We start from the raw sequence: 57,671 nt of genomic DNA, 5'->3' as shown, positions 1-57,671 counted from the left end.
CACCTATGCTTGCTTTATTAACAAATAAGACCCTGAAAGATTGACCGACGCCTCCGGACGCACGCCCATCGCGACCATGCGCAAGCCAGGGTGTGCGGGTATAGCCGCCTTCGCCCATGCCCCCGCTCCCATGGATACGCTCAGCCCGCCCCGCTCCGATTGCGCCGTTGCTCCGGTGGCGACGGGCCGTTACCCATGCTGCGCCGCCGCCAGGGAGACCGAAGGATGACGCGCCGCCTGCGCCCGTGGACCGTGCTCGAACGCCGGGAGCTGCTCGATGGGGAACCGTTCCTGAAGGTCCATGTCGAAACGGTGGAACTGCCGGACGGGCGGATCGTCCGGGACTACTATCAGTTCGACATGCCGTCCTTCGCCTGCATCTTCGCCGAGACGGAGGACGGACGCGCCATCGTCTACCGCCAGTACCGGCACGGTCCGCGGCGGGTGAACCTGACCTTCCCCGGCGGCCATCTGTCGCCGGGCGAGGACCCTCTCGAGGCCGCCCGGCGCGAGCTTCTGGAGGAGACCGGCTTCGCTTCGGACCGCTGGACGGCGCTGGGCGGCTACACGGTCAACGCCAACCAGGGCGGGGCCGTGTCCCATATGTTCCACGCCACCGGCTGCCGGCGGGTGGCCGATCCCCTATCCGACGATCTGGAGGAGACGGAGATCCTGTTCATGACGCGGGAAGAGCTTCTGGGCGCCATCGGACACGGCGAGATCGCCCTGCTCACCCAGGTCGCCCTGGTCAGCATGGTGTGGCAGAACGACATCCGGACAGCGCTCAGCCACCGGCAGCCGTGACATGACTTCACCGACGTGGCTTCACAGACATGGCTTCACCGGCCGCTGTGCAGCAAGCCGTCGTCTCCCCGAGCAAGCGGAAGCTTGGCCTTTCTGATCTTTGTCAAAAAATGAGTATGTCTTCGGAATACATGCGCTGTTTACGCACCGTTAATCAAATCGGCCCATAAATGACTTCACCAAGTTCTCTTGGTTTCCTCCCTCCCAAAACTAGGCTGCGCCTCACCGGCTGCAGCCTTTTCTTTTCCGGACTCTGCGACCCGAGAGGGAAGGGCGGGGGCCGGCAAGGGGTGGAATATTTTCGATGGAGAGTATACAGCGGAGGCTTGACTTTTGCTGCGTTGCAGCATATATTGCTTCCTGGATGCCCTTTGGGCGTTTCCTCCCTAGACTTGAAGGCCGCGCCGTCCTGGCTGCGGCCTTTCTCTTGACTCCGTTCGACCAAGGGGGGCCGACGGTCGCGCGATCGTCGCTCGCGGCGCGGCAACGCCCGTGATATGCAAGCCGAACCATCGGAACCTGTTTCCAAGAACCCCAGTTCCAAGAGCAGAAGGCCCGCACCATGGCCGAGCGCCGCCCGCTGTCCCTGTCCACCCTCCGCAATTTGGGGCGGGGGCTGCTCGCCCTGTTCCTGCTCGGCGGCGCCGGGGCCTGGTGGGCGTGGCACGGGACCTTCGGAATGGATGCGCTGCAGGACGTCCTGCGCCACCACCCCGCGGCACCGTTGCTGTTCCTCCTCCTCCACATCCTGGCCAGCCTGCTGTTCTTCCCGCGCTCCGTCATGGCGATGGTCGCCGGGCTGGTCTTCGGTGTCTGGTGGGGCGGGGTTCTGGCGGCGGCGGGCAGTGTGGTCGGCGCCTCCACCGGCTTCCTGCTGACCCGCTACGTCTGCAACGGGCTGGTGCCGGCCCTGGATGGAGCGCGCTGGGGCGAGGCCCTGCGCCGGCTGGAGAATGGCGGCTGGCGCGCCGTCGCCATGCTGCGTCTGGTTCCCGTTCTGCCGCACAGCGGGGTGAACTACGCGCTCGGCCTGACGCGGGTGCGGCTCGGCGCCTACGCCTTCGGGTCGCTGGTCGGGCAGTTGCCGATGACCGTCGCCTTCGTGCAGTTCGGCGCCGCCGGCGACCATGCTCTGGCCGGCAAGCCGGACTGGATCGCGCCGACCGTCATCGGGCTCAGCCTGCTGATCCTGTCGGTTCTGCTGCCGAAGGTCGGGCCGAAGCTGCGCGAGAAGTTCGGCGCCGGGCGCGCCTGACGCCCAAGCCTGACGGCTAAGTTTGATCAAGGCGGTCCGGCCAGCGGTCCTTGTGGAGTCATCATGAACATCGTCTTCATCCACCAGAACATGCCGGGCCAGTACAAGCATCTGGCCGCCCGTCTGGCCGCCGATCCGGCGAACCGCGTCGTCTTCATCACCAAGCGCACCGACCGCGAGATTCCGAACGTCCGCCGCCTCTCCTACCAGCCCAGCCGCAAGGCGCGGGAGAACGCGCACCCCTATCTGGTGTCCACCGAGAACGCGGTGCTGCACGGACAGGCCGTGGCCCGGCTGCTGATGGGCCTGCGCGAGGAGGGATTCCGGCCCGACGTCATCGTCGGCCATCCGGGCTGGGGCGAGACGCTGTTCGTCAAGGACGTCTTCCCCAACACCCCCTACCTGAACTACTGCGAGTTCTTCTACCGCGCCCAGGGGCTGGACGTCGGCTTCGATCCGTCGGTTCCGGTCAACATCGACACGGTGCTGCGGCTGCGGATGCGCAGCACGCCACTGCTGCTCGCCCTGGAGGCCTGCGACCGCGGCATCGCCCCGACCGAGTGGCAGCGCGACTCCCACCCGGCGCCGTTCCATTCCAGGATCGAGGTCATCCACGACGGGGTGGACACCGCGCAGCTCCTTCCCGACCCGGGCATCCGCGTCACCCTGGCCGACGGCACGGTGCTGACGCGCCAGGACGAGGTGCTGACCTACGCCGTGCGCAACCTGGAACCCTACCGCGGTTTCCCCAGCTTCATGCGCGCCCTGCCGCGCATCCTGGAGGCGCGGCCCAAGGCCCATGTGCTGATCGCCGGCGGCGACGAGGTCAGCTACGGCTCGGCGCCCCCCGGCGGTGGAAAGAGCTGGCGGGAAACCATGCTGGCCGAGGTGCCGCTGGACCCGGCGCGCGTCCATTTCCTGGGGCACCTTCCCTACGACCAGTATCTGTCGGTCCTGCGACTGTCGCGGGCGCACGTCTACCTGACCTATCCCTTCGTCCTGTCCTGGTCGATGGTGGAGTCCATGGCGCTCGGCTGCGTGGTGATCGGCTCCGACACCGCCCCGGTTCGGGAAGTCATCCGGCACGGCGAGAACGGGCTGCTGGCCGATTTCTTCTCTCCCGAGGACATCGCCGCCAAGACCATCGCGGTGCTGGAGGAGCCGGACTCCTTCGCTCCGCTGGCCCGCGCCGCGCGGGAGACGGCGGTGGAGCGTTTCGACCTGTCCCATTGCCTGGAACGCCAGATCGCGCTGATCCGTGCGATGGCCTGAGGCGGGAAAGCCCACACTCCGCGCGGCAATATTTTCCCGCCAACTGGGCAGAAGCCGCCGCCCAGGGGGAGGATTTTGCCGGGTGCGCGGGCCAAAAAGGGCTTTTTGCGCCTGCGAAGCGCCCCGCCCGCAGCGGAGACGGTGGTGAGACGGACTCCCGGCATTGTTTTGATTTTGAGATAATTTCCAAACGAAGGTCTGGGAATGGCCGGTTCGGGGCGTAGGGCATGGCATGACCCTTGCGATGGTGTGGGTACCAATCCGGCGAACCCGAACACGAGTGCCTGCCATGTCCATGACCGCAGTCCAGCCGATGCCGGCTGCCTCGGCGACCGCCCTGGAGGCGGACGACGTTTCCAACACCCCGCGCCGCGGCAGTTTCGCCTGGGAAGCCGTGAAGACTCTGATCGCCGTCGCCGTCTTCGCCGCGATGCTGCTGCCCGTGGCCTTCCCGTCGAAGGCGAGCCCGCAGGGCCGGCTTCAGCAGGCATCCTCGGAGGACATGGCGCCGCCCGCCGTGAAGGCCGTGGTGAAGGTCGACGCCCAGAAGTCCGTCCGCAAGCCGGTGGCAAGCAACTGAGTTTCTGACCGCGTTTCCATACGCGAAGGCGTCCGGTGCCGTCACCGGACGCCTTCGCCGTTCCTGCCGGACCGAACCCGCTCAGAGCGGTCGGGCGCCGGTGCGGATGCCGGTGCGGATGCCAGTATGGATGATGGTGCCGACATGCTCGCCGCGCAGCGCGGCGGTCAGGCGGCCCGGAACCAGCCCGTTGACGACCTGCACGCGCTCCAGGTGACGGGCGTTCGCCATCACCTCCAGCAGCGCGCCGTCCAGCGGCAGCGTGCCGCCCCGCTTGGCCAGCTCGGCGGCGGTGGTCTCGCGCAGCAGCTCCGCCGTGCCGGCCTCGGGACCGTTCGGGTCGACGGTGCAGATCCCGTCCACGTCCTCCACGATGGTCAGCCCGGCGGCGCCCAGCGCGTCGGCCAGCAGGAAGGCGCCGGTGTCGGCCCGGTGCTGCGGAATGCGCGAGCCGGGGAACTCGTGGTGGTGATAGGGCGGGAAGGCGCTGCCCACCACCGCGCGGGCGGCCGACAGATGGACCGCCAGCTGGTTTGCGATGGTGCCGTGCTCGACGTAGGACACGCCGTCCGGCGACAGCAGTGCGGCCAGGATGTGGCCGTTCTGCCCGGCCTCCGTCGCGGCGAGCGGGGCGAGCGAGCCGACCGGAAGGCCGAGGTCCAGCCCGACGCTGTAGAGATGGCGGGCGCGGATGCCGGCCCCGGTCAGGATCAGCAGCCGATGCTCCGGCAGGACGCTCCGGATCTCCTCGACGATCGGCAGGATCGCCTCGTGGCCGCGGTCCATGATCGACCGCCCGCCGATCTTCACAACCTGGAGCCAGGGCAACAGGCGGATCGGGCGGACGCCGGCGACCGGGGCGGTCAGGCTGCCGTCGAGCAGGGTCTGGCGGGCGAGCGGCGAGGCCACATGCTTGATGCTGTTGGCATGCTTCTTGTGCTGGGTGTCAGACATGGGATGTGGTCCTTCAGCACGCGGTGATGATGGTGCCGACATGCTCGCCGGCGAGCGCGCGGGTCAGGTTGCCGGGAACGAGGCCGTTGACGACCTGCACCTCGCGCACATGGCGGGCGTTCTTCAGCAGGTCGAGCACCGGGAATTCCAGGATCGAGTCCTGCAGCCCCTTCGCCTTCATCTCGTCCACCGAGATCTTCGGGATGAAGGTGGCGTTCCTGGAGGTCTTCGGGTTCTCGGTGTAGAGCCCGTTCTCGTCCTTCACGTAGATCATCGCCCGGCAGCCGAACTGCTCGGCCACCAGGAAGCAGCCGGCGTCGGTGCGGTAGGGCGGAATGACGCCCTCGGCGGCGGGGCGCATCCACAGCTTGTAGGGCGGCATGCCGCTGAAGACGACGGCGTTCACTTCGGCCAGGAACAACGGTACCGACGACAGACCGGCGCCATCCACCGCGGAGATGCCGTGCTTGGCGAGGAGCTGGCCGAGCATCGCGGCGTTCTGGTCGGCGACCGAGCCGCCGAGCTGCGAGAGCAGGCCCGCCGGCAGGTTCAGCCCCGCCGCGATCGAATAGATGTGGCGGGCGCGGGTGCCGGCGCCGGTCCCGATCAGCAGCTTGTGCTCCTTGCGGGCGGCGACGATCTCGTCGACCAGCGGGTAGACGGCGGCGCGGCCGCGGTCGATGACGCTTTGCCCGCCGATCTTGAGCACCGTCGCATTGGGCAGGATGCGGAAGTCCGCCGCCGCGTCCGCCGCCGCCAGAAGCTGCGCATCGGTCAGCGACCGCTGCATGAGGAGCGCTTCAAGCTCCGCTGTCGTGCTGGTCATGAGGGGCTGTTCCCTTTCGGTTCGTCAAGGCAAAGGCACCGGGAAGCAGCACGATCCAGGATGGTGTTCCTGCCGCCCAACTCCCACACAGAACGAGTCCTATGACGGTGTTTATGTCGATGGTTGAGGGAAAGACTACATCCTTCCGCTCGCGTGTCAATTGGAAAAACCCAAAATTATCGTTTTGTTTCATAGCGTTATAAAGTGTCTGGTGCAACGCCGCGCCATCCCGCGGCCCTTTGCCCCCCGCCGCCGCCCGCCATGGCGGTGCCCGCCGTGCGGGAGGGGCGGCGGCGGGGACCTTTCCCGGCCGCACCCATGGAGACTCAGACGAAGACTTAGCGTTCCCACCGTCTTGTGGTACTAACCGCTTCCATTCCTGCCCTCCGGGCCAAACGTCGGGCACCGGCCCGCCGCCGGATCGGCGGCCGGCTTGGCTTGCCTCGTCTTGCGGAAGCCAAAACGCTTCCAGAAACGCTGGTGCGGACCGTATCGATGACCGTTGATGCTTTTGAGAAAGCCATGGCCGGCGATGAGCAGCCCCTGACGCCCCGCCAGGAGAGCGTGCGGACGCTGTTCGACCGTCTGGCCGCGGAACGCGACCGCTGGGTCGAGCGCAACCGCGCCTTCCACGAGGCCGACCGCGCCTATCTGCGCTTCCTCATTCCGGAAAACGCTTCGGTTCTGGAGATCGGCTGCGGCACGGGCGACACGCTGGCCTTCCTGCAGCCGTCGCGCGGGGCCGGGATCGACATCAGCCCGGCGATGATCGAACAGGCGCGGCAACGCCATCCGGGGCTGGAGTTCCACACCGGCAACGCCGAGGACCCGGCGGATCTGGCGCGGATCGACGGCCGCTTCGACGTGATCCTGCTGTCGGACACCGTCGGCTTCCTGGACGACATCGAGGAGACGCTGCGGCACCTGCACCGCTTCGCCACGCCGCGGACGCGCATCATCGTCAGCTATCACTCCCGCCTGTGGGAACCGGTGCTGGGCCTTGCCGAGACGCTCGGGCTGAAGATGCCCCAGGGCCAGCTCAACTGGCTGTCGAGCACCGACATCGCCGGGCTGCTGACTCTGGCCGGCTGGCAGCCGGTGAAGCGGGAATGGCGCCAGCTCGTGCCGCGGCGGCTGTTCGGCCTCGGCACACTGATCAACCGCAGCGTCGCCCCGCTGCCCGGCATCCGGAAGCTGTGCCTGCGCAACTACGTGGTGGCGCGCCCGGCCGCCCAGGCTCCGGCGAAACAGCCCTCCTGCACGGTGCTGGTCCCCTGCCGGAACGAGCGCGGCAACATCGAGAACGCCGTCCGCCGCCTGCCGCGCTTCTGCCCGGACCTGGAGGTCATCTACGTCGAGGGCAACAGCAAGGACAACACCTACGAGGAATGCCTGCGCGTCCAGGCCGCCTATCCGGACTGGGACATCAAGGTCATGAAGCAGCCCGGCAAGGGCAAGGGCGACGCGGTGCGCACCGGATTCGCCGCGGCGCGCGGCGACATCCTGATGATCCTCGACGCCGACCTGACCGTCCCGCCGGAGTCGCTGCCGAAGTTCTACCGCGCCATCGCGTCCGGCCAGGGCGAGTTCATCAACGGCACGCGGCTGGTCTACCCGATGGCCGACCAGGCGATGCGCTTCCTGAACTGGATCGCCAACCGCGCCTTCGCCCGCATCTTCTCCTTCCTGCTGAACACGCGCTTCACCGACACGCTGTGCGGAACGAAGGTGCTGTGGAAGCGCGACTACGACCAGATCGTCGCCAACCGCCACTATTTCGGGGACTTCGACCCGTTCGGCGACTTCGACCTGATCTTCGGCGCGTCCAAGCTGAATCTGGAGATCGTCGAGGTGCCGATCCGCTACGCCGACCGCAGCTACGGCGAAACCCAGATCAGCCGCTTCAGCCATGGCTGGCTGCTGCTCCGCATGGTGCTGTTCGCCTGGAAGAAGCTGAAGGCGTTCTGAGCGGGCCGGGCAGGGGGAAGGATGCCTTACCGGGCCTTGCTGCTCGACCGCGACGGGGTGGTCAACATCGACCACGGCTATGTCGGCGCGCGCGACCGCTTCACCTTCGTGGACGGGATCTTCGATCTGGCCCGCCTCGCGGCGGACCGTGGCTTCCGCATCGCCGTGATCACCAACCAATCCGGCATCGCGCGGGGCTATTTCACCGAATCCGCCTTCCTGGAGCTGTCCGGCTGGATGTGCGGGGAATTCCGCGGCCACGGGATCGACATCGCCGGGGTGTTCCATTGCCCTTACCATCCCGACGCGCGGGTTCCCGGCTATGCGCGCGACAGCTTCTGGCGCAAGCCCAATCCCGGCATGATCCTGGAGGCGGCGCGGCGGTTCGATCTGGACCTGGGACGGTCGGTGTTCCTTGGCGACCAGCCGACCGACATGGAGGCGGCGCGAGCGGCGGGCGTCGGGCGGCGGGCGCTGCTGTCGGACAGCGGAGAAGCGGGCGGCGCCGCGACCCTGACGGTGAAACGCCCGGCCGACCTTCGGCCACACCTGCTCTGACCGGCACCGCCGGAAGCCGGTCAGGCTCCGCGCGGATCAGGGCGCCAGATAGCTCGCCACCACCGCCTCGTCGCACCACAGCCGGCCAGCCTGCTCCCGCAGCCGACGGCTGGAATCCGGGGACGCGCCGGTCAACGCGGCCACCGCCCGCGCGACTGCCCCATCCGACGCGGCACGGTCGATCGGCACGATCAGGGCGTCTTCCGCCAGACGATGGCAGGAGGCGGTCTCCAGGGTGGACAGGACCGGTTTTCCCAACAGCACCGCCTCGCGCAGGATGGAGTTGTGGCCTTCCCCATGCGCCATCTTCAGGACCGCGTCGCAGGCGATCATGTAGTCGTCCAGATTGCCGACGGTCCCCGTGAAATGAACCGCGTCCTCAAGCGACAGGCGGGACACCTCGGCGCGCAGCGCGGGCATGTGGGGGCCGTCGCCGACGACCCAGAGCGCCGCGTCGCCGCCGAGAGCCGGGCGCAGGCGCTGGAAGAACCGGATGGCGTCGAGATGCCCCTTCTGGCCGATGCAGCGCCCGATGGTCAGAAGATTGTAGCGGGCCGTGAAGGGATGTGGGGTGTCGCTGCGCCGCATGGTCACGAAGTAGTTCTGCGGCCGGTACGCCTCCGGCTTCAGCCCCAGATAACGGAAGTCGTCGCGCAGCCAGGACGGAACGTAGAAACGACGGTAGAAGCGCGCGAACAGGAACAGCAGGACACGCAGGGGCACCGGCAGCTGGCGGGACGTCGCGTCCACGCCGGCGCTCACCCGGCGGTCCCGGTAGAGGCCGAGCAGCGATGCGTACAGGAAACCGGCGAACATCTTGATGTGGATCTGGTCGAAGCCCGCCCCGCCGCTACGGAAAAAGGCACGGAAGGCGAAGAGCTGGCGCGGGTCGAGCACGGCGCCGTAACCGTACGGGCGGTCCGTCAGCCGGATGACCTCCGCGCCGGCCCCGCGGAGGGCGTCGGAATAGAGGTCATTGGCAAACAGACTGAGGACGATGACCCGGTGCTGGGGCACGCGCCGGCAGTAGTTCAAGATGAATTCCTGGATGCCCCCGGTCCCCAGATGATCGATGACGAACAGGATCCGCGGCCGGTCATCGCCGGGCGGCACCGGGAACGGGCGCTCCAAGGAAAGATCGCTTGGGGAGTCGGGCACGGAAAAGCCTCTTGCGGGGGCCGGCGTTGCAATCCCACACCCCATGCAGTATTCTGCCGGACCATTGACGGACCGGCCCGGATCGGCCCCTTATATCCAGCGCCTTTGGGACGGTCAACGACGTCTCCCATGGCCGTGCCGCCCGCCGGACGGCGCTCTTCCCGCCGAAAGTCCTTCCTTGCAACCGGAACTCTTTGCCAAGCCCGCCCCATGATGAAGAGCTTGGCGAAAATCGGGATCACGGTCGCCCTGATCGTGGTGGTCGCGCTGAGGGCCGGCGTCTGGGATGCGCTGGACCGGGTTCTGTCCCTGCTTCCCTCCGTGCTGCTGGCCTCCGCCGCGCTGTACCTGCTCGCCCTCGCCGTCCAGTCGGTCAAGCTGCGGGTGCTCCTCCCCGAATGCCCGTTCAGCCTGCTGTTCCGGGTGACCATGCTGGGCCAGTTCTACGGGCTGGTGCTGTTCGGCCAGGTTGGAGGCGACATCGCCCGGACCGTCTGTCTGGCCCGTGCCTGCGACGACCCGCACAAGGTGGTCGCCGCCTCGCTGTTCGACCGAATCACCGGGCTGATCGGTCTGCTGATCCTGACCATGGCGTCGCTGTGGCTTGAGACGGACCATTTCTCCACGGGCCTGCGCCTGACGATGGCCTTTCTGTGCGGCGGCATCGGGCTGGCTCTCGCCGCCCTCCTGCTGCCGCTCCACAGGCTTCTCGCCCCGGTCCTGGCCCGCCTGCCTTTCGCCGACCGCTGGTCCGGGCATCTGGAACGGGTCCGGACCGCCCTGACGACTTTCGTCGCGCGCCCGCGCCTCGCCATGCTCTCCATTCTGTGGGGGGTGGTCTTCCAGGCCATGGTGGTCGCCATCTGCGCCGTGCTGGGTGCCGGCATCGGCATCGACCTGCCGCCGACCGTCTGGGCCGTGGTGATGGGCGTCCTGTCGCTCGTGCTGCTGGCTCCGGTGTCGGTCGGCGGCGTCGGCCTGCGCGACGTCACGCTGGTCGGCATGCTCGCCGGCTTCGGCGTTTCGGCCGACGCCGCTTTCGCTCTTTCCCTTACGCTGCTTGGCCTGCAACTGTTGGGCGGAGCCATCGGCGGCGTGCTGAGTTCTGATGCCCCCGGCGGCCCCGCAAGCCGCCCCATCGTCCAATTGCCCCCCATCCCATTGACCGGCCGCGGAATGTTCAACATCCCCTTCAACCGCCCCCACGTCACCGGACGCGAAGTCCAATACATCGCCGAGGCCTGCGACCGGGGACATCTGTCCGGGGACGGGCCGTTCACCGGCCGCTGCCAGCGGTGGCTCGAGGAGGCGACCGGGGCCACCCGCGCGCTGCTGACCACGTCGGGAACCTCGGCCCTGGAGATGACGGCGATCCTGGCCGACATCGGTCCGGGCGACGAGGTCATCATGCCCTCCTACACCTTCAGCTCGTCGGCCAACGCCTTCGTGCTGCGCGGCGGCGTGCCGGTGTTCATCGACATCCGGCCCGACACCATGAACATGGACGAGGCGCTGATCGAGGCGGCGGTCACCCCGCGCACCCGCGCCATCATGGTGATGCACTATGCCGGCGTGCCGTGCGACATGGAGCCCATCATGGCCGTCGCGGAGCGCCACAACCTGGTGGTGATCGAAGACGCCGCCCAGGGACTGCTGTCCTCCTACCGGGGCCGTCCGGTCGGCGGCATCGGCCACATGGCCGCCTTCAGCTTCCACGAGACCAAGAACATCATCGCCGGCGAAGGCGGGGCCATCCTCATCAACGACCCGCGGGTGGTTCAGCGGGCCGAGATCATCCGCGAGAAGGGCACCAACCGCACGGCCTTCCACCGCGGCGAAACCGACAAGTACACCTGGGTCGATCTCGGCTCCAGCTTCCTGCCCAGCGAGATCATCGCCGCCTTCCTGTGGGCGCAGTTGGAAGGCGCGAAGGAGATCACCGCCCGCCGGCTGGCCCTGTGGAACCGTTATCACGAACGCTTCGCCCATCTGGAGGCGGCGGGGCTGGCGCGACGCCCCATTCGCCCGGACGACACCGTTTCCAACGGGCACATCTACTATCTGCTCCTGCCCAGCCGGGAGAAACGGGACGCGCTGATCGCGTCCCTGCGGGCAGTCGGAATCATGGCGGTCTTCCATTACATCCCGCTGCACAGCGCCCCCGCCGGCACGCGCTTCGGCCGGGCCAACGGCGCGATGACGCACACCGACGATCTCAGCCACAGGCTGGTCCGTCTGCCGCTGTGGGTGGACCTGGGCGACCGGCTGGACGAGGTGGCGGGGCACGTCCTGCGCATCCTCGGCGCGGGAGACGCATCATGAGCAACGGCATCGGCGAGGCGGTGGTCGCGGACATCGAACGGTTCCTGCACGAAACCAACGTTTCGGATTTCTGCAAGACGCCGCTCGACCGTCTGGCGCGCGAGTTCGTATCGACGGAGCGCGCCGGCGAACAGGTGAAGGAACTGTCGCGCTTCGTCCCCATCGGGCCGGACACGCGGGTGCTGGAGGTGGGGTCCGGCTTCGGGACGTTCGTCTACCATTGCCGGGTGAACAACATCTGCGACTGCCATGGGCTGGAGCCGGGGCAGCCACCCTACGACGCGACACTGGGGATCGCGCGCCGGCTGCTGGGCGACGCCGGTCTCGACCAGAGCGTGATCCACGAAGGCATCGGCGAGGCGATGCCCTTCGAGGACGGCAGCTTCGACGCCGTCTATTCGGTGTCCTGCCTGGAACACACCCAGGATCCCGAAGCCGTGCTGGCCGAGGTGGTGCGCGTGCTCAAGCCGAACGGCGTGGCGGTGCTCAACTTCCCGAACTACGGGTCCTGGTGGGAAGGGCACTACAACACTTTCATCCTGCCGCACACGCCCAAGGCGCTGTTCAAGCTCCAGGTCCGCCTGATGGGCCGCACCACCGACTTCGCCGACACGCTGCAGTTCATCACCTACGGAAAGCTGCGGCGCTGGTTGGCCCCCCTGGCCGACCACGTCGAGATCGTCTCGACCGGGCAGGAGATCTGGCGGGAACGGATCGACCGCCTGGAGTTTTCGGAGTGGAACGGGCTGGGCACCGTGAAGCGGGCCGTCCGGCTGGTCAAGCGGCTCAAACTCGACCGCCTCGCCGTCGCGGCCGGCTCGATGCTGCATTGGGAAACCCCGTTCGTGCTGGTCCTGCGGCGCCGGCCTCACGCGGAGCCCGGCGGATCACCATGACCGAACGACGGGTATCCTTGTTCGTCGCCGGAACGAAGGGGGCGAACTTACTGCGCGCTCTGTTCGACGGGCCAGACGCGCCCGCACCGGGGTTTTTCCCTCTGGCCCAGGTGCATCTTGTCACGTCCTACAGCTCATCCGGCCTGAGCCACGATCCGCGCGCCGAAATTATGGAGATTTGCCGGCGCCACGGCCTGCTCTACCGCGACCGTCATGAGCTGAAAACCACCGACTATGCCGCCTCCGACTTGGTTCTGCTGGCCGGCTGGCAGTATTTGCTGCCCGATATCGATGACCGCTTCATCGTCTTTCACGATTCCCTTCTGCCCCATCTGCGCGGCTTCAACCCAACGGTGACAGCCCTGATCCTGGGGGACCGTCGGGTGGGTGTGACAGCATTCCGTCCCGACGAAGGGGTGGACACGGGACCCGTGTATGGCCAGGAAGCGCTCGCCATCGGGGAAACGGCCAGGATCGGCGAAGTGTACGAGGCACTCGGCGGCGCCTACGCCCGGCTGGCGCGGCGCCTTGTGGAGCGTGCCGCCATGGGGTCGCTGGCAGCGACCCCGCAGGACCATTCCGCCGCCACCTATTCCCTGTGGCGCAACGAGGATGACTACACGATCGACTGGACCGGAGCCGCATCCGCCATCCGCCGCTTCGTCGATGCGGTCAGTTGGCCCTACCTGGGAGCCAGGACCCGTTACAGGGGCGCGGAGATCCGCATCGATCGGGTGATGGAAATACCGGATCTCCGTTTCCCGCTGCGCCAGCCTGGAAAAATCTGGACCCTGTCCGGTAACGGGGAGGGGGCCGACGTGGTATGCGGAGAAGGCATGCTACGTATTCTCGCCGCCCGGACCCCCGACGCGCAGCCTGTGCGCTTCACCAGCCTGCGTCAGCGCCTGGGGGAATAACGCGGGGGTGGAAGCGCGCGGTTGCCACCGTCAGCCGCGCGGCACCGTCCCGATGGCCGACCAGGACATCTGGTTCACCCATTCCAGACGGATGTCCTCCAGCCCGGCCTGGGTCATGAGGGCTTCCACCTCTTCGCGCCGCCAGTAGTTGGCCGTCCTGGGCAGCATCTGGTCGAAGACAATGTGGCGCAGATGGGCGTAGGGGAAACCACGCAGCAGCCGGAAATACTCGATCGACGGGTGCAGGCCCGACCGCAGCATCGCCCACAGGGCGGAGGCGGGCAGGTGGCTCAGGACGGAGACCAGCCCGATCGGCAGGCGGCTGAACAGCGCCCTGCGCACGGGGTCGAGGACGTTGACGTAGAATTCCATGTTCTCGTAGCCGTACACCCAGATCAGCACCTTTCCCCCCGGCCGGGTCGCTTGGCGCATCTGCCGCAGGGCCTGCAGGGGATCGTCCAGATGATGGATGACGCCGAGGGAGAAGGCGATGTCGAACGCGCCCTGGAAGCCGATGTCGTAGATGCTTTTCTCCAGGATCTGGACGGAGCCGTATCCCGCAAGGTTCCGCCGGGCGGCGCCGAGCGAGCGCTCATCCAGGTCGATGCCCACGCCGCCGGCTGCCCCGAACTTCATCGCCCAATGGCTGTTGCGCCCGGCTCCGCATCCCGCATCGAGAAACGTCTTTCCTTTCCAGTCGACCTCGGGATCAAGATGAATCGTCCAGCGTCGGAACTGTTCTTCCTGCTCCTGTGACAATTCATTGAACTGATTCCATGAATAGCCGAACCGTTCGGGCGATCCGCCGCTGACATCGACAGACCCTTTTGCTTCATTCATCGCATTTTCCATGGAAACATCGACGCTCGATTGCAGGACAACGCAAAGCCGCCAGCGGCAAAAGGCATGGGGTTTGTCCGATCACCCTTTTCCCGCGATTGGGGGTGGCGTTGTAATCGTACCTGTATGCCGTTATAAGAGCCACCACCTTCGGCAGATTCACGGCTGTTTTGGTCCGATATGACAATGCCCTCGCTGATTGATGCCGAGTCCGGCGCGCCCGCCCGCGACGTTGACGCCTCTTGCACGCCCGAGCACCCGGCCGTCTCCCGGGCCAAGCCCCCGGCGGTCTCCGTCATCATTCCCATGTACAATGAGGAAAGCAACGTCGACCTGATGTGCGACCGGCTGCGGCAGAGTCTCGCCACGCTGGGTATGCCATGGGAGGTGCTGTTCATCGACGACGGCAGCCGTGATCGGACCGCCGAGCTGCTGACCGCGCAGGCCCTGCGCACCCCGGGTTTCCGCTTCATCAAGCTGCGGCGCAATTTCGGACAGACCGCCGCCATCATGGCCGGCATCGACCATGCCTGCGGCGAGATCATCGTGCCGCTGGACGGCGACCTGCAGAACGATCCCGCGGACATCGCCATGCTGATCGCCAAGATGGAGGAGGGGTACGACGTGGTGTCCGGCTGGCGGCGCAACCGCCAGGACGCCAGCCTGAAGCGGGTGCTTCCCAGCCGCATCGCCAACGGCCTGATCTCGCGGATTTCCGGGGTGCATCTGCACGATTACGGCTGCACGCTGAAGGCCTACAAGCGCTCCATGCTGACGGGCTTCCGGCTCTATGGCGAGATGCACCGGTTCGTGCCGATCTTCGCCAGTTGGCAGGGCGCCCGCGTGGTGGAGATGCCGGTCAACCATCACCCGCGCCGGTTCGGCAGCTCCAAATACGGGCTGGAGCGGATCTTCAAGGTCCTGCTCGACCTGATGGTGGTGAAGTTTCTCACCCAGTACGAAACCAAGCCGATCTACGTCTTCGGCGGCGTCGGCATGCTCTTCCTGGGCGGCGGCACCCTGGCCGGACTCTACGCGCTGTGGCTCAAGCTGGTCGACGGGGTGTCCTTCATCCTGACGCCGCTGCCGCTGATGTGCATGTTCGGCTTCATCGCCGGCCTGATGTGCATGCTTCTCGGCCTGCTGGCCGAGGTGCTGGTGCGGATTTACTTCGAATCCCAGGGCAAGACCCACTACGCCGTCGACAGCATCACCGAAGCCGGTGCGGACACAGCGGCTTCACCACCGGATCACCCGGAGCCGGCCCGCTGACAGGAGGCTTTTGAGCATGTGCGGGATCACCGGCTTCGTCGGGCGGGGCGACCAGGGGGTGCTGGACGCCATGACGCTTCGCCTGGCCCATCGCGGCCCCGACGGCAGCGGCACCTACGCCGACCCGGACCGCCCGGTCTTCCTCGGCCACCGGCGTCTTGCCGTCATCGATCCCGGAAACGGCCATCAGCCGCTGTGGAACGAGGATGGGGCGGTCGGCGTCGTCTTCAACGGCATGATCTACAACCACGCCGCCTTGCGGGCGGGGCTGCAGGCGCGCGGCCACCGGTTTCGCACCGACCATTGCGACACCGAAGTCCTTGTCCACGGCTACGAGGAATGGGGCCGCGGGCTGCTGGACCGGCTCAACGGCATGTTCGCCTTCGCCATCCTGGACCGCCGCCGGGGCCGCATGCTGCTGGCCCGCGACCGGTTCGGCGAGAAGCCCCTGTTCTATGCCCACACCAACGGCACCTTCGCCTTCGCCTCCGAACTGTCGGCGCTGCTCGCCCATCCGGATCTGGCCGATGCCGGTCTCGACCGGACGGCCATCCGCAAATATCTCGCCTACGGCTTCTTCCCGGCTCCGCACACGCCTTACCGCGGCGTCCTGAAGCTCCCGCAGGGGCACGCGCTCGACCTCGACCTCGACACCGGAAAGGCGGCGCTGCACCGCTACTGGCGCTTCGCCATCGAGCCGGACGCCCCGCCGCCGGGCGACCCCGCGGCCTGGGCCGAACAGCTCGACGAACTGCTGGGCCGGTCCATCGCCGCGCGGCTCGACAGCGACCGCCCGCTCGGCGTCTTCCTGTCCGGCGGCATCGACAGCAGCGCGATTCTCAGCCATGTCGCCGACCAGCGTCCGCCGGACACCATCGACACCTTCTCCATCGGCTTCCGCGAGCCGAGCTTCGACGAGTTGGCCTACGCTCGCCGGATGGCGGAGCATGTCGGGTCGCGCCACCACACCGAGCTGTGCGGGCTGGAAGACGCCCGCGCCCTGGTCGATTCCCTGCCGGGCATCATCGACGAACCTCTGGGTGACAGCTCGATCCTGCCGACCTACGCGCTGTGCCGGTTCGCCCGCCGCCACGTCACGGTCGCGCTCAGCGGCGACGGCAGCGACGAGCTGTTCGCCGGTTACGATCCCTTCAAGGTTCTGACCCTGGCGGACCATTACCACCGCCTGATGCCGCGCCCGGTGCACGCCGCCGTGGCCGCCGCCGCAACGCGCCTGCCGCCGTCCGAGCGGAACATGAGCTTCGACTTCAAGCTGAACCGCGGGCTGCGCGGCCTCGGCTTCCGCCCGGCGCTGTGGAACCCCCTGTGGCTGGGCGCCGCCGGGCCGGGCGAGATCGCCCGCCTGTTGGACGAGCCTGTGGACGTGGAGGAGCTTTACGCCGAGGCCATCGCCGCGTGGGACTCCTCGGCCAGCACGGACCCGGTGGACCGCACGCTGGAGTTCTACACGAACTTCTATCTGGCCGACGACATCCTGGTGAAGAGCGACCGCGCCAGCATGCGCAACGGGCTGGAGGTGCGTGCGCCCTTCCTCGACAACGACGTCGCGGATTTCGCCCGGCGCCTGCCGCCCGGCGTCAAGCTGCACGGCGGCAAGCTGTACGGCGGCACGACCAAATGGGTGCTGCGGCAGGCCGTCGCCCGGCGCCTGCCGGCGGACCTGCTGGGCCGCCGCAAGAAAGGGTTCGGCATCCCGCTGGCCCGCTGGCTGCGGGACATCCCGGCCGCCTCCTTCACACCGCCGTTGCTCGACGGCACGGCGCTCAAGACCATGTGGACCGACCACCACGACCGCCGCCGTGACCACCGCGGCGCCCTGTGGTGCGCCCTTACCCTGCGCGGCCTCGCCTCCCCCCAGGCCGCATGACGGCCTGGCTGGAAATCAACGGCCTGGAGGCCGGCGTGGCCTTCGCCGCCTTCATCGCCCTTCTGCTCGGCAGCCGCCTGGCGCCCATCCTGCCGCCCGGACTCCCAAGCTGGACGGATGGGCGGCGCCTTTCCGCTCTGCCCGTCGCAGCGGCGGCCCTGGCGATCCTGACACTGTCGGCCAGCGAGACGACCCAGTTCCTGACGATCGACGAGGCCGGAATCATCGACCGTCTGGCCGACGCCGCCGACCGGGGCGTCACGATCTGGAACATGGGCGGCCTGCACAGCACGATGCTGATCCAGGTCCCCGCGGTTCGGCTCGCCCAGGCCGCGGGGCTTCTCCCCGATACGGTCCAGGCCGTGCTGAAGGCCGTCCATTGGCTGACCGGCGCCCTGTTTCTGATGGCGGCGGCGGGCGCCATGGCTTCTCTGGCCGTGACGGACCGGACCGGGACGCCACGGGACCGGACCGGCCCACTGGCGGCGGTTCTGCTGCTGGCCGGGTTCCTGCTGCCGGTCAGCAGCATGGCGCTCAAGACGCTGAATTACGACGCGGTGTCGCTGTTCGGCGCCGTGGCCGCGCTGTGTCTTGCCTGCCGCATGCTGGAGGAGGGACGCCCGGCCCCGGCGTGGTGGCAGGGGTCGGAGGCGGTGGTCATGGCGGCCCTGGCCGCGCAGGAGAAGCTCAGCGCATCCCCGGTTCTCCTGCTCGTCTGCGTCCTGGTGGGCGTGGCCCATGGGCTGGCGGCACCGGACCGTCCATTCCGCCGGGCCGTCCTGGCGACGCTGGGCGCCGTGACCACCGCGCTTCTGACCAGCCTCGCCACCGCCCTGCTCGTCGCCCTGGCGATGAGCGGGGAGCCGGCCCTGGCGGCCCTGGCGCCGACCCTGCTGCTGGGCGTGCACGAGCCCCTGGTCATCTGGATCCTCGCCCCCCTGCGATTCCTGATGAACATCGGCGAAGCCCTCCTGACGGTGCAGGAACGCCTGTGGATCAGCGGGCTTGCGCTGCTGCCGACGCTGGCCGCTCTGGTGGCGGGGGCGATTGTCGGCGTCCGGCTCTTGCGGGATCGCCGCGCGCCGGCACTGGGGAGAGCCGTGGAGCGGTTGTCCGTTCCGGCCGGCATGGCCATGCTGCTGGGGTTCGGAATCGCCGGCCTGTCCACGGTGAGCCCCGTCTGGGCGCCCATGGAGCCGATCCCCGGCGGCGCCACGCTGGTCGGAGGCATCAACGGACTCCGCCTGCATTTCGGCGCGGCTTCCCATGCGGTGCATCTGGCCGAGTCCATTCTCTTCGCCTATGGCGTTTTCCTGGCCGCGATCCCGACCGCCCTGCTGCTGCTCGCCCTCGCGGCTCTCGCCCGGCCCGCGCTGCGGCAGCGGCTGGCACCCCGCCGGCCGGCCGCGATCCATGCCCTGTTCGGGCTGGCCCTGGCGGCGCCCCTGCTTCTGGCGCTGCTGGGAACACCGACCTTCCAGCGTTACATGAACATCCCGATCCTGCTGTTCATCCTGACGGCGGCGGTCCTGGCCTTCGACGTCTGGGCGCTGCTGCTGCGGGGCACCGGCCGGCCCATCCGGATCGCCGCCGTCGGGGTGCTGGCGCTGCTCGTGGTCATGGAGATCGCGCCGTTCCGCCCCCTGTACGCCGCGTTCCGTCCACTGGCGCTGAGCTATCCGGACCCCGACCGGCCCCGTCCCGGCCATCCGAACTTCTCATGGACGGGGTGGGGCGAGGAAACCATGCTGGCCGGCAAGGAGCTGGCGCGCCGTTGCGCCGCTGCGCCCGATGGACGCCTGGACGGCGTGCCCTGCGACGGGCTCACCTTGCGGCCGGTCTACATCAGCCACTGGCCGTCTTCCGGCGAAGGTGGGGTCCGGACGGTCCCCAGCGGCATCGCCGATCCGGATTCCTGGCCCGACGGGCCGAGCGACCATTACGTGATCAACCGCCAATCCGTCGTCGGGGGCATTCTACGGGCCTTTCCACCGGTCGCGCCGGAGTTCGAGGTGCGGTACCGAGGTTTTGCCATGGCCTGGGTGTTCCGCGGTGATCGACTGCGCGCCGCCGGTTACCGCTTCGATCCCTACCGAACCGTCCCCGACCCGGCGACGGCCAGGATGGAGACGGTCGAGGCCTATGGGCCGACGGCGACCGAGGCTGGCAAACCCTTCAACCCGCAGCCGGACGGCAGTTCCGCCCTGTGGCTCCGGACATCCAGCCGCCTGCATCCGGGCGCCTATGCCCTGCTCGACGACATCCCGCTGACCAGCACCGTCGCGGGGAACAGCTTGTCCGCCCTGGTGCCCAGGCGCCTGATCGAGGCGCCGGGACGGCGTTGGCTTCAGGTGATCGATGGCGAGGGCAACATGCGGACCGATCCGGTGCCCTTCGACATCATCGGCGGCCCCTGATCATGACACGGGGCGGCCCGGCTTCCGACGCTGCACGGCGTTCCGCATTCGCAACGGAGTTTCCTGCATCATGACGACGCGCGCCATCACACCATCCGCAAGCGCCGCCAGCCATGCCGCGGGTCCGGACACGGCGCCCGTCGTCGCGGTTCTGATCCCCTGCTACAACGAAGAGGCGGCGATCGCCGCCGTGGTGCGCGACTTCCAGGCCGCGCTGCCCGACGCCACGGTCTACGTCTACGACAACAACTCGTCGGACCGCACGGTGGAGGTGGCGAAGGCCGCCGGCGCGATGGTCCGCCACGAGCCGTTGCAGGGCAAGGGCAACGTCATGCGCCGCATGTTCTCGGACATCGAGGCGGACGTTTACGTGCTGGTGGACGGCGACGACACCTACCACGCCCCGTCCGCCCCGCTGATGGTCAAGCGGCTGTGGGACGACCAGCTCGACATGGTCAACGGCGCGCGGGTCACCGACATCGTCAAGGCCTACCGGCCCGGCCACCGCTTCGGCAACAAGCTGCTGACCGGCATGGTCGCCCGCATCTTCGGCAACCGCATCCAGGACATGCTGTCGGGCTACCGCGTCTTCTCGCGGCGCTTCATCAAGTCCTTCCCGGCGCTCGCCAGCGGTTTCGAGACGGAGACGGAGCTGACCGTCCACGCGCTGGAGCTGCGCATGCCCATCGCCGAAATCAAGACGCCCTACAAGGACCGTCCGCCCGGCTCGCACAGCAAGCTGAACACCATCCGCGACGGCATCCGCATCCTGCGCACCATCGTCAATCTGGTGAAGGAGGAGCGCCCGCTGCCCTTCTTCGGCATCCTCGCCGCGCTGCTGGCCGTGGTCGCGCTCATCCTCGCCGGACCGCTGCTCGCCACCTACCTGCACACCGGCGAAGTCCCCCGCCTGCCCACCGCCGTCCTGTCCACCGGTCTGATGCTGCTCGCCTTCCTCAGCCTGACCTGCGGCCTCGTCCTCGACACCGTCACGCTGGGGCGCCGCGAGGCCAAGCGCATGCGCTACCTCGCCATCCCGGCGCCGGGCACCGTCCCTCCGGGCATGCGATCAACGCTACAGCAACCGACGTCCGCCTGACAGACGCGCAGCATCACTTCGCATTTTATTGAGACAATTGATTTTATAGATACGAGCATTTATCTTGAATAGGCTAAATATATTCATCGCAATGGCGATTGCCGCCATTCCAACGATCCTCATCGTCATCGGTATATTTGGCCAATTCCTGACAGATCCTCTGTATATGTACAGTGGCCTTGGCATCGACGTCGGCTCATCGCTGTTGCCTGGGTTGCCGACGATCGACCCAAACATCGGCACCACGTCGCTTTCACTGGGCGCGCGAGCCACGTTCGAGGTGCTGTCCGGCCACCTGCCTCTATGGAACCACTTCGAGGGGCTGGGGGCGCCACTGCTGGGCGAAATGCAGTCGGCCGCCTTTTTCCCACCGACATGGTTGTTGGCACTGCCGCACGGGCAGGTGATCGAGCATGCGCTCCTGCAGGCGTTGGCTGGAACCGGCACCTACCTGTTCCTGCGGGCGTTCGGTCTGCGCAAAGGGGCCGCTCTGGCCGCCGCTCTCCTGTTCGAGGTGAACGGCGTCTTCGCATGGCTGCGCAACGCGGCTTTCAACCCCGTGGCGTTCCTACCCTGGCTATTCCTCACCGTCGAGTCCCTGCGAACCGCCACCATCGTCGAGGCACCCCCGTCTCGGCGGCTACCGCCGATTTGCCTAGGCGCAGCCATGGCCGCCCTGGCGCTTTATGCCGGCTTTCCAGAGCAGGTGTATCTTTACTCGCTCCTGCTGATCGCTTGGGTGGTGTTCCGCAGCGTCGGGATGACCGCCCGGCAGATTGGGCGCTTCATCCTGAACCTGCTGCTGACAGCGCTTTTGGCTTTTGCCCTCAGCGCACCGCTTCTCCTGTCCTTTGCCGAATTCCTGACCGAAGCCGCCTTGTCGGGACACAGCGAGAGCGGCTTTTACGGAACCTGGCTCACCCCCGCCGCGCTTCTGCAGTATGTGATGCCATATGTTTACGGGCCGATTTTCGACTCTCCGGTCCCAGTCATCTCGGCCGTGTGGTCGTCGACCGGCGGATACATCGGCTTCATGCCGGTGGTCCTGGCTTTCGCCGGGATATTCCTGGCCGACCGGCGACCCGTGAAGATCTTTCTAGCGGCGTGGATCGTCATCGCCATTGGAGTAAGCCACGGTTTGCCCGGAGTCTATCAGGCCTTCATGGCCTTGCCCCTGATGCGGATCGCCGCCTCTTTCCGGTACCTGAATCCGAGTTGGATCTTCTGCTTCGTGTTCCTTGTCGCCTTGTTTCTCGACCGGGTTCCAGACCTGCCACAGCCGGCCTTTAGGCGCGTCATGATGTGGGCGGTCGCCGCCGCCCTGCTGTCGGTCGCCCTGGCCGCGGTGCCCGCCCTTCCGCCGGTCGGCGATCTTTGGAAGATCGCGACCAACATACAGGCGGGTTTCCTTATCGGTGCGTTCATCGCCGTAGCCCTGCTCTCCGGCGCGACCATATGGGCCTCACACCTCGTGCGGACGGGACGGGTCACCATCGTGCTCTCGGTGCTTCTTGTGGGGGAGGCGACGGCATGGTTCCTAGTTCCCTATCTGTCTTATCCGCGCACGGGCACGCTCGATACCGACATCGTCGCGTTCCTGAAATCGAACATCGGATTACAGCGGGTCGCCGAAACGACCAACCACCGCCTGGGGCCGAACTACGGATCGCTTTTTGGCATCGCAACACTCCATTACGACGATCTCCCAGCGCCGCAGCGAACCGCTGACTACATCAGAAACCACCTCGACCCCTACGCCAACCCAACGGTCTTCCAACCTTGGTTTCCCTATCTGGAACCGGAGCAGCAGGCCGACCGGGAAAAGCTGTTCCTCGAACGCCTTCCCCGGTATGCCCAGGCCGGCGTAAAATACGTGCTCGGCGGACCGGGCCTCGGCAGCGAAACGCCCATTCGCCTGAAACCGCAGGGGCACACGCCCCACGCCGTCGCGACGGGCGAGTGGGTCGAGATGAGCGGCCGCCTGCCGTTCGGGCCCGACATGACCGTATCGGAGGTCTCCCTGCTGGTGGCGACCTACGGCAACACCGCGAACGGCCGGGCGAAGGTCACACTCTGCGCGCAGGGCGACTGCAGCGACGGGGGGTCAGATATCGGCCTGACGCAGGACAACAGCCTGCTGACCGTCGGGTTGGGCCACCCGGTGCGCATCGCTGCCGACCAGGACTATACCGTTCGCTTCGAGAAACTGGATGGGGAACGGCCCCTCGCACTGTGGATCCGACCAAAGGCAGACGCCACGCCCTTTTCGGCCGCCGGGCCGACCGGCCCGCTGAAGGACGGCTATGCACCGGAGTTGCGGTTCACCACTCAGGCCGGACCGATGCCCGTTCATCGCAGCCCGACCATGGTCGTCTACGAGATTCCGGGGGTACGGGATTATGTCTCGGCCGAAGGTTGCACGCTGACCCCGGTGACGCGCGATCGCGTCGACGCCGTCTGCACGCGCCCGTCCACGTTGGTCCGCCTGGAGGTGCACATGCGCGGCTGGCGGGCGACCGTCAACGGGAAACCCGTGCCCGTTGGGATGTCCGACGACACCTTTCAAACCGTCGAACTGCCGGCGGGAGCCGTGCAGGTGGAGTTCACCTACGCGCCGACGGGAATGAACGCTGCCCTCACCATGGCTGGCGGTGCCTTGCTTCTGATCCTCGCCGTTCTCGCCCATGGCATCGGCGTCTGCCTCGCCGGATCGATCCGAGGATGGCCGGAGCGGGCGTCCGCACCGGGAAGGGCAACGCGATAAGGTTCCTTCCCTGGAGAATGGTGCCGTCCTGAGCGCGCCCGGGACGGCACCGCAAGGTCCGTCAGAAAGGTATGAACCCGCCCGGCCCCCGGCCATTGCTCCCTCGGGATCCACCGTGCGCACCACCGGATCTCGCCTCCCTCCCCCTCGGACGGAACGAGCCGGGCGCGGGCGCTATCTCGATGCCTTGAGCGCGGCCTCACCACGCGGATCCTGCGGGGGCGGGGGCGGCGACAGGAACCGTTCCATCGGCAGTTGGACCACGTCGGCCTGCGGCGAACCCGGCGACGGCAGGCCGGGCACGATCTGGACGTGGGCGTAGCGGTTGAAAAGCCGGTTGTAGGTCGTGTCGTCCATCTCCGGGAAGTAGGGCCGGAAGAAGCTGAGCGCGGGAGCGATCTGGACATGCTGGAGCGACCGGTAGCCCAGGCCCTGCATCAGGGCGCCCGGCAACATCCCGCCTTGCAGCACCCACCCCTCGGGATGGGCCGCCGCGCTTGCGTCGAAGGCCGCCGTCACCGGCGTGGCAGGTCGATGGAAGATCGGCCAGGCGCTCTGGATCGGATTGAAGCCGCCGAAGCCCACGGCGTTGGCGGACAGGGCGCACAGGATCAGCGCGGCACCGACCCAAGGGCCGGACAGCGCCCCCCGCGTCGCCAACCAGACCGCCAGGGCGAGCGGCGGCAGGATGGCAAGGTCCATCCGGTTGACGGCCAGCCGCGACAGAAGGCCGTCCAGTCCACCGTTCGCCATCGCCCAGGACAGGCCGACCACCACGGTCACCACCGCGAAGCGCTTCCAGGACAACCGGATCGCCCCCGTCCTCAGCAAAGTCAACGACAGGCACAGAAGCAGCAGGCCGGCGGCGAAGACCATGCGGTTTCCCGGCACCTTGTCCCACAGCAGCACCCGCCCCCAGACGTTCGGAACCGGAGTCAGCATCCAGACCGACATCAGCGCGAAAGCGGCCAAAGGCACCAGAAGCTGCCGGAGCAGGGCTGTCCGTTCCGCCCCGCCCCGGCGCAGGACCTCCACCATCCGCCCATGGTCGAGGCACACCATCGCCAGCAGCAACAGATAGCTGCCCCCCGTCGCGACCTCGCAGATGTTGAGGTTCAGCAAATCCCGATAATCGTCGGTGCTGACGAGGAACGGGAAGAACTGGGCGAGGTAAAGCGGCAGCGGCACGCTCCCTCCGCCGACCGAGCGGGAGCCTGGATAGACCGTCGCCGCCATGACCTTGATCGGTTCGTGCAGATAGAGCCAGGCCAGCCCGACTCCGAGCGCGACACCGGCCAGACAAGGCAGCAGGGTCCGCGGACGCAAAACCTCCGGACGGAAGGCCAGGAGGAGCGCGCCGCCGGCGAAGGCCAGAGGAACGATCACCGGGGGATAAAGGTGGCTGAGCAGCCAGAAGGCCGTGACGTAGGCCATCAGCGCGGCGTGCAGATACCAGGGCAAGCGGGCCAGCACGGCCAGAAGAAGCCAGGGGAAGATCGCCAGGAGCGGCCCCGTAGTGGTCCACCAGAACTGTGCATAGCTGGTAAAGAACATCAGGCAGGCCGCTGCCGCCGACCAGAATCTGGCGAAGCCGAAGGCAAGGAACAGGCGGTGATAGCCGATCAGGAACAGAACGATGAAGACCGCGTGCGAGAAGGAAAAGGCCCAGGCCGGATCGACCGCGAAGAACGGCCAGAACTGCGGCTTGAACGGCAGGCCCCAGTCGAGCAGGGGCAGGGCGTTGAAGTTGCGCAGGTCCTCGGCATAGGGGGACAGTGCGTTGAAGCGGTCGAAACCGTTGCCGGCCGCGATCTGTATGAAAGGGGTCCACACGGCCCACTCGTCGGATCGGATCGGCTTGGGCGTTCCGAACACCAGCCCGTCGCCCGCCGCACCGATCCCGGACAGCGCCACGCCGTAGGACGAGGGTGTCCAGCCAAGCGCCGTGTAGATCAAGCCGGCGACAATGACCGCCAGAACGAACAGGTCGGGGAAGGCACGGTTTTTTCCCTGAGAAGAGGAAGCATCCGCTGCCATTGCCAAGGTCCCATCCCGTACCGCGGTTTCCGGCATCGCAGTCATGGCGCGATATTCCATAGAGTCAGGCCGCTTCTTATCGGTGTCTTGAGAAATGGAAAAGAAATAAAATCACATCCCTCTCGGACAGCTATAGTCTGATCACTGTCAGAATGCAAACCAAAGGACTGGAGCGCCCTACGATCTTTCATGACCCGGGGGATGAGATCGTGCGGGCGGTTGTCTTGAACCGAGGCACACAGTAGAGTGCCGCGCCCGCATGCATGCCCCTGCGGCAGCCCAGACGCCCCGGCCAGACGCCCCCGCCTTGACGATGCCCGAAGGTTCCACCGATGCCTCCTGAATCCGCCTTGCCTGAAACCACCGCCGCGGAGGCTGGCTCCGGAAGTGTCGGCGAGGGAAGCGCCGCCCGCGAAATCGCCATCCAGGCGGCCGGGCTTGGCAAGGTCTATCCCATCTTCCGCAAGCCGCAGGACCGCCTGAAGCAGATGATCTGCCGTGGCCGGCGCAAATATTACGACGAATACTGGGCGTTGCGCGGCATCGACCTGACCGTGAGGAAGGGCGAGACGATCGCGGTCATCGGCCGCAACGGCTCGGGCAAATCGACCTTCCTTCAGCTGGTCTGCGGCACGCTGACGCCGAGCCTCGGGACGATTGCCGTCAACGGGCGCATCGCCGCGCTGCTGGAACTGGGAGCCGGCTTCAACCCCGAATTCACCGGGCGGGAGAATGTCTACCTCGCCGCGTCGGTGCTCGGTCTCACCACCGCGCAGATCGACGAACGCTACGCCTCGATCGCCGAGTTCGCCGGCATCGGCGATTTCATCGAACAGCCGGTGAAGCTCTATTCCAGCGGCATGTACGCCCGTCTTGCCTTCGCCGTGGCGGCCCACGTCGATGCCGACATCCTGATCGTAGACGAGATCCTGGCCGTCGGCGACGCCGCCTTCACGCAGAAGTGCATGCGCTTCATCCACAAGTTCCGGGAGACCGGAACGCTGTTCTTCGTGTCGCATGACACCTCCCAGGTGGTCAGCCTGTGCGACCGCGCGGTGTGGCTGGAAAACGGCGAGGTGCGCGAGATCGGCCCGGCCAAGGACGTCTGCTATCACTACGTCGCCGACCTGCATAGCGAGCGCGACACCTCCAACGCCTTCCGCATCGGCGGCAGCCGCAAGACGCCGGCTGCCGCGGCCGTCCCGGTCCAGGATCCCCGCGACGAAATCCTAAAGTCCTCCCAGCACCGCAACAGCATCGAGATCTTCGAATTCAACGACGAGAGTCCCTGGTACGGCGTGCAGGGCGCCCGCATCGTCGGTGTCGAGTTGCTCGACCCCCAGGGCCATGTTCTGCCCTCGCTGGACGGGGGGGAAGAGGTCGTGCTGAAGGTCACCTGCCGGGCAGAGAAGGACCTCTTCAGCCCGATCATCGGCTTCTACATCAAGGACCGGATCGGGCAGAACCTGTTCGGGGACAACACCTTTCTGTCCCACGCCAACGCCCCCCTCGCGGTGGCCGCCGGGCAGGAATTCGCCGCGCGCTTCCGCTTCCAGATGCCCTATCTGCCGGTGGGCGACTTCGCGGTGGTGGCGGCCATCGCCGAAGGGACACAGCACGACCACATCCAGCATCACTGGGTCGACGACGCGCTGTTCTTCCGCGTCCATGCCAGCCACGTGGCCCGTGGGCTCGTCGGCATCCCGATGCACGACATCGCGCTGGGGATCGAAGAGGCCTGTTAACCTGCATTCATAAATAGTTGATCAATGCCCTCGTCAATGGAAAACAAAAACGCAGTCATGATCTGATCCCTAAATGAAATATTAGATCCTTGCATTTCCGTTGTTTTGACGAATTCTCCAAAATTTTGGAGCGAGAAATCTTTTTCTTATTCATTCGAATGTTTTGATAATAAATATCCTAAAAAATTATCTCATATGAGCGCAGTACAATCAACGTCATAACCCAATTAATTTCTTAATATCTATTTTGTGGGTGACACCCTCAGCCCCACCCTCTTATGAAGAAAAGCTCCACCATACCATTGAATTAATCTATTGTTGAATCCGTTGCATGCCCCTGATAAGAGAGTTTTAGAAAAAATACACAACTCAAAAGCATATAGGGGTATGTCCATGCCTGTTTATCAAGGGGCGAACGGAAACGACTATATTCAAGGCAGTGATTATGCCGACACAATATATGGCTCATCAGGGAATGATACCCTACACGGTTACTCGGGGAATGATCTCATCGACGGTGGTGCCGGCAACGATACTTTGTATGGGGGAGATGGGAACGACCTCCTCGACGGTGGTGATGGGAACGATTTTCTCGTAGGCGGGAATGGTAACGACACGCTGATCGGGGGGGCTGGCAACGACACCCTCTATGGCGGCGGCGTCAGTTCTGTCTTCAGGTTTTACGCAAATTCCGGTTACGACCGCATTATGGCCGGAACGATCGCCAGCGTGCGCACCATAGAAATAGTAAACACATCAGTATCTACATTTACTATAACAAGGTCTGCCGCAAATCTAATAATTAACGTTGGCGGAAGTGTTATAACTGCAGAATATCATTTCTCCAGTACCTACGGACAAATAAATTATATGAATTTTTCAAATGGATCTTATTACAATCTGGTATCCATAGCAGCCAACCTTGCAGATGGCGGATCTCTTGTTTTGTCATCAAACGCCACCGATACGCAGGTTGGAACGAATGGCAACGACACGCTAAATGGTCTCGACATCAACAGCGCCATATCCGGGAATGAGGGCAACGACCTTATTTGCGGCAATGGAGGAAATGACACGCTGAATGGTGGTGTCGGCAACGATACTTTGTACGGGGGAGATGGGAATGACATCCTCAATGGTGGTGACGGCGACGATACTTTGTACGGGGGAGATGGGAATGACATCCTCAATGGTGGTGACGGCGACGATCTGTTGATCGGTGGCGCCGGGGCCGATTATCTGGAGGGCGCCGGGGGCCTCGACATTGTCAGCTACACCGACTCCTGGGCCGGCGTGACCATCAATCTGGCCGCTGGCACCGGGTCGGGGGGCTCCGCCGAAGGCGACCGCCTCGTCACCATTGAGTGGGTCTATGCATCGAACCACAGCGATGTCGTGTACGGCGACGCCAACGCCAACAGGCTGTGGGGGCTGGACGGAGCCGACTCGCTGTATGGCGGCGATGGCGCCGACTGGCTGGACGGCGGCGCCGGGGCCGATTATCTGAACGGGGGCGCCGGAGAGGATATCGTCACCTACGCCTACGCCACGGCCGGGGTGACGATCGATCTGGCGGCCGGAACCGGCTTGTACGCCGAGGCCCAGGGCGACGTCCTGATCAGCATCGAGGGCATCAATGGATCGGACTTTAGCGATGTTCTGAATGGCGGCAATGTCGGCGAATGGCTGTATGGAGCGGCCGGAGACGACTGGCTGTGTGGACGCGGTGGGGCCGATTATCTGGAAGGCGCCGGAGGCTTCGACATCGTCAGCTACACCAACTCCTGGGCCGGCGTGACCATCAACCTGAGCGCCGGCACCGGATCGGGAGGCTCCGCCGAAGGCGACCGCCTCGTCACCATTGAGGGGGTCTATGCATCGAACCACAGCGATGTCGTGTACGGCGACGCCAACGCCAACAGGCTGTGGGGGCTGGACGGAGCCGAACTCGCTGTATGGCGGCGATGGCGCCGACTGGCTGGACGGCGGCGCCGGGGCCGATTATCTGAACGGGGGCGCCGGAGAGGATATCGTCACCTACGCCTACGCCACGGCCGGGGTGACGATCGATCTGGCGGCCGGAACCGGCTTGTACGCCGAGGCCCAGGGCGACGTCCTGATCAGCATCGAGGGCATCAATGGATCGGCTTTCAACGATGTTCTGAATGGCGGCAGCGGCGGCGACTGGCTGTATGGAGCGGCTGGCAACGACTGGCTGTGGGGCCGCGCCGGCGCCGACTATCTGGAGGGTGCCGAAGGCTTCGACGTGGCCAACTACATCGACTCCTGGACCGGTGTGACCGTCAATCTGGCCACTGGCACCGGATCGGGGGGCTCCGCCGAAGGCGACCGCCTCGTCACCATCGAAGGTCTGTACGGGTCGTACTACAACGATACCTTCTACGGCAGCGGGAACGCCGACTATTTGTGGGGCATCGACGGCAACGACACGCTCTATGGAGGGGCGGGCGATGATACACTCGAGGGCGGCAGCGGCGCCGACTGGCTCATCGGCGGCAGCGGCGCTGATTATCTGGATGGCGGCGCCGGGGATGACGTCATCTCCTACGCCTACGCCACGGCCGGGGTAACGATCGATCTGGCGGCTGGAACCGGCTTGTACGCCGAGGCCCAGGGCGACGTCCTGATCAGCATCGAGGGCATCAATGGATCGGACTTCGGCGATGTTCTGAATGGCGGCAATGTCGGCGAATGGCTGTATGGAGCGGCTGGAGACGACTGGCTGTGTGGACGCGGTGGGGCCGATTATCTGGAGGGCGCCGGGGGTTTCGATATTGTCAGCTACACCAACTCCTGGGCCGGCGTGACCATCAATCTGGCCACTGGCACCGGGTCGGGAGGCTCCGCCGAAGGCGACCGCCTCGTCACCATTGAGGGGGTCTACGCATCGAACCACAGCGATGTCGTGTACGGCGACGCCAACGCCAACAGGCTGTGGGGGCTGGACGGAGCCGACTCGCTGTATGGCGGCGATGGCGCCGACTGGCTGGACGGCGGCGCCGGGGCCGATTATCTGAACGGGGGCGCCGGAGAGGATATCGTCACCTACGCCTACGCCACGGCCGGGGTGACGATCGATCTGGCGGCCGGAACCGGCTTGTACGCCGAGGCCCAGGGCGATGTCCTGATCAGCATCGAGGGCATCAATGGATCGGCTTTTGGCGATTTCCTCAGCGGCGGCAGCGGCGGCGACTGGCTGTATGGAGCGGCCGGGAACGACTGGCTGTGGGGCCGCGCCGGCGCCGACTACCTGGAGGGTGCCGAAGGCTTCGACGTGGCCAACTACATCGACTCCTGGACCGGGGTAACCATCAATCTGGCCACTGGCACCGGATCGGGAGGCTCCGCCGAAGGCGACCGCCTCGTCACCATCGAAGGTCTGTACGGGTCGTACTACAACGATACCTTCTACGGCAGTGGGAACGCCGACTATTTATGGGGCATCGACGGCAGCGACATACTGTACGGCGGAGCGGGCGACGATACACTCGAAGGCGGCAGCGGCGCCGACTGGTTGAACGGCGGTAGCGGCGCCGACCTATTTGTGTTCACATCGGGCAACGGACAGGATGCAATCGAAGACTTCAACGCCGCGCAAGGTGATCGCATCGGTATAGCATTGGGGCAAAGCTATACGGTTGGCGCTACCAGCAATGGCAACGCATTGATTACCTTCGGCCCTGACAAGGCTGTAATTTTGTATGGGGTCCAACCGTCAACAGTTTCAAGTGCTTGGTTCATCACCATTTAATTAAAAAAGGGAGGCCCTGCGCCTCCCTTCTCCACGCCCGGTTCCATAGCATTCTGCGAGCGAATGCAAACTCCCTTCAGAAACGCCCTTCGGCGACGTGGAAGGCCGGACGGCCGTCCCGCTGCGCGTAGACCCGGGTTTCCACGTTCTGCAGCCCCTTTTCCGTCAGAGCCTCGACGTATTTTTTGACATCAGTCTCGGCCCAGAAAGCCAGGACCACCCGACCGCACCGGCAATTTGCCCGGTCGATCTGAGCCGGATCCAGGACATAGGGGACACGGTTCGCAGTCAGCAGGTTAAAGGGCATGAAGAAGCCCCACTCCGGGAAAACGTAGAGCGTGTCGGGCTCGGTCAGCGCGTCCTCCGCCAAGCGGGAAAGGGCGTTGGACGCCTTGCCGACGCCCCCGGTGGCGGCCAGACGCTCATGGAAGTGGCTGGCCTGACGGACATTGCCGACGACCATCACGGCGGCAACTGCCACGGCAGCCACCGCGGCCAGCCGGCCGCGCACGATTCCTCCGAAGGCCACGGCAATCAGCAGATAGCCGATAGGCACCAGAACACTGAGATGGTGAACCCACAACCGGCTGCCGAAGACACTGGCCACCCCGATGTAGGAGGGCGGAAGCAGCACCGCCAGCAGCAAAGCGGGCCGATGCCGAAAACGGACCGCCACCAGCAAAGCCGCACCGACAAACACCCCGACAAACATCCAGACCTTGATACCGCTCCAGCGTCCGCCAATCCCTTCGTTGAAGATCATCAACTCGTTGCCGACATTGGTGACGGCCAGGATTGCCATTTGCAGAACGTGATTGAGGTTACCCCAGAACGACAGCTTGGACGACATCGGGGCCAGTCCGCCAATCGCTTGACGCATCGTCTCGATCGCCTGAGAGACCCCACCCGCGGCGATGATGAATGATGCATAACCGACGACGTAGGGAAGCATCCCCAGAGCCAAGCCGGCAACCCAATGAGGAATTCGCCGGTCCGGGCGGCTGAGCAGAAAAATCATCAGAGCCGGGCCAAAAAAGCCGAGCACGAAATAGCCGTAGATCGCCAGCCCGAAGAAAAGGCCGGAAAGAAGATAGCCCAATCGTCCTCCGCGCCAGAGGGCGGCCAAGCTGGCGAACAGCCACGCCTCACCACCGAGGATAATGTAGAACTGAGTCCGGAAAGAGGCCAGAAAAGCAATATCAGTCGCCAGAAGCACTGCGGCAAGAAAGGCTATAAGCCGGTTGCGTGTCGCCAATACCGTCCCAAGATACAGACATGCGACGATCAACGCACCGAACAAAGCCTGAGCAATACGCACAGATGCGGCGCTGATGCCTAGAAATTTGAAGACGACAAGATCGACATAGAAATTCTGAACACCGTGGTAATAGTTTCCGAGTATTGGAAAAAACACTGTCGGCATCCGCCACGCTGCATTGGGAATTTCCTGGTTGATGTATTGCGCCGCCATATAATCAGGATTCACTGAATCCATGTAGAAACCAGGAAGATCAACCTGCCTTAGAACACCAAAAAAGAAAATAATGACCACGACAGATACCGTTAGAGTTTCCTTAAAAAATTTTTGATGAACAAGAGAGTTCATGAAATCATTAATATTGGAAAAACGAAGCATGATCGTGTTCCTAAAAAAATATTCAGCCCTAGAGAGCCATCTCGATAAGCGAATAAACCACATCGGCAAAGGAATTTGCGCACCTTAGTTCCGCTGTGATTGGCGTAAGAACACAACGTCTCTTGCAAACAACTCGACCCTATGGCCGAAAAACTTTCAAGAGACGCTCTGGCTGGCTTTTCACAGAAAACCTTTACAGTGGCTTGCGGGCCAGGATCGGCAGGCTCCAGCTTTCCGTCAGCAGAACGCCGCATTCCGGTTCCGACCGCTCCAGAACCAGTATGTCGGTGAAGCCGGCGTCTCTCAGGTGCGCCTCGACAGCCTTGCGGCAGAAGACACGCATTTCCAGGGTCTGCCCCGGACCACCATGAAAGACGGGCTCGTGGTACAGCTCGTAGGCGCCGGCGGCGGTCTGCCCAATCACGAAATATTTGCCGCCCAGAGTGGCGATGGTGAAATCCGTCAGTTGGGGATAATGCTCGACGGTTTCCGCTTCCAGGGTGAAGGGAACGGTGAAGATCAGCGATCCGCCGGGTTTCAGCAGTTCGTAAGCGCCGACGAACGCCTTCAGCGCCGGCCCCAGCGTGTGCTCGAACACGTCGGTGGAGATCAGGAAATCGCAAGTCCCCTTCTGCTCCTCCGTCACGTTCTCGATGTCGAGGCGCGGCTCCTGATGGTAGAAGGTGTTGGTGTAGCTGAATTTCTCCGCGAGCCGGTCGGCATAGCCGATCCAGTCGCTCAGCCCCTTGCCGACGACCCCCTTGTCCTGCGGGAACTCCGGAAGAGGCATCGAGCGGCCCCACAGGGCGGTGCTCAGCAGATGGATGATCGAGCGCATGCGCACGGTCGAGCCGCAGCCGTCGCAGGACGCCGTCTCACGGCCGATCCGATCGCCGGAGCAGACGTTCTGCACACCGCAGACGTTGCACCGGAACGCAACCTGACAGGTCGGATCCGGCTGAAAAATCCCATTGTGCAAGGCAACGTCTCCCATCGGCCTGTTCCCTATCCCTTGTGCAAGCTTGATGTGTCCGGGCGTCCGGCGAGCAGCGCGTCGCGTTCGGCGATCAGGGCCGCCACCTGATTTTGCAGAGCGGTCGCCTGCTCGAACATGGCTTGGTATTGGCGCATGGCCGTATCGATCTGCTCCTCGGCACCCGCCTTGTAGGTTTCGTAGACCTTCTGCATCTGGAGCCCCTGCTCCAGGTAGATCGCGGCGTGGTGGCTGGCCTCCTGATACTCGTGCAGAAGCCGCACGCGGTCGCCCAGCGCCTCGAACAACGCATACAGCGCCGCCTTCTCCGCGTCCGGCAGACGGCAGAGCGCCAGCAGGGGGGCGGGCACCGCCTCACCCACCACGACGACGCCCAGGCCGCAGCCAAAGGGGAAATTCAGGGTCGGGTAGCGCGCCTGCACCTCCTCCCAGAAGCGCCAGACGCCGAAGTCGCCGGTGCGGACCTCGGTGTCGTGCATCAGGATGACGCCGGATCGGCTCACCTTCGGAAGCCATGTCTCGAAGTCGTGGCGGACGGCCTCGTAAGTGTGCAGCCCGTCGATGTGGAGAAGGTCGATGGAGCCGTCGTCGAAGCGCGGGCGCGCGTCGTCGAAGGACTCCCGCAGCAGCGTCGAGAAGGCGCCGTAGAGCGGGTCGTGATGCTCCCGCAGGACATCGTAGGTGTCGCGGGCATAAGCGCCGGTCTGGTGGTCGCCTTCCCAATGGTCCACCGCGGACAGGCGGGTGCCGGTCCCGAAGGCCGCCGCCCCCTCGCAGAAGGCGCAGTAGGAAGCGCCCTTCTGCGTTCCCAACTCGACCAGCTGGCCGGGACGCAGCAGGTCCATCAGCAGGAAGGCGAAGGGAATGTGCATGTGCCACGTGCTTTCGGGCAGCCAGCCGGGCGTCCGGAAGATCGATGGACGCCCGAGCAGGTCCGCAACGGCACTGGAGAGGGGGTAAGACATGCTTTTCCTTGAAAGACGGTGAGGCAGGACGCCGTTCAGGACGACAGGAAGCGGGCCTTGATGGCCTCCACGATGCGTCCGCTGGCGTGCCCGTCCCCATACGGGAACTCGCCCCTTGCCATGCGGCGGTAGGCGTCGGCGTCGCTCAGCAATTCCCGGCCATGGCGGAGAATGACGTCGGAGTCGGTTCCGATCAGCCGGACCACGCCGGCCTCGATCGCCTCAGGCCGCTCCGTTTCGCGCCGCAGGACCAGGACCGGGCGCGCCAGGGCCGGCGCCTCCTCCTGCACGCCGCCGGAATCGCTGAGGATGAGGTGTGCGCGCTTCATGGCGGCCACGAACCCGCCGTAGGGCTGCGGCTTCACGAGATGGACGCGCGGGTTCGTCCCCAGCAACGCATGGGCAACCCCCGTCACGTTGGGATTCGGGTGAACCGGCCACAGAACCTCCACATCGTCATGCTCCTCGACGAGCGTGAGGATCGCCCGGCAGATGCCCTGGATGGGCTCGCCGAAATTCTCGCGGCGGTGGACCGTCACCAGCACCAGCCGGCGATCGGGGGCGATGGCGACCGGAAGGGGCAGGTCCTGCGCCGCCACCATGTGCAGCGCGTCGATCACCGTGTTGCCGGTGACGACGATGTCACCTTCCGGCACCTTCTCGTCCAGCAGGTGCCGCCGCGCGCTCGCCGTCGGGGCGAAGTGCAGCGTGGCGATCCGGCTGGCGACGATCCGGTTGAACTCCTCCGGGAAGGGATTCTGCATGTCGAAGCTGCGCAGCCCCGCCTCGACGTGCAGGAAGGGCACCTGACGGTAGAAGCAGGCGGTCGCCGCCGCCATCACCGAGGTCGTGTCGCCCTGCGCGATCACCATGTCCGGGGAGGTCTCCCCGATCACCCGGTCCAGCCCGACCAGCGCGCGCGCCGTCAGGTCGGCCAGCTTCTGGTTCGGCTGCATCAGGTCGAGATCGACGTCAGGTTCGATGCCGAACAGGCTCAGCACCTCGTCGGCCAGCTCCCGGTGCTGGGCGGTCGCCACCACCACCACCTTGGCCCAGGGCTCCCGCCGCAGCGCGAGGATCACTGGCGCCATCTTGATGGCTTCCGGCCGGGTGCCGACGATGCAGAGGATGGTCTTGGTCATGGGGGTCGCTTCAATCCGGAAAAGGGCTTAGACGGTCTGCGCGGGGACGGTCTGCGGGGCTTCGGGGTCGCGGTACTTGTGCGGCGTCCAGGCGCCCCACTTCTGCTCATACAGGCGCTTGTTCTCCTCGAACAGCTTCTGCCGCCGCTCCAGCCCCAGCGCGTTGAGGCTGGCCGACAGTTCGTGGTGGATGAAGACGTCGTCCGCGATCACCACCTTGAAGCCGGCGTCGCGCGTCCGACGGCAATAGTCGTCGTCCTCGAACATGCCGATCCCGAAGATCTCGTCAAGCTCGCCGACCCCTTCGAACACCGCGCGGCTGAACATCACGCAGAAGAAGGCCACCGTGTCGGACGGCATCGTCCGGCCGCGCCGCGCCTCCACATAGAGGCGGGAGGCGGCGCACATCGCCTCGTGCCCGTCGTAGGCGATCTCGATCCTGGCCTCGTTGCCGATGTTGTTCGTCACCGGCCCGACCATGCCGATCCCCGGATCGCGGCGGAAATGCCGCAGCATGTCGAAGATCCAGCCCCGCGTGACCTGGGTGTCGTTGTTGAGCAGCACCATGTAGTCGCCGGTGGCGACGCGGAGCCCCGCGTTGTTGCCGCCGGAGAAGCCGAGGTTACGGTCGTTCAGCACCAGCTTGACCCAGGGCCGGTCCTTGGCGAACGCTACGAGGAGGTCGCGCACCTCGGTCTGCGGCGAGGCGTTGTCGACCAGGATCAGTTCCAGGTTGGGGTAGTGGCTGTTGGCCGCGATGCTGTCCAGGCAGCGCCGGGTCAGCTCCAGCCCGTTGTAGACCAGGACGACGACGCTGACCTTCGGGAAGAAGGGAACGAGCGCCTCGTCGAACTGGGCGATGCGGGCGCCCCAGGTCTGCGCCCTGGCGTAGGCGACGCGCTCCTCGACCAGCCGGGGATCGTCGTGGACCGCCATGGCCTGGCCCAGCTTGGCGATGAAGTCCGCATGGTCCTCGCCGACGAAGACCAGCCCGTCGCGCCCGATCCGGATCTCCGGCATGGCCGTCCCGACCATCGGCCGGCCGGTGGCGAGGTACTCGTACATCTTCACCGGGTTGGTGTTCAGCGTCAGCTCGGTGATCTCGAACGGGATGATGCAGACGTCGAAGCCGTGCGCGTATTCCGGAAGGATGGCGTAGGGGATCTCCCCCAGGAACCGGACGTTGGGCAGCGCCCGCGCCGGGGAGATGTCGGAACCGTGGGAGTTGCCGATCAGAATGAAGTCCCAGTCCGGATAGGCGCGGGCGGAGGCCACCAGAAGATTCACGTCGAACCAGTGATCGATCGCCCCGAAATAGCCGACGACCGGACGCTCGCTCAGCCGCCGCACGGGACGGTCCGGACGGCGCAGGAAATGGGTCACGTCGCAGGCGTTGCGGATCAGCGTGTTCTCGCGCAGCCGCCCGACGATGTCCGACAGCCCCGCTGCGGTCGTCAGCACGAGATCCGCCTCGTGGATCAGCCGGTCCTCCTCCACCAGCATGGAGGACTCGTTGTTGAGGAACCCCGGATGGTAGTCCATGCAATCATAGACGACGAGGTTGCCCTGCATCGCCATGGCGATGGGGCGCCAGAAGGGCAGATCCACGATGGACACCGTCGTGCCGACGCCGCAGTTGCGGCGCAGCGCGTCGATGGCGTCCAGCAGGGCCCCCGCCTGCTCCGGAGAGGGCATCTGCTTGTAGATCGACGGCGCCTCGCCGGGGCAGCGGAGCTGCACGACGAACACGTTCTCCTCCGGCTGGTCCCAGAAGAGATAGGGGCGCGCGGTGTCGGCCGGCGCGAAATCCACCGTCAGGTAGAAGATGCGGTGGCCGCGGCGGGCCAGCTCCAGGGCGAGCTGCTGCGGCCGCTGGTGCCGGAAGGTCCAGTCGATGACCGGAAACACGAAGACGTCGTACGGCTTCATCGGGCTGTCGTTCATCGGGCGGCCCCGGCATGTTGACGGACCATGGCTTCGATCTGGTCGCTGATTTCGTGGGTGGGTGAGATCCTGGCCCGCGTCATGAGGTGGCGCAGCGTGGCGAGCCCCTGTTCAGGCGACCAGCGCCGGGCGGCGAAGTCCAGGCCGTTGCGCGCCACCTCCGTCCACAGCGCGTCGTCTTCGTAAAGTCGCGCCACGGCCTCGATGAAGGCATCGTCCAGCTCCGCGATCAGGCAGTCGCGCCCATCGGTCAGCCCCATGCTTTCCGCGGCGATCGGGCTGATGACGGAGGGCAGGCCGAAGGCCATGGCCGTCGCCACCTTGCCCTTCAGGCCGGCCCCCCAGCGCAGCGGGGCGATGGAGACGCGCGCCCGGTCCATCTCCGCCCGCAGATCCTGGACGTGCCCAAGCACCAGGACATCCTCCTGCTTCAGCGCGTGGACGGCGGCCCCGGCATGGCTGCCGACGATGCGCAGCCGCGCGCCGGGCAGGCGGGCGCGCAGCCGCGGCCACAGCGTGACCACGAAGGCGACCATCGCGTCCACGTTGGGGGCATGGCCGAAACCGCCCACGAACAGGATGTCCCGCCGCCCGTCCGGACCCGGGGCATCCTCCACCGGACGGGCGATCCAGGGCAGCACCTCGACCAGCGTCCCCGGGGCCTCGACGCGCAGGATCTCACGCTCGACGCCGCTGTGGGTGATGGTCGCGTCCACGGCGCGCAGCGTCGCCAGCTCCGCCGCCTTCTCCTCGACCGCCGCCACGGCGAGGGCGTCGTCGCCATAGAGCGCCGCTTGGCGCTCGGCCCGCAGATAGTGGAGGTCGGCGTTCAGCAGGATGGTCTTCGGCCGCTTGGCCAGCCGCCCGAGATGGGGAAGGATCATGGCGGCGACCACGTAACGCACCATGAAGACCAGATCGCAGCCCCCGCCGTGGGCCTGGACGTAATCGACCGCGGAGGTGAAGTAGGGTGCGCGCACCACCTCCACCCCCATGCGCTCCAGCGCGCGGACGGCGTCGTTGCGCCCCTGCGGCATGCGGACCGCCGCGAAGACCACCACATAACCGAGACGCTGGAGCAGCCGGATCATCTCCACGGTGACCACGGAACCGGCGTCGGCGTCGGGATGGGGCAGGTCGTGGTCGACGACCAGCACACGGCGTTGCCCGACACGCTTCAGGCGGTGGGGGTCGATGGGATGCGGCGCCGGCTGCGAAGCCAGCAACGGCGCCCACCGCTCGGCGAAGGTGGCGCGGTTGACCGCCTGGAACCGTTTCATCCCCTGCGACGGGTCGGTGCCGGCGGTGCCGCCCTCGATGTGGACGACCGCCGACAGCGGCTGGCAATAGACGCGCAGGCCGGCCTCGCGGATGCGCAGGCAGAGATCGCTGTCCTCGTAATAGGCCGGGACGTAGCGCCGGTCGAAGCCATCCAGCCGCCGGAACAGTTCGGTGGGCACCATCAGGCTGGCGCCCGAGCAGTAATCGACCTCCCGCGCGTGGGAGAAGGCCGGGTGCTGCGGGTCCCGGTTCCGTCCGATGTTGGCGGCGGTCCCGTCGTTCCAGACGACGGCGCCGGCCTCCTGAAGGCGGCCCGAGGGGTAGATCAGCGCCGATCCGACCGCCCCGGCCTGCGGCAGCACCGCGAAGGCGCGGACCAGCTCGTCCAGCCAGCCGTCCAGCACGATCGTGTCGTTGTTCAGGAACAGCAGATAACGCCCGGAGGCCAGTTCCGCCCCGCGGTTGCAGGCCTCGATGAAGCCGCCGGCCTGCTCGTTCCGGTGCAGGACGAGGCCGCCGATCCGCGCCAGCCCATCCCTGGTTTCCGCATCCGAACCGTCATCGACCACCACCACCTCGAAACCGTGCCGGGTCTGGTGCCGGCTCAGCGCGTGCAGGCAGCGCACGGTGAGGTCGAGCTTGCCATGCACGGGCACGATGACCGAGACCTCGGGCGAGGCCGGGCGCGGCAACGCGAAGGGGAGAAGGTCAGTGGCAGTCTCCCGGTCGGAGAATCCGGGGACCGGGACGATGCGGGTCGCCGTCCGCTCCTCGCGGTGACCGAAGATGGCGTAGTGCACGAGCGGGTTGACGCTTTCCCCGGCAACGTCCGGGTTGGCCTGCCGGTAGACGTCCGTCTCGAACAGCGGGTGCGGGTCGCGCCCCTCCTGCCAGCCGATGCGCAGGTAATGGCCGAGCGGCTCGATCCCCGCCGCCGCGATGTCCGGATTGGCCTCCTGATAGAAGCGGACGCTGAACAGCGGATGCGGATCGCGCCCCTCCTTCCAGCCGGACGTCAGGTAATGGCCGAGCGGTTCGACCCCGGCGGCGGCGATGTCCGGGTTGCGGTCCCGGTAGAAGGCGACGTCGAACAGCGGGTGGGGGTTGCGGTTCTCCCGCCATCCGGACGTCCGGTAATGCTCCAGCGGATCGATCCCGGCGGCGGCGACGTCGGGGTTGGCCACTTGGTAGATGGCAATGTCGAAGAGCGGGTGAGGGTTGCGGTTCTCCCGCCATCCGGACGTCCGGTAATGCTCCAGCGGCTCGACCCCGGCGGCGGCGACGTCGGGATTGGCGCCCAGATAGAAGGCGACGTCGAACAGCGGGTGAGGGTTGCGGCTCTCCCGCCATCCGGACGTCCGGTAATGCTCCAGCGGATCGATCCCGGCGGCGGCGACGTCGGGGTTGGCGCCCAGATAGAAGACCGGATCGAAGAACGCCCCGATCCGAGCTTCCCGCCCGGCCTTGTCCTGCCTGCCGGCGGAAAGGAGAGCCGCGAACCGGCCGATCATCCAAGAAGGAATCAGAGCGCGCATCAAATCAACGTTCCGTTTGTTGCGCCGTCCCGGAGCGATCGCGTCATGCAGCCCGGTGGAAGGCAGTCTGCCGCCCTCAGGGATCGGCGGTTAATCGGTCAGGCTCAGCAGGTAGCGGCCGTACTCGTTCTTCTTCAGCGGCTCGGCGAGACGGCGCACCTGTTCGGCGTCGATCCAGCCGGAGATGAAGGCGATCTCCTCCGGGCAGGCGATCTGCAGGCCCTGCCGATGCTGGATGGTGCGGACGAACTCGGCCGCCTCCAGCAGGCTGTCGTGGGTGCCGGTGTCGAACCAGCCGTAGCCGCGGCCCATCTGCTCGACCGACAGGCGGCCCGCCTCGAGATAGGCGGCGTTGACCGACGTGATCTCCAACTCGCCCCGCGCCGACGGCTTCACGGAGGCGGCGATGTCGAGCACGTCGTTGTCGTAGAAATAAAGCCCGGTGACCGCCCACTTGGACCGAGGCTTCACCGGCTTCTCCTCGATGCTGAGCGCCCGCCCCTGGGCGTCGAACTCGATCACGCCGTAGCGCTCGGGATCGCGGACGGCATAGGCGAAGACACGGGCGCCGTGGGTGTTTTCCCCGGCCGAGCGCAGCAGGCTGGTCAGGCCGTGGCCGTAGAAGATGTTGTCGCCCAGAACGAGCGCGCAGCTGTCGTTGCCGACGAAGTCGCGCCCGATGATGAAGGCCTGGGCCAGCCCGTCGGGGGAGGGCTGGACCGCGTAGGTCAGGTTGATGCCCCACTGCGAGCCGTCGCCCAGCACGGTCTGGAACAGAGCTTGGTCGTGCGGCGTGGTGATGATCAGGATGTCCTGGATTCCCGCCAGCATCAGCGTGCTGAGCGGGAAATAGATCATCGGCTTGTCGTAGATCGGCAAAAGCTGTTTGCTGATCGCCCGCGTCACCGGATAAAGCCGTGTGCCGGACCCGCCGGCCAGGATGATGCCCTTCATGGTCGCCGCCTGTCGTGGAGTCGTCTTAGGATGCGGTGGGGGAAAGCAGCTCGTCGAGCACGCGGTCCAGGCTGTCCTCCCAGCGCGGGGCCTCGATGCCGAAGGCGGAGCGGATGCGGGCGCAGTCCAGCCGGGAATTCGCCGGACGCCGGGCGGGCGTCGGGTAGTCGGCCGTCGTGATGGCCTGCAACCGCGGGCGCCGGCCCGTGGCCGCCTCCTGACGCTGGAAGATCCGTTCCGCGAAGCCGTGCCAGGTGGTTTCCCCGGCACCGGTGAAGTGGTAGGTGCCCCAGGGAACGCCGCCCTCGCTTCCGGCGGCGATGCGCTCCGCGATGGTCACGATGGCGGCGGCGATGTCGGCGGCGGCGGTCGGCGCGCCGTGCTGGTCGGCGACCACGCGCATCTCCTCGCGCTCGCGGCCGAAGCGCAGCATGGTCTTGACGAAGTTGGCCCCGTGCGCGGCATAGACCCAGGAGGTGCGCAGGATGACGTGCTGCGGCAGGGCCGCGCGCACCGCCGCCTCGCCGGCCTCCTTGCTCGCGCCGTAGACGCCGAGCGGGGCCACCGGATCATCCTCGGCGTAAGGCGCCGGCTTGGTCCCGTCAAACACATAGTCGGTGGAGATGTGGATCAGCGGAATGCCGCAGGCGGCGCAGGACGCCGCCAGCCGGGCCGGGCCGTCGCGGTTGACGGCGAACGCCGTTTCCTGGTCGCTTTCGGCCTTGTCCACGGCGGTGTAGGCGGTGGCGTTGACGACCAGATCGGGGGCGTGGGCGGCGACGGCGGCCTCCACCGTCTCGGGCCGGGCCATGTCCACGTCCGGGCGGGCCAGCCCGACCAGCTCCGTGCCCTGTGGCCAGGCGGCGCGCATCAGCTCAGTGCCGACCTGCCCGCTGGTGCCGAGGATCAGGACCTTCATGCGACGTCCAGCCCCAGCCGTTCGCCCCGGTAGGAACCGTTCAGGATGGCCTCCCACCAGGAACGGTTCTCCAGATACCAGGCGACTGTCTTGCGCAGACCGGTCTCGAAGGTTTCCTGCGGCTTCCAGCCCAGCTCGCGGGTGATCTTGGAGGCGTCGATGGCGTAGCGCTTGTCATGGCCCGGCCGGTCGGCCACGAAGGTGATCAGCCGGTCGTGCGGCGCGCCCGCCGGGGCCATCTCGTCGAGCAGCGCGCAGATGGTCCGGACGACGTCCAGATTGGTGCGCTCGTTGTAGCCGCCGATGTTGTAGCTTTCGCCGATCACGCCCTTGTCCAGCACCAGACGCAGCGCGCGGGCGTGGTCCTCGACATAGAGCCAGTCGCGGATGTTGTCACCCTTGCCGTAGACCGGCAGCGGCTCTCCCTTCAGCCCCTTCAGGATCACCAGCGGGATCAGCTTTTCCGGGAAATGGTAGGGGCCGTAATTGTTCGAGCAGTTGGTCAGGACCACCGGCATCCCGTAGGTTTCATGCCACGCCCGCACCAGATGGTCGCTGGACGCCTTACTCGCCGAATAGGGCGAGTTCGGGCTGTAGGGGGTCGTCTCGGTGAAGAAGCCCTCGTCCCCCAGCGTGCCGAACACCTCGTCGGTGGAGATGTGGTGGAAGCGGAACGCCGTGCGCTCCTCCGCCGGCAGCGACGACCAATAGCCGCGGGCCGCCTCCAGCAGGCGGAAGGTGCCGACCACGTTGGTCTGGATGAACTCGCCCGGCCCGTCGATGGAGCGGTCCACATGGGACTCCGCGGCCAGATGCATGACGGCGTCCGGTCGGTGTTCCGCGAAGACCCGGCGCAGCGCGTCGCCGTCGCAGATGTCGACCTTCTCGAAAGCGTAACGGGGATTCTCCGCGGCGCCCGGCAGCGAGGACAGGTTGGCCGCGTAGGTCAGCTTGTCCACGTTGACGACAAAGGCGTCGGTTTCGGCCAGAAGCTGGCGGACAACGGCCGAACCGATGAAACCGGCCCCACCCGTGACGACGATACGCTTCATCAAGACACCTGTTCCTCTGTCAGAACCAATCGCCGAGTTCGGCGAAACGGGGCTGCTTGCGGTCCTTGTCCGAGAGCAGGGCCTTGTCGGCCGCGACGGGCCAGTCGATCCCCAGATCCGGATCGTTCCACAGCAAGCCGCGGTCATGCTCGGCCGAATAGAAATTCGTCACCTTGTAGATGACTTCCGTATTCGGTTCCAGCGTACAGAATCCATGCGCAAAGCCGATGGGGACGAGAATTTGGTTCCACTCTTCGGCGCTGACGACCGCGCTGACGTGGCGGCCATAGGTGGGCGACCCCTTGCGGATATCCACGGCGACGTCGAGGATCGCCCCTTTCACCACGCGCACCAGCTTGTCCTGGGCGAAGGGCGGCAACTGGAAATGCAGCCCGCGCACCGTGCCGACCTCCGCCGACAGTGACTGGTTGTCCTGCACGAAATCGTACAGCAGGCCCGCCGCCTCGAACGCCTTCCGGCTGTAGGTTTCCGAGAAGAATCCCCGGTGATCGCCGAACTTCTTCGGGCGGATGATCTTTACGTCGGGAATGTCGAGGGAGACGACGTCCATGGATCAGATGCTTTCCTTGTCGAACCAGGGTTTCTTGACGCGCGGCGGGAAGGCCAGCCCAAAGTTCTCGGCGTCCAGGGTCAGGTTTGGGTTGTAGTAAGGGTCCTGCGCCAAAAGGTCGCCCCAGCGCTGCCGCATGTAGCTCACCTCGCTGTTGAAGCGCTGGACCTTGTCGGGGGCGGTGTCGGGCCCGCGCGACGCGGACTCCAGGTGGTACAGCTCGGCGAAGGGGGTCCAGACGATCAGGTGGCCCCGTTCGCGGATGCGCAGGCAGAAGTCCACGTCGTTGAAGGCGACGGCCAGATTCTTGTCGTCCAGGCCGCCGACCTCGTCGAACACGGCGCGGCGCATGATGAGACAGGCCGCGGTCACACAGGACAGGTTCTGGGTCAGCTGGGCGCGGCTGAAATAACCGTAGGCGTCGCGGGGCAGACCCTTGTGCCCGTGACCGGCCACACCGCAGATCCCGGTGATGACGCCGGCGTGCTGGATGGTGTTGTCGGCGTAGTAGAGCTTGGCGCCGACGGCCCCCACCTCGGGCCGCAGGGCGTGGCTCACCATCTCCTTCAGCCAGTCCGCGCCGATCACCTCGATGTCGTTGTTGATCAGGCCGATGATCGACCCGGTCGCCTGCGCCACCGCGAAATTGTTGATCGAGGAATAGTTGAAGGGGGCCTCGTAGCGCAGAACCCGCACCCGCGGGTCCTTCTTCACCGTGTCGAAGTAGGCGAAGGTCTTCGCCTCCTCGCTGTTGTTGTCCACGATGATGATTTCCAGGTCGGGATAGTCGGTGCGCTGAAGCAGGCCGTCCACGCAGCCCTTCAGCAGGCCCACCTTGTCGCGCGTGGGCACGATCAGCGAGACGCGGGGCAGCGGGCCGGGCAGGGCGTAGCGGATGCGGGTGAAGCGGTCGGTCGCGGGCGAGGTTTCGACCGTGGCCAGAACGCCCCGCCGCTGGAAATGCTCGGTCAGCGCCCGGTGCGCCGCCGCCGTGGCACGCGGCAGGTCGACGGTCGAGAAGGCCGCGGATTCCGGAAAGACCCGCCAGTGGTACAGGATGACCGGGACGTGGCGGATGCGCTCCGGCACGGTGGCCTCCACCGCCCGCAGCGTGAGGTCGTAGTCCTGGCTGCCTTCGAACCCCTCGCGGAAGCCGCCGATCCGCGCGACCAGCGAACGGCGGAACACGCCCAGATGGTTGACCATGTTCTGGCCATGCAGCAGGTCGGGGTTGAAGCCCGACTTGAAATGGGGGTCGTAGCGCCGTCCCTCGGCGTCGATCTTGTCCTCGTCGGAATAGAGGATGTCGGCGTCGGGATGACGGTTCAGCTCCGCCGCGACCATGTAGAGCGCGTGCGGCGTCAGCCGGTCGTCATGGTCCATCAGCGCGACGAACTCGCCGCTCGCCAGTTCCAGAGCGCTGTTGCTGGCCGCCGAGATGTGGCCGTTCCGCTCGCGCCGAACGATCTTGATGCGCGGGTCCCGCTTCTGGTAGGCGGCGAGCAGGGGGGCGACGTGCGGCGCCGTCGAAGCGTCGTCGGCGATGCACAGCTCCCAGTCCGGATAGATCTGGCTCAGCACGGAGTCCAGGGCCTCGCGCAGATAGGGCTCCGGCGTGTTGTAGACCGGCATGACCACGGAAATCAGCGGGCGGCGGGTGAGCCGCGCCACGTCGGCCCGGATCGCCGCAAGCTCCTCGGGGTCCAGCGTGTCGTACAGCCGCACCCAGGTCTCGTAATCGGAGGCCCGGCTGTCCGGCAGCAGATCCTGGGCCACCCGCTGCTTGGTCGCCTGCCAGCCGTGCCGCACGAACGTCGCCAGCAGACGCCTCGGGTGGCGCCGCGCGTAATCCAGCAGCAGGTTGGCCCGGCCGATCTCGCGGATCGTGAAGTCGGCGATCTCGAAGGACATCGGCCGGGTGGCCGGATCGAAACGCAGAGCCATGGTGTGGGGCGGCAGAAGGGCGAGCTGGCTGACCTCGCCCACCGTGTCCACCGGCAAGCGGATCGCCGTCCTCTCGTCGAATCCCTGTCCACTGTTCGCATAAAGCAGCGGCGTGAGCGGAGCGGACGCGCGCAGCACCTTGTAGGAGATCCTGCACCAGCGGGTGGGCAGCCTGCCTCGGTCGGACTGCAGCAGGAAGGCCGGATCGCCGCCGGTGCTCTCATAGCTCCCGTCGGAATGCTGCTTGAGGTCGCTGTGCGGCACCAGCGTCATGCGGTGGGTGTGGCGGCAGTAGGCGCGGTTCAGCTCGTGGTAGACGTGGCCGCACTGGCGCACGGGGGCCGACAGCTTCCAGGAGGTCGAGGTGAGCAGGGTGCCGATCTGCTGCTCCCGCCGGGCCAGAAGATCGCCCAGCTCATCGATCATCCGCGCGCGGGAGGCCAGTTCGCGCTCCTGCTCGGTCAGGCAGCCCTTGGCCTCGGCGATGGCGCGCTCCTGGCCGGCGATCCGTTCCCGAAGCGCCGCGGCTTCGGCCTGAAGCGCCTCGCGCTCGGCGGCGATGCCGGCGCGCAGGTCACGGTCCCGCTCCTCCAGCTCCCGGATGGTCTCGCCCCGGACGACGCGCTCGCCCAGCCTCTGGAACAGCAGCCGGATCTCGTCCAGCGCCGCCCCGCCCCCGGCCTGAACGGCGAACAGCGCCCGGACCGCCTCGGGCAGATCGTCGCCGACGCCGAGCACGCCGAGCCCATGGGCATGCCGGAAGCTGAAGGCGGGATGGACCGCCGACAGCTCCTCCCACAGCCGCCACACGCCGAAGCCTTCGCGGCGCTCGGCGATGTCGTGGAACAGGACGACGCCGCGGCGGCTCATCTTCGGCCGCCAAACGTCGAAATCGTGGCGCACCGCCTCGTAGCTGTGCAGCCCGTCGATGTGCAGCAGGTCGATCGAGCCGTCGGCGAACTCCCCGGCGGCCTCGTCGAAGGACATGCGCATCAGGCGCGAAAAGGCCGCGTACCGGGCGTCGTGGTAGGCGGAGAAGGTCTGGTAGACCTCTTCGCCGTAACGGCCGGCCTGCGGATCTCCGATCCAGTGGTCGACGGCGGCGCAGGCCGTCGGCAGACCGAGCCGCTGCACCGCTTGGCAGAAGGCGGCATAGGAGTTGCCGCTGTGGGTTCCCAGCTCGACGAAGCGCTTTGGGCGCAGCGCGTCCATGATCCAGAAAGCGAAGGGCGTATGACCAAGCCAGGGCTGTGGCGCTGTGACGAGATCGGGATCGAGCAGGATGATCGGTCGAAACAGGCGGCCCGGATCATCAGCCCCCGAAACCTTCACATATGAATCCACAGTCGCCTCTTTTTTTGCCCCGTCCGGCAGTGCAGCCGGAACTCTACGGCTTATCTGGGAATGACGAACAGATATCCTTTATGAAGCGGTGCCCTGTCAAACCCGATCACCCCGGGACACGACACGCCCTCCGCGACCGGCGGAGAGATACGCAGGCACATTTGGGAATGCAAGGCGACTGCCTGTGCACACGCCGTGAACCCGGCTCAGGGGCCGGTCACGTCGAAGGGCACGGGCTCCGTCCGCAAGCTGGACGCCGGATCCACCACTTCCAGCCAATGCCGGCCCGGCGCGGCGATCCGATCCACCGGAATCAGGGCCGAAATCACATCGCCGGCCACGGCGCTCGCCAAAGGGGTGCCATCGAACCGCACCTGCGCCGACCCGCTCAGTCCGGGAACCGACATCCACAAGGCCGAAGCGCCATCGGGTTGGCGGTTGAAGGGCACACCCGCCGGCGTCGCCTGCGGGCCATAAGCCTGGACCTGGACGACCCGCGACGGCTCATCCACCCGCTCGGCAAGGTAGGCCGTGCCGCCGGGGAACGGGACGACGCCCGGATAGCGGGAGCGCACGAACGCCATGTAGGGGGCCGCCCAGACGGCGAAGCGCGAGGCTTCCGTCTGGTTGGGCGCCCAATCCTGGACCAGAATGACCGGCGGACGCTCGGCCTCGGTCAGTGCGATCGCCCGGTCGATCCAGCCCGGATAGAGGTTTGGCGTGTTGTCGTCGACATAATGCTCCTTGAAGAGCATCCGCCGCTCGGCCATGAAGGCGTAGCCGGGACAGTAGGGCACGCAGACGATGCGGTCCTCCGGCCTGGAATGGGCACGGATCAGCGCGTCGATGGTCTCATATTGCCGCTTTTCCGCCGCCGACACCATCACGTCGACTCCATGACCCGCGCTCATCGCAACGTCCCGGCCTTCGCGCTGCGCCAGGGCGCCGACGCCCGGCACCTGGACCCCGTGGACGACGAACAGCACGGCCTGCGCCGCCAGAGCGAACAGCCCGGCGGCGGCCAGGGCTTTCGCCAGCGAACCCCGCCCGCGCACCCCGACGCTGCGGGCCGGGCTTCCGGAACCCAGCACCCCCAGCAACCCGGCCGCCGCGACCGCCGCCAGGACCAGATAACCGTGCATGAAGGTCGCGAAATGAATCCAGGCCGGTCGGAAGAAGGCAAAGATCGGCCACTGGCTCCCCGCGAGCATCAGAACCGTCAGGGTCAGCAGGTTGCGGCGGACGTCACCGGGCCTCCGCACCCAGCCCCACAGCGCGTGGACGGCGAACAGGGCGAGGCCGAGCATGGTGGAATAGATCAGGAAGGCAAAGACCCGCTCGCCGAAGGGGCCGGCGAACAGCGCCGAAACCGGCAGGATCTTGAGGAAACCCGCGTCGGACGCCGGCTTGCCGCCCACCATGTTCGCCAAACTCGGCGACTGCAGAATGAAGAAGAGGATGCGGCGGGGATAGCTCAGATAATCGTCCAGGATTGTGGTCAGGTACCCCCCGCTCCAGGCGATCAGGAACAGCGGTACGACCGTCACCGCGATGACCGCCGCGGCGAGCAGGGCCGAGCGCAGGAAATCGGCCAGCCGGGCGGCCATCGTTCCGGACGTGCAGGCGCTGCGCACGGCCATCAGCAAGCCCAGACAGAGCGTGAAGAAATAGCCGAAATCCGGGCGGAGCATGAAGGTCACGCCAACGGCGATGGCCGCCAGCACCAGCGCCTGCCCGTCCCGCCCGAGAGGCGCCCGCGCCAGCCAGAGAAAAGCCAGGAGATTGATCCCGAAAGCCAGGGAACGGACCGCAGACGCGGGGAAAGGAGGGACCAGAACGAAAAGCAGGGCGACCAGGAACGCCGCCCAGACCCGCCCCGTCGCCAGCCAGGTCCCGAAGAAGAAGAGGAACGCCACCCCGAGGATGACGCCATAGAGCGTCAGCAGGATCGTCCCATAACCCGGTCCGGCGACCGCGACCCCCGCAAGCCCGAGACCGTACCAGAGCAAACCGTATCCCACATAGTCGCCCGGCGTTCCGCCCCGGGACAGCTCATAGACGACCTGGGCGTAGGAACCGACGTCCCCCCACTCGAATCCGTAATTGAAGAAACCGTGGAAATACGCGACCGCCACGAGGAGAAGCGTCAAGGCGGCCGCGGTCCGTCCCGTCGGCATGGCCGGCCACCGCACAGGAAACGACTGGCCCATGGTATCCTCGACAGAGTGGTTGCAACGACCATCAGACCACGTCGGCGAAACCGCGGCGGGTCTTCATGAACCAGACAAAGCCGAGCCAGGCGATCACCCACGCCGCCAGCGTGGCGATCCCCCACTCGATCGGCGAGGGTATCCGGCCCCAGAACAGCAGGTCCTTGGACTGCTCCAGGATCGGCGTCAGCGGATTGAGATGAATGAAGACGCGGAACCGCTCGGGCACCGCGGTGACCGGGTAGAAGATGGGGCTGAGGAACATCAGCATCGTGACGCAGACGCCCACCACCTGCCGGATGTCGCGCAGAAAGACCCCGGCGGCGGACAGAAACCAGCCCAATCCCAGCGTCATCAGCGACAGCGGCACCAGCACCAGCGGCAGAAGCAGCACCGTCACCGGCGGCAGGCCCAGGAACAGCAGGTGGAACAGCAGCAGGATGCCCACCCCGATCCCGGCGTTGGCAAGGGCCACCGCCAGCACGACCACCGGCAGGATCTCCAGCGGAAAGACCACCTTCTTGATGTAGCTGGCGTTCTCCAGCAGCAGGCCGGGCGCCCGGTTCACGCAGTCGGCGACGATCGTGAACAGGATCAGTCCGGAGAACAGCAGAAGGGCGAATTGCGGGCTCCCCCCCTCGCCGGTTCCCCAGCGGGCCTGGAAGACGGTGGTGAAGACGAAGGTGTAGACGACCAGCATCAGCAGCGGGTTAATGACCGCCCACAGCATTCCCAAAAGGGAGCCGCGGTAGCGCGCCGTCAGTTCCCGCTTGGCAAGGCGGGCGATCAGGCTCCGGTGCAACCAGGCGGACCGGAACATGGCAAACGGACCGGCGCCGCCCCCTGCGCCTGGAGGATTCGCAGCGGATGTGTTCAACAAGTTTTGAAATTCCCAGCTTGCGGTGGCGCGACCATAGCGCCCGCCGTCCCGCCGTTCAAGGCCAGGCGCCCTGGCTGGCCGCCGCGTCCCGCAACGCCTGGACGAGCGACGGTGCGGCGGCGCCGAGGTTGTAGCGCTCCTCCACCAGACGGCGTCCCGCCGCGCCCATGCGGGCGCGCAGGTCCGGGTCGGCGGCAAGGCGGCCGATCGCTTCCGTCCAGGACGCCTCGTCCTCCGCCAGGAAACCGTTCACCCCGTGCTGCACCAGAGTAGCGTTGACGCCGACCGGCGAGGCGACCACCGGACGGCCCGCCGCCATGTACTGGATCAGCTTGTAGCCGCATTTGCCGCGCTCCCAGGGGTCGTCGGGCAGCGGCATGACGCCGATGGCGAAGCCGGCCAACTCCCCGGCCTCGCCCTCCTCGCTCCAGGGCACGAAGGCCGCCGGCACCGGCAAGGGGCAGGGCAGGTCGCGGCCGGCCGCGCCGACCACCCGCAGCCGCACCGCCGGGCCGAGCCGGGCGAGCGCGCTCCCGATCAGGCCGAGGTAGCGCGCCGTGGAGGGCGAGCCCATCCAGCCGACCGTCACCGGCCCGCCGACGCCGGCAGGAGAAGCGGCCAGTTCCGGAAGCGGTTGCACCGGATAGCGGGTGAGGTCAACCACCGTGGGCAGAATCCGGACATCGCGGGCTCCGGCGCCGCGCGCCCAGTCGGCGAGATAGGGGTTTCCCGCCAGCACGATCCGGGCGTTCCGGGCGAGCGTGGCGAACTTGTCCCCAAGCAGGGCGCGGACCGGCGCCAGCCGATGACCGGCGTAGCGTTCGAACCAAGCGTCGTCGATGTCCATGACATAGGGCACCGAACCCAGCCCTGCCGCCGCCTCGGCACCCGCCGGCAACCAGGGAAGGGCCTCCTTTTCCAGCCAGACCAGATCATGGTGCCGCGCCGACCGCAGCGCCGCGATCCGCCGCGCGTAGGCCGCTGCGATGGTCCGGCGGCTGGGCCGCCGTCCGGCGTAGAGAGCCTGCAGATAGGCGTCGTCGAGCAGCGGCGCTTCGGTCAGCCGGATGCCGGCCTCCCGCAGGGCCGGCCGGTAGGCGAGGAAGCGAAGCCGGGTGCTGGCCCCCAGTTGACCATACCGCGTCAGCATGAGAACCGATGGACCGCTCACCGGAGCGCCTCCCCGACCGCCGCGCCGCTCAATCCTGCACCGCGCCGAGCCGCCGCCAGAGCGGCAGCCGCCGCGGCAGACCGCCGGAAAGGATGCCATGCAGCCGGGCCCGCATCTCCTCGACCGTGGCGAGCGGGGCACCGTCCTCCGCGAACACCTGGCGGCCGTTAGCGCGCAACGCATCGACGGCGAAACGGGCAAGCGCTTCCAGATCCGCCGGGAGGCCCGCCATCAGGCCGGCGTGGGCCAGACGGTCGGGGATGTCCGTGACGACCGCCGTGCCGATGGCCGGAGCGACCAGGACCCGCTGCTCGTCCTGGCCCAGCACGCGGCGGGCGAGGGCCCGGTTGAGCGCAGCGGCGCCCTCCCGGCTGTCCTCGCCCTGGTTCGTCACGGGATGGGCCTGATGGGCGGCAACCAGCAGGGCCAGGATCTTCGACACCGCCAGCGGCGACTGGCCGGCCAGGGCGGGCAGGGCCAGCAGTTCGGCGAAGGTTGGGGTGCCGGCCGCAAGCGCATCAAGGATCGGCTCGCCCACCGCCGGATCGCTGCGCAGCTCGCCCATCGGAATCGAGAACGTGAGCGAAGCCTCCTCGCGCGGTACGATCAGGGTGAAGCGCCGCTCCGCCATCTCGTCCAGAACGGCCCGCGTCTCCAGAGGCTCCGGTCCGCGCACGTAGATGTCGCGCCGAAACGGCTGGTTGAGCGCCAGCTCACGCACGGACTGGGCCAGCATCGGGTCGGCGATCTCGGCCAGGATGGCGCGGATCTCCGGCCGGAAGGCCAGATCGTCGCTGTTGAGCGGAATGGTCGCCGTTCCGACGTAGCCGAGCTTCGCGCGGGCCAGGTCGCGGGCGACGCGGGCGTGCGGCAACGGTTCCCAATGGTCGTTGATGTATTCGTGGGCCAGATAGCGCCGCTCCTGCGACGCCATCATCGCCAGGTGCTGCGCCGCCACCGGGTTATTCTGGAAATAGGCGGCCCCGGCGTCCTTCAAACGGTTCAGGAAAACCAGCATGTCGCCGATCTGCCGGTCGCTGCGTCCGGGAAAGGCCGCGGCATGCTCCAGCATCAGCGCCTGCAGGGGCAGGATGGGCGACCAGCCCGCCAGCGTGTTGTGGCTGATGTAGACGAGGCCTCCCGGCTTCACCAGCTTGTCCAGGACATCGACGATCGCCCGCCGGTTCTCCTCGCTCACCCAACTGTAGACGCCATGCAGGACGACGAAGTCGAAAGGTTCCTCCGTCCAGCGGCCTTCGGTCAGGCTCCGGGCCAGGGCCTGGAAGCTGTCCTCGCGGAAGCTCAGGTTGCCCAGCCCCGCCTCGTCCGCCAGACGGCGCGCCGCGGCGATGTGGGCGGGGTTGAAGTCGATGCCGACGAACTCCGAGCGCGCATGGGTGGCGGCCAGGATGGTCAGCGTCAGGCCTTGGCCGCAGCCCAGCTCGCAATAGCGGAAGGGGCGTCCGGGGTCGGGCGTCCGGACCCCCGACAGCAGGCCGACGTAGGACAGGTAGTCCGGCGCCAGATCCCGGTAGAAGCTGTTGGTGTAGGCGATGTCGGCGTTGTAGCCCTCGGACCATTGCCTCATGGCTGCGGCGTCCTTCCGGCGATCAGATCTTCGATCAGGGCGAGATGGCGGGGCAGGGTGACCGTCCGCAGATCGTAGTTGCGGACCACGGTCTCCCGGGCACGCAGGCGCAGGTCCTGCATCCGGTCCGGATGGTCGAGCACCTCGTCGATGCGGTCGGCGATCCCCTTCTGGTCGAAGAAATCGACCAGAAGACCGTTCTCCCGGTCCTTCAGCACCTCCTCGACCGGCTGGGTCGCGGAACCGACGATCAGGCATCCCGCGGACATCGCTTCCAGGAAGGACCAGGACAGCACGAAGGGGTAGGTCAGATAGACGTGCACCGAGGAGACCTGGAGGATGTTCACGAAGCTGTCGTAAGGCACCCGGCCAAGGAAATGGACACGCGACAGGTCGAGGTCGCGGCCGACCTGATTCAGCATGATCTGGCGAAAGGTGTGTCCCTCCGGCGCGGGCGGGCCATAGCTGACCTCGTCGCCGCCGACCAGCAGGACATGCGCCTTGGGCCGCCGCCGCAGGATCTCCGGCAGGGCGCGCATGAAGACGTGGAAGCCACGATAGGGCTCCAGATTGCGCGCGACGTAGGTGATGACCTCGTCCTTGTCGCTCAGCGACAGGTTCAGGTGGTTGAGCCGCACCCAGGCCTGCGGATCGGGGCGCACCGCCGCGGTGTCGATCCCCTCATGGATCACGCTGATGCGCCGGCGCGCGTCTTCCGGATAGAGCGACCATTGCCAGCGGGTCGGCGTCTGCCCCCAGTCGGCCGCCTCCAGGCCCAGCAGGTTGACGGTGTTCTTCGTGCGCACCCGCGGAGCGTCGTTCAGCGTCACCGGGGTGTCCGGGTCGAAGCCGATGTCGGCGCCGCGGAAACGGTAGAAGAACTCGAAATAGGCCAGCAGCGGCACGTCCGGCCAGACGTCCTTCAGATACAGCGTCTCGCCCCAGCCGTTGTGGCCGACAATGATGTCGGGGCGGAATCCGTCCCTCTTCAGGCGCAGCGCCTGCTCGTACACCGACTGCCCGAAGATGACCGCCTGCTCGACCTCGCGGATGTAATGGTGGGTCGACGGGTGCGGCGTGCGGTAGGGCAGATATTCGATCCGCTCCACCTTGTCGATCCGGTTCTGGCTTTCGTGCGACAGGAAGACAACCCGGTTGCCCGGCTGTGCCGCCAGATGGATGACGAGATGCTGGTACTGCCCCGGAAAGCTCTGATGGATGAAGAGATAGTTCATGGAACGGCTTTGGAAGCAGTGTCGGAAGCGGACGGCTGATCGGTGGGCAACAGGCCGTGAAGGGCCAGGATTTCGGCAGGCACGGGCGGCCGGAAGGCCAAGGCCGCCAGATCGTAGGGTGAGGGCCGGTTGACCAGCACAGGATCGAAGCCTGCCTCGAACAGGACGCGGCCCAGGCTCTCCTGGGTGAAGCCGGTGCGGTGCGCCATGTAATGGTGCCCGGCGGCGATCGCCGCCCCATAACCGTAGAGCATGTCGTGCGCTGAAATCGGCCCGGCCGGGAACTCATAGAGGGGCAGGTCCAGCCGACCGGCCAGGATCGCTTCCGCCACCGGCTTCAGATCGGGCACGCTGATCAGCAGCCGGCCACCGGGCTTCAGCACCCGCAGGCATTCACGGGCGGCCTGGGAAACCTCGTGCTGGAACAGGTGCTCGAAGTTGTGCGACGACCAGACGGCGTCGATCGAGGCATTCGGCACCGGCGCCATGTCGGTGATCGACGCCAGGATGTCCGGCCGGACCGACGGGTCGATGTCGAGCCGCACCTCCCGCCATTCCTCTGCCGGGAACAGGCCGGGCGGCAGCGTGATGTCCTCGGCGCCGCAGCCGATGTTGAGCAGCAGCTTGCACCCGGACACCGGCCCATCCTCCGGCGGGACGCCGAACAGACGCTCCGCGGAACCGGAGGGAGGCGCGGCGATGGGATCGGTGGTGGGATCGTTTGTCATCCTTGCATCATCCTGGAAACGGTTTCCGCCCGGTGACAAGATCGCGGGAACGCCACGCGATGCAAAAGGTCCCGCACGCTCAGGCCGCAGCCCCCTTCTCGACGACGCGCAGCAGCATCCCCTCCAACGGATCGCCGATCACGTCGGACCGGCAGGGCGTGCCGTTGCGGTACTGCGTGGTGCGCTGACCGCTGACGAAGGCGCCCTCGTACAGGCAGTCGAACCGCTCCGCCGCCGCGCCGCGCAGACGGATGGCGAAGCCGACCAGCGGCGTGCCCATGCCGCGGCTGCCGCACAGCTTGCCGCCCTCGACCCACGGCGTCTCCCAGCCGTTGGCCGTCAGCGCCTTGTATTCGATGTCGCCGGGCGCCAGGACGCCGGTGGGAACGATGGCGAAGCCTTCCACCCAGAGCCTCTGGCCCGGAGAACCGGCCCAGTCGCCGTTCGAGAATTTGAGATCGCCGACCCGCTGCATGTGCATCATGATGTCCAGCGGCACGGTGCGCGGCGGCGCCTGCACGACAGGCGCCGCAGGCACAACGGGCACCGCCGGCATGGCAGGCCCCGCGCCGGGCGCCGCCGGCACCACGTCCATGCGCGTTATCTGGATGTTCAGGCTGCTCTCCGGAGACTTCCCGTTCGTGTAGGAGGTCAGGATCATGTTCACCGGCTCGCCCTCCACCTTGACCACCAGCGCGTCCCCCGGCTTGGCAAGCCAGCCGCCGGGCTGCGAGCCGAGGATGCTGACGCGCCCGCCCGCCGGGTTGTTCGGGGCTTCCGCCAGGTGGATGCTCGGCAGGGGAAATTCGTCCGGAGCGGTCACGCCGCCGCCGCCCACCACGACCACCGAGAAGAGGCCGGGCTTGAAAATGATCTTCTGGGCGGTCGCCGTGATCTGGCCAAGCTGGGCGTCGGAGGCGGGAGCGGATACGGGCGCGGTCACGGAACCGAACATGGGCGATGTTCCCTCGGAAGATTGCGGGCGGGTGGAAGCGGAATCGGCCTCTACGGATGGTGCGTTCCGGCACACCGGGGTCGCGGATACGGTGTCGCCGACGGGAAGGAGTGCTACGCCAGACGGCGTAGAATCGTCAAGAACACCAATCAATGCATCGTTGATGGCCGCCGCGGTCAAGCCGGTGGGCAGCAGCCACCCGCCGCCCTTCCTGCCGATCCGCTCGGCGATCGCGCCGATGTCGAAGGCGACCGCCTCCAGACCGGCTTTCCAGGCGGTGGACAGGGCGTAGCACCAGGTTTCCGGACAGATCGACGGTAGAAAGGCGAGATGGGCGTCCTGGGCACGGACCAGCGCCTCCCCCTCCTCTTCGCGGAAGCGTCCGGTGACGAAGACCCGGCCGGTTGCGAACAGCGGCCCGTCGTCGTCCGTGTAGCCGACGATGACGAATTCCAGCGGCAGGTCGCGCAGCACCGCGTCCCGCGCGCATTCCAGAAGGATCGTCCGCCCCTTGTGGTCGCCGATGGCGCCGATCAGGCAGATCCGCCAGCGTTCGCCGGGCGGCCGCGGCGGACGGGGGCGGGGGGCCGGAGCGGCGGCGTCCCAATCCTCGATGGCAAGGGCAGCTCCGGGGACGTGGCGCGACAGGCGCCGGGCGACGTCGCCGCTGGGCACGATCACCCGGCGGGCGCCGGCGATCAGGCGGGCCGAACGGTGACGCAGGTCGGCGACCGAGATCGCTTCGTCGATGCGCGGCCCCGGTTGGACGGCGCACAGTTCGCACACGGACGGCGCGGGCTCGCCGCAATAACGGCCATCCATGCCGATCATGGTGATGCGCGGGCAGATCCAACTGTAGTCGTGGATCACCATGTCGTAGGGCACGCCGAGCCGGGACGGCAGGTCCAGCACCGAGGGATCGTGGTTGAGCGCATGGTGGATCTCCACCCGCACCACCCCCGCGCGGCGCAGCACGCCGACCAGAAGGTCGACCTCCTCCGCCGTGCGGAAGATCAGATGGCGGAGGTCGCGCCGCTGCGGGTCCTCCAGCCGGCACAGCTCCGGCGGGCCATCCTCGCCGACGGCGTGGGGGGCCAGCAGCAGCGTGCGCAAGCCTTCGTCCGCGTGGCGGTGGCGGCGCTCGCCGATGTGGCGGGACACGCCGCCGCCAAGGTCGAGCGTGATCACCAGGACCGCCGCCATCACGTCCGCCGGCCCCTCACCCCCCACCAGCGGCGCCGGCGCGCCGCCGGTCCGGCGAGGGGCCATCCAACGGGCA

General features: G+C 66.6%; 39 protein-coding genes and 1 pseudogene (1 of these 40 cut by a window edge). 17 read left to right on the top strand and 23 right to left on the bottom strand.

Going from position 1 to position 57,671, the window contains the following annotated elements:
* Positions 1 to 225: 225 nt before the first annotated feature.
* The 4 genes from ACWPN7_RS34450 to ACWPN7_RS34435 all read left to right on the top strand — a co-directional run bounded on the left by ACWPN7_RS34450 (position 226) and on the right by ACWPN7_RS34435 (position 3,911).
* Entirely contained in the window at positions 226 to 804 is a 579-nt protein-coding gene (locus tag ACWPN7_RS34450) for an NUDIX hydrolase (RefSeq protein ID WP_040138503.1), read from the top strand.
* A gap of 562 nt (positions 805 to 1,366) precedes the next feature.
* Positions 1,367 to 2,059, top strand: a complete 693-nt coding sequence (locus tag ACWPN7_RS34445) for a TVP38/TMEM64 family protein (protein ID WP_201042772.1) — start codon at positions 1,367 to 1,369, stop codon at positions 2,057 to 2,059.
* Between the two features lie 63 nt (positions 2,060 to 2,122).
* Positions 2,123 to 3,331 (top strand): glycosyltransferase family 4 protein, encoded by a 1,209-nt coding sequence (locus tag ACWPN7_RS34440; protein WP_459197902.1) that lies wholly within the window; start codon positions 2,123 to 2,125, stop codon positions 3,329 to 3,331.
* A 289-nt stretch (positions 3,332 to 3,620) separates the two neighbouring features.
* Positions 3,621 to 3,911, top strand: coding sequence for a hypothetical protein (locus ACWPN7_RS34435; RefSeq protein WP_459197903.1), 291 nt, complete (start codon positions 3,621 to 3,623; stop codon positions 3,909 to 3,911).
* Positions 3,912 to 3,992: 81 nt separating this feature from the next.
* Here ACWPN7_RS34435 and ACWPN7_RS34430 read toward each other — a convergent pair whose 3' ends face one another.
* Both ACWPN7_RS34430 and ACWPN7_RS34425 read right to left on the bottom strand, forming a co-directional pair.
* A complete protein-coding gene (locus ACWPN7_RS34430) occupies positions 3,993 to 4,865 on the bottom strand; it encodes an amino acid kinase family protein (protein ID WP_459197904.1) in 873 nt (290 codons plus the stop codon).
* Between the two features lie 13 nt (positions 4,866 to 4,878).
* Positions 4,879 to 5,691, bottom strand: coding sequence for an amino acid kinase family protein (locus tag ACWPN7_RS34425; protein WP_459197905.1), 813 nt, complete (start codon positions 5,689 to 5,691; stop codon positions 4,879 to 4,881).
* Positions 5,692 to 6,213: 522 nt separating this feature from the next.
* Here ACWPN7_RS34425 and ACWPN7_RS34420 point away from each other — a divergent pair.
* Both ACWPN7_RS34420 and ACWPN7_RS34415 read left to right on the top strand, forming a co-directional pair.
* Complete coding sequence (locus tag ACWPN7_RS34420) at positions 6,214 to 7,659, top strand: bifunctional class I SAM-dependent methyltransferase/glycosyltransferase family 2 protein (RefSeq protein WP_247874758.1); 1,446 nt, start codon at positions 6,214 to 6,216, stop codon at positions 7,657 to 7,659.
* A gap of 21 nt (positions 7,660 to 7,680) precedes the next feature.
* Complete coding sequence (locus tag ACWPN7_RS34415) at positions 7,681 to 8,217, top strand: D-glycero-alpha-D-manno-heptose-1,7-bisphosphate 7-phosphatase (RefSeq protein WP_459197906.1); 537 nt, start codon at positions 7,681 to 7,683, stop codon at positions 8,215 to 8,217.
* Between the two features lie 36 nt (positions 8,218 to 8,253).
* On the opposite strand, the gene ACWPN7_RS34410 is transcribed toward ACWPN7_RS34415, so the two are convergent.
* Positions 8,254 to 9,330: a glycosyltransferase gene (locus tag ACWPN7_RS34410; protein WP_492273769.1), complete on the bottom strand. Its 1,077-nt coding sequence runs from the start codon at positions 9,328 to 9,330 to the stop codon at positions 8,254 to 8,256.
* Positions 9,331 to 9,585: 255 nt separating this feature from the next.
* On the opposite strand from ACWPN7_RS34410, the gene rffA reads away from it, so the two are divergent.
* Genes rffA through ACWPN7_RS34395 form a run of 3 tightly spaced genes read left to right on the top strand, consistent with a single transcriptional unit; the run spans position 9,586 to position 13,510 of the window.
* Complete coding sequence (gene rffA / locus ACWPN7_RS34405) at positions 9,586 to 11,697, top strand: dTDP-4-amino-4,6-dideoxygalactose transaminase (protein WP_492273768.1); 2,112 nt, start codon at positions 9,586 to 9,588, stop codon at positions 11,695 to 11,697.
* Positions 11,694 to 12,593: a class I SAM-dependent methyltransferase gene (locus ACWPN7_RS34400; RefSeq protein ID WP_349621775.1), complete on the top strand. Its 900-nt coding sequence runs from the start codon at positions 11,694 to 11,696 to the stop codon at positions 12,591 to 12,593. The genes rffA and ACWPN7_RS34400 overlap by 4 nt, the downstream gene beginning before the upstream one ends.
* Positions 12,590 to 13,510, top strand: a complete 921-nt coding sequence (locus ACWPN7_RS34395) for a methionyl-tRNA formyltransferase (protein WP_103041195.1) — start codon at positions 12,590 to 12,592, stop codon at positions 13,508 to 13,510. The genes ACWPN7_RS34400 and ACWPN7_RS34395 overlap by 4 nt, the downstream gene beginning before the upstream one ends.
* A 30-nt stretch (positions 13,511 to 13,540) precedes the next feature.
* Here ACWPN7_RS34395 and ACWPN7_RS34390 read toward each other — a convergent pair whose 3' ends face one another.
* Positions 13,541 to 14,350 (bottom strand): class I SAM-dependent methyltransferase, encoded by an 810-nt coding sequence (locus tag ACWPN7_RS34390; protein WP_492273767.1) that lies wholly within the window; start codon positions 14,348 to 14,350, stop codon positions 13,541 to 13,543.
* Between the two features lie 186 nt (positions 14,351 to 14,536).
* Here ACWPN7_RS34390 and ACWPN7_RS34385 point away from each other — a divergent pair, with 186 nt between their 5' ends.
* The 5 genes from ACWPN7_RS34385 (at position 14,537) to ACWPN7_RS34365 (ending at position 23,790) form a co-directional block, all read left to right on the top strand.
* A complete protein-coding gene (locus ACWPN7_RS34385; RefSeq protein ID WP_103041193.1) occupies positions 14,537 to 15,622 on the top strand; it encodes a glycosyltransferase family 2 protein in 1,086 nt (361 codons plus the stop codon).
* Positions 15,623 to 15,638: 16 nt separating this feature from the next.
* Positions 15,639 to 17,510: an asparagine synthase (glutamine-hydrolyzing) gene (gene asnB / locus ACWPN7_RS34380; protein WP_492273766.1), complete on the top strand. Its 1,872-nt coding sequence runs from the start codon at positions 15,639 to 15,641 to the stop codon at positions 17,508 to 17,510.
* A complete protein-coding gene (locus ACWPN7_RS34375) occupies positions 17,507 to 19,927 on the top strand; it encodes a hypothetical protein (protein ID WP_459197910.1) in 2,421 nt (806 codons plus the stop codon). Before asnB ends, ACWPN7_RS34375 begins: the two co-directional genes overlap by 4 nt.
* Positions 19,928 to 19,997: 70 nt before the next feature.
* Positions 19,998 to 21,026 carry a glycosyltransferase family 2 protein gene (locus tag ACWPN7_RS34370; protein WP_247896794.1) on the top strand — a complete coding sequence of 343 codons (1,029 nt, stop codon included), beginning with the start codon at positions 19,998 to 20,000 and terminating at the stop codon, positions 21,024 to 21,026.
* 91 nt (positions 21,027 to 21,117) lie between these two features.
* Positions 21,118 to 23,790: a hypothetical protein gene (locus ACWPN7_RS34365; protein ID WP_459197911.1), complete on the top strand. Its 2,673-nt coding sequence runs from the start codon at positions 21,118 to 21,120 to the stop codon at positions 23,788 to 23,790.
* A 174-nt stretch (positions 23,791 to 23,964) separates the two neighbouring features.
* Here the strand turns inward: ACWPN7_RS34365 and ACWPN7_RS34360 are convergent, their stop codons facing one another.
* Positions 23,965 to 25,827, bottom strand: coding sequence for a DUF7657 domain-containing protein (locus tag ACWPN7_RS34360; RefSeq protein ID WP_451997473.1), 1,863 nt, complete (start codon positions 25,825 to 25,827; stop codon positions 23,965 to 23,967).
* A 332-nt stretch (positions 25,828 to 26,159) separates the two neighbouring features.
* On the opposite strand from ACWPN7_RS34360, the gene ACWPN7_RS34355 reads away from it, so the two are divergent.
* The 3 genes and pseudogenes from ACWPN7_RS34355 to ACWPN7_RS34345 all read left to right on the top strand — a co-directional run bounded on the left by ACWPN7_RS34355 (position 26,160) and on the right by ACWPN7_RS34345 (position 31,344).
* Positions 26,160 to 27,572 carry an ABC transporter ATP-binding protein gene (locus tag ACWPN7_RS34355; RefSeq protein ID WP_459197912.1) on the top strand — a complete coding sequence of 471 codons (1,413 nt, stop codon included), beginning with the start codon at positions 26,160 to 26,162 and terminating at the stop codon, positions 27,570 to 27,572.
* Between the two features lie 387 nt (positions 27,573 to 27,959).
* Positions 27,960 to 29,294, top strand: a pseudogene (locus tag ACWPN7_RS34350) (calcium-binding protein); the annotation flags it as partial.
* A gap of 151 nt (positions 29,295 to 29,445) precedes the next feature.
* A complete protein-coding gene (locus ACWPN7_RS34345) occupies positions 29,446 to 31,344 on the top strand; it encodes a calcium-binding protein (RefSeq protein WP_492273765.1) in 1,899 nt (632 codons plus the stop codon).
* 76 nt (positions 31,345 to 31,420) lie between these two features.
* Here ACWPN7_RS34345 and ACWPN7_RS34340 read toward each other — a convergent pair whose 3' ends face one another.
* The 18 genes from ACWPN7_RS34340 to ACWPN7_RS34255 form a co-directional block, all read right to left on the bottom strand.
* The gene (locus ACWPN7_RS34340) at positions 31,421 to 32,980 is read right to left on the bottom strand and encodes a glycosyltransferase family protein (RefSeq protein WP_459197913.1); all 1,560 of its coding nucleotides are present in this window, start codon (positions 32,978 to 32,980) and stop codon (positions 31,421 to 31,423) included.
* A gap of 193 nt (positions 32,981 to 33,173) precedes the next feature.
* Positions 33,174 to 33,893 carry a class I SAM-dependent methyltransferase gene (locus tag ACWPN7_RS34335; RefSeq protein WP_459197914.1) on the bottom strand — a complete coding sequence of 240 codons (720 nt, stop codon included), beginning with the start codon at positions 33,891 to 33,893 and terminating at the stop codon, positions 33,174 to 33,176.
* A 92-nt stretch (positions 33,894 to 33,985) separates the two neighbouring features.
* Positions 33,986 to 34,939 (bottom strand): class I SAM-dependent methyltransferase, encoded by a 954-nt coding sequence (locus ACWPN7_RS34330; RefSeq protein ID WP_459197915.1) that lies wholly within the window; start codon positions 34,937 to 34,939, stop codon positions 33,986 to 33,988.
* Positions 34,940 to 34,974: 35 nt separating this feature from the next.
* Positions 34,975 to 36,081, bottom strand: coding sequence for a non-hydrolyzing UDP-N-acetylglucosamine 2-epimerase (gene wecB, locus ACWPN7_RS34325; RefSeq protein WP_492273764.1), 1,107 nt, complete (start codon positions 36,079 to 36,081; stop codon positions 34,975 to 34,977).
* 27 nt (positions 36,082 to 36,108) lie between these two features.
* The gene (locus ACWPN7_RS34320; RefSeq protein ID WP_051658832.1) at positions 36,109 to 38,025 is read right to left on the bottom strand and encodes a glycosyltransferase; all 1,917 of its coding nucleotides are present in this window, start codon (positions 38,023 to 38,025) and stop codon (positions 36,109 to 36,111) included.
* A complete protein-coding gene (locus ACWPN7_RS34315; protein ID WP_459197916.1) occupies positions 38,022 to 40,817 on the bottom strand; it encodes a glycosyltransferase in 2,796 nt (931 codons plus the stop codon). Before ACWPN7_RS34315 ends, ACWPN7_RS34320 begins: the two co-directional genes overlap by 4 nt.
* A 114-nt stretch (positions 40,818 to 40,931) precedes the next feature.
* Positions 40,932 to 41,795, bottom strand: a complete 864-nt coding sequence (gene rfbA, locus ACWPN7_RS34310; RefSeq protein WP_459197917.1) for a glucose-1-phosphate thymidylyltransferase RfbA — start codon at positions 41,793 to 41,795, stop codon at positions 40,932 to 40,934.
* Between the two features lie 25 nt (positions 41,796 to 41,820).
* Positions 41,821 to 42,714 carry a dTDP-4-dehydrorhamnose reductase gene (rfbD, locus tag ACWPN7_RS34305; protein ID WP_451997462.1) on the bottom strand — a complete coding sequence of 298 codons (894 nt, stop codon included), beginning with the start codon at positions 42,712 to 42,714 and terminating at the stop codon, positions 41,821 to 41,823.
* Complete coding sequence (gene rfbB, locus ACWPN7_RS34300; protein ID WP_040138468.1) at positions 42,711 to 43,766, bottom strand: dTDP-glucose 4,6-dehydratase; 1,056 nt, start codon at positions 43,764 to 43,766, stop codon at positions 42,711 to 42,713. The genes rfbD and rfbB overlap by 4 nt, the downstream gene beginning before the upstream one ends.
* Positions 43,767 to 43,785: 19 nt before the next feature.
* Positions 43,786 to 44,337 carry a dTDP-4-dehydrorhamnose 3,5-epimerase gene (gene rfbC / locus ACWPN7_RS34295; RefSeq protein ID WP_040138467.1) on the bottom strand — a complete coding sequence of 184 codons (552 nt, stop codon included), beginning with the start codon at positions 44,335 to 44,337 and terminating at the stop codon, positions 43,786 to 43,788.
* 3 nt (positions 44,338 to 44,340) lie between these two features.
* Entirely contained in the window at positions 44,341 to 47,613 is a 3,273-nt protein-coding gene (locus ACWPN7_RS34290) for a glycosyltransferase family 2 protein (protein WP_459197918.1), read from the bottom strand.
* Positions 47,614 to 47,831: 218 nt separating this feature from the next.
* The gene (locus ACWPN7_RS34285) at positions 47,832 to 49,802 is read right to left on the bottom strand and encodes a hypothetical protein (protein WP_459197919.1); all 1,971 of its coding nucleotides are present in this window, start codon (positions 49,800 to 49,802) and stop codon (positions 47,832 to 47,834) included.
* Between the two features lie 64 nt (positions 49,803 to 49,866).
* Positions 49,867 to 50,655 carry an ABC transporter permease gene (locus ACWPN7_RS34280; protein ID WP_407824538.1) on the bottom strand — a complete coding sequence of 263 codons (789 nt, stop codon included), beginning with the start codon at positions 50,653 to 50,655 and terminating at the stop codon, positions 49,867 to 49,869.
* Positions 50,656 to 50,770: 115 nt separating this feature from the next.
* Complete coding sequence (locus ACWPN7_RS34275; protein WP_459197920.1) at positions 50,771 to 51,886, bottom strand: glycosyltransferase family 4 protein; 1,116 nt, start codon at positions 51,884 to 51,886, stop codon at positions 50,771 to 50,773.
* 28 nt (positions 51,887 to 51,914) lie between these two features.
* Complete coding sequence (locus tag ACWPN7_RS34270) at positions 51,915 to 53,474, bottom strand: class I SAM-dependent methyltransferase (protein ID WP_459197921.1); 1,560 nt, start codon at positions 53,472 to 53,474, stop codon at positions 51,915 to 51,917.
* Entirely contained in the window at positions 53,471 to 54,709 is a 1,239-nt protein-coding gene (locus ACWPN7_RS34265; RefSeq protein WP_103040878.1) for a glycosyltransferase family 4 protein, read from the bottom strand. The genes ACWPN7_RS34270 and ACWPN7_RS34265 overlap by 4 nt, the downstream gene beginning before the upstream one ends.
* On the bottom strand, positions 54,706 to 55,437 hold the full coding sequence (locus ACWPN7_RS34260) for a class I SAM-dependent methyltransferase (protein WP_492273763.1): 732 nt from the start codon (positions 55,435 to 55,437) through the stop codon (positions 54,706 to 54,708). Before ACWPN7_RS34260 ends, ACWPN7_RS34265 begins: the two co-directional genes overlap by 4 nt.
* A 79-nt stretch (positions 55,438 to 55,516) precedes the next feature.
* A protein-coding gene (locus ACWPN7_RS34255; RefSeq protein ID WP_459197922.1) for a glycosyltransferase crosses the window boundary here: on the bottom strand, positions 55,517 to 57,671 show its 3' portion. 1,988 nt of this gene lie beyond the right edge of the window; the window shows 2,155 of its 4,143 coding nt (coding positions 1,989–4,143); the start codon falls outside the window, past its right edge; it ends in the stop codon at positions 55,517 to 55,519.

The organism is Azospirillum sp. UENF 312511 (assembly GCF_058780635.1).
Note: the sequence above shows the minus strand (reverse complement) of the source record. Positions and strands in the feature narration are given on the sequence as shown.

Bases quoted from the DNA above. Each gene is read 5' to 3' on its own strand.
- ACWPN7_RS34450 (WP_040138503.1), top strand. From the start codon at position 226: ATGACGCGCCGCCTGCGCCCGTGGACCGTGCTCGAACGCCGGGAGCTG.
- ACWPN7_RS34445 (WP_201042772.1), top strand. From the start codon at position 1,367: ATGGCCGAGCGCCGCCCGCTGTCCCTGTCCACCCTCCGCAATTTGGGG.
- ACWPN7_RS34440 (WP_459197902.1), top strand. From the start codon at position 2,123: ATGAACATCGTCTTCATCCACCAGAACATGCCGGGCCAGTACAAGCAT.
- ACWPN7_RS34435 (WP_459197903.1), top strand. From the start codon at position 3,621: ATGTCCATGACCGCAGTCCAGCCGATGCCGGCTGCCTCGGCGACCGCC.
- ACWPN7_RS34430 (WP_459197904.1), bottom strand. From the start codon at position 4,865: ATGTCTGACACCCAGCACAAGAAGCATGCCAACAGCATCAAGCATGTG.
- ACWPN7_RS34425 (WP_459197905.1), bottom strand. From the start codon at position 5,691: ATGACCAGCACGACAGCGGAGCTTGAAGCGCTCCTCATGCAGCGGTCG.
- ACWPN7_RS34420 (WP_247874758.1), top strand. From the start codon at position 6,214: ATGGCCGGCGATGAGCAGCCCCTGACGCCCCGCCAGGAGAGCGTGCGG.
- ACWPN7_RS34415 (WP_459197906.1), top strand. From the start codon at position 7,681: ATGCCTTACCGGGCCTTGCTGCTCGACCGCGACGGGGTGGTCAACATC.
- rffA (WP_492273768.1), top strand. From the start codon at position 9,586: ATGATGAAGAGCTTGGCGAAAATCGGGATCACGGTCGCCCTGATCGTG.
- ACWPN7_RS34400 (WP_349621775.1), top strand. From the start codon at position 11,694: ATGAGCAACGGCATCGGCGAGGCGGTGGTCGCGGACATCGAACGGTTC.
- ACWPN7_RS34395 (WP_103041195.1), top strand. From the start codon at position 12,590: ATGACCGAACGACGGGTATCCTTGTTCGTCGCCGGAACGAAGGGGGCG.
- ACWPN7_RS34390 (WP_492273767.1), bottom strand. From the start codon at position 14,350: ATGAATGAAGCAAAAGGGTCTGTCGATGTCAGCGGCGGATCGCCCGAA.
- ACWPN7_RS34385 (WP_103041193.1), top strand. From the start codon at position 14,537: ATGCCCTCGCTGATTGATGCCGAGTCCGGCGCGCCCGCCCGCGACGTT.
- asnB (WP_492273766.1), top strand. From the start codon at position 15,639: ATGTGCGGGATCACCGGCTTCGTCGGGCGGGGCGACCAGGGGGTGCTG.
- ACWPN7_RS34375 (WP_459197910.1), top strand. From the start codon at position 17,507: ATGACGGCCTGGCTGGAAATCAACGGCCTGGAGGCCGGCGTGGCCTTC.
- ACWPN7_RS34370 (WP_247896794.1), top strand. From the start codon at position 19,998: ATGACGACGCGCGCCATCACACCATCCGCAAGCGCCGCCAGCCATGCC.
- ACWPN7_RS34365 (WP_459197911.1), top strand. From the start codon at position 21,118: ATGGCGATTGCCGCCATTCCAACGATCCTCATCGTCATCGGTATATTT.
- ACWPN7_RS34360 (WP_451997473.1), bottom strand. From the start codon at position 25,827: ATGGCAGCGGATGCTTCCTCTTCTCAGGGAAAAAACCGTGCCTTCCCC.
- ACWPN7_RS34355 (WP_459197912.1), top strand. From the start codon at position 26,160: ATGCCTCCTGAATCCGCCTTGCCTGAAACCACCGCCGCGGAGGCTGGC.
- ACWPN7_RS34345 (WP_492273765.1), top strand. From the start codon at position 29,446: ATGCATCGAACCACAGCGATGTCGTGTACGGCGACGCCAACGCCAACA.
- ACWPN7_RS34340 (WP_459197913.1), bottom strand. From the start codon at position 32,980: ATGCTTCGTTTTTCCAATATTAATGATTTCATGAACTCTCTTGTTCAT.
- ACWPN7_RS34330 (WP_459197915.1), bottom strand. From the start codon at position 34,939: ATGTCTTACCCCCTCTCCAGTGCCGTTGCGGACCTGCTCGGGCGTCCA.
- wecB (WP_492273764.1), bottom strand. From the start codon at position 36,081: ATGACCAAGACCATCCTCTGCATCGTCGGCACCCGGCCGGAAGCCATC.
- ACWPN7_RS34320 (WP_051658832.1), bottom strand. From the start codon at position 38,025: ATGAACGACAGCCCGATGAAGCCGTACGACGTCTTCGTGTTTCCGGTC.
- ACWPN7_RS34315 (WP_459197916.1), bottom strand. From the start codon at position 40,817: ATGATCGGCCGGTTCGCGGCTCTCCTTTCCGCCGGCAGGCAGGACAAG.
- rfbA (WP_459197917.1), bottom strand. From the start codon at position 41,795: ATGAAGGGCATCATCCTGGCCGGCGGGTCCGGCACACGGCTTTATCCG.
- rfbD (WP_451997462.1), bottom strand. From the start codon at position 42,714: ATGAAGGTCCTGATCCTCGGCACCAGCGGGCAGGTCGGCACTGAGCTG.
- rfbB (WP_040138468.1), bottom strand. From the start codon at position 43,766: ATGAAGCGTATCGTCGTCACGGGTGGGGCCGGTTTCATCGGTTCGGCC.
- rfbC (WP_040138467.1), bottom strand. From the start codon at position 44,337: ATGGACGTCGTCTCCCTCGACATTCCCGACGTAAAGATCATCCGCCCG.
- ACWPN7_RS34285 (WP_459197919.1), bottom strand. From the start codon at position 49,802: ATGCCGACGGGACGGACCGCGGCCGCCTTGACGCTTCTCCTCGTGGCG.
- ACWPN7_RS34280 (WP_407824538.1), bottom strand. From the start codon at position 50,655: ATGTTCCGGTCCGCCTGGTTGCACCGGAGCCTGATCGCCCGCCTTGCC.
- ACWPN7_RS34270 (WP_459197921.1), bottom strand. From the start codon at position 53,474: ATGAGGCAATGGTCCGAGGGCTACAACGCCGACATCGCCTACACCAAC.
- ACWPN7_RS34265 (WP_103040878.1), bottom strand. From the start codon at position 54,709: ATGAACTATCTCTTCATCCATCAGAGCTTTCCGGGGCAGTACCAGCAT.
- ACWPN7_RS34260 (WP_492273763.1), bottom strand. From the start codon at position 55,437: ATGACAAACGATCCCACCACCGATCCCATCGCCGCGCCTCCCTCCGGT.